The following is a 57,671-nucleotide window of genomic DNA, read 5'->3' on the forward strand; positions in this document are numbered from 1 at the left end:
ATCGATAGTCATGCGCCCTCCTTCTCTTGTGGGCAATAAAGCTGATACAGCACCTCAAGCAGTGCCAATACTTTACTATCAGCGATCGAATAAAATATGCGTTTCCCTTCTCGGCGGGTGTTCACCAGCCCATCACTACGCAGTACAGCAAGTTGTTGCGAGAGTGTCGGTTGGTGAATACCCAGAGCCTCTTCCAGTTCGCCGACTGCCTTTTCTCCCTGACTCAGTTGGCACAGCAACAACAACCGATCTTCATTTGCTAATATTCTCAGCACATCACAAGCCTGCCCTGCCGCATATCTCATCAGATCCATGCTGATGGTTTTATCGTTATTCATATGTATCTCTAATACTTCCGTTTTATTATATATTTTTATATTATATATATTTGCATAATGATCAATTGAAAATTGTCCGACCTACTGGCTTGCATCTGGCTATCTGCCGTTTTATTCTTCCGCTATATGAGTTCACTAAGAATCCCCATCGCGCTACAGCAAGCGGTTATGCGCTGTTTGCGTCATAAATTACAGCTGGCAAATCAGCATCTTGGCACCGATTATCCGGAGCCGAAAATTAACTATCATCAACGTGGCACCAGCGCGGGCAGTGCTTATCTACAATCCTTCGAAATTCGCCTCAATCCAGTATTATTACTGGAAAATCAACAGTCTTTTATTGATGAAGTTGTGCCTCACGAATTAGCCCATTTGCTGGTTTATCGCCAATTTGGTCGCGTTCCTCCGCATGGTAAAGAGTGGCGCTGGATGATGGAACATGTGCTGCAAGTCCCAGCCAGCCGTACGCATCAATTTGAAGTCACTTCGGTGCGCAGTAAGACTTTTAATTATCAGTGCAAATGTCAGCAACACGCCTTAACGATTCGCCGCCACAATAAAGTACAGCGCGGTGAGAGCGAATACCGCTGCCGTCAATGTGGTGAAAAACTGCAATTTGTCGCGAAAAAACCTATTAAAGATTAACGTTACTTGTTATAAAACAGCGAGTTAACTTGCCATCCATAGCTATTATCTATAACCTGCCTGTTTTTCATCATCGGGCTGTTTTGAGATATGTTACGCAAACTTCTATTCCTGCTGGTTTTATCCTCTTCACTACTTCCGCTCTCTGGTTACAGTCAAAGCATCAATAACTTTTCTCAAGCCAAAGCCGTTGCTGCGAAAATTAATCAGGATGCACCCGGCAGCTTTTATTGTGGTTGCAAAATTGACTGGCAAGGTAAAAAAGGGGTTCCAGATCTGAAAAGTTGCGGCTATCAACCGCGGAAAAATGCTCAACGCGCCGCACGGATTGAGTGGGAACATGTCGTCCCAGCCTGGCAATTTGGCCACCAGCGCCAGTGCTGGCAGCAAGGCGGACGCAAAAATTGCACCAAAGATCCGGTTTATCGCCAAATAGAAACAGACCTGCATAATCTGCAACCCGCTATTGGCGAAGTGAATGGTGACCGCAATAACTTCATGTATTCCCAGTGGAATGGCGATAATGGTCAATATGGTCAGTGCGAGATGAAAGTCGACTTCAAAAATAAGCTGGCTGAACCCCCTGCGCGCTCACGTGGTGCAATTGCCCGCACCTACTTTTATATGCGCGACCAATACCAACTGCGGCTTTCCAGCCAACAAAGCAAGCTGTTCGAGGTGTGGAATAGTCAATATCCGGTGACAAATTGGGAATGTGTGCGTGATGAACGGGTGGCAAAAGCACAAGGGAATCATAACCCTTATGTACAACGCGCTTGCCAGCAGCAAAAAGGCTAATCTAGTATACTGGTCAAAGTTTTCGTTTCAGGGCTCAAACAACTCATGCGCATACCTCGCATTTATCACCCGCAGCCTTTGCAGGCAAATACCGAATTGGCGCTCAGTGATGAAGCAGCCAATCATGTCGGCCGCGTGCTACGGATGACTGAAGGCCAAAATCTGCAATTATTTGATGGCAGTAATCAGGTTTTTGCAGCTGAAATTATCCGGGTGGATAAAAAAAACCTGATTGTCCGGTTGGCTGAAGGGCAGTTGGAAGACCGTGAATCCCCCTTAAATCTACATTTGGGCCAGGTCATTTCCCGTGGGGAAAAGATGGAGTTTACGGTTCAGAAATCCATTGAACTGGGTGTCGATGTGATTACTCCGCTGTTTTCCGAGCGCTGCGGCGTTAAGCTGGATGGCGAACGTCTGGCAAAGAAAATTCAGCAGTGGCAGAAAATTGCCATTGCGGCCTGCGAGCAATGTGGGCGCAATAAGATCCCGGAGATCCGCGAAGCAATGCAGCTATCTGAATGGTGTGCAGAGCAAGATGACAGCCTTAAGTTGAATCTGCATCCGCGTGCCAGCAACAGCATTAACACCCTCCCCTCGTCACTCAACAAAGTACGTCTGTTGATTGGCCCGGAAGGCGGCCTTTCTGCTGATGAAATTGCCATGACCTCACGCCTTGGATTTACTGATATCCTGCTAGGGCCGCGAGTGCTGCGTACCGAAACTACCGCTCTTACCGCAATCACTGCTTTGCAGGTGCGGTTTGGCGATCTGGGATAAAATTCGTTCCCGTTAGGAGAGAAGAATGATCAAGCTCGGCATCGTAATGGACCCAATCTCGTCCATCAATATCAAGAAAGACTCCAGCTTCGCTATGCTGTTAGAAGCACAAAGCCGTGGTTGGGAACTGCATTATATGGAGATGGGTGATCTTTACCTGCGAGGTGGTGATGGCCGTGCCCATACCCGCCTGCTGAGTGTAAAACAGGATAAAGACGACTGGTTCAGTTTTGGTACAGAGCAAGACATCCCACTGCATGATCTTGATGTCATTCTGATGCGTAAAGATCCGCCGTTTGATACTGAGTTCATCTACGCCACTTATATTCTGGAACGTGCGGAAGATAAAGGCACGCTGGTGGTGAATAAACCACAGAGCCTACGCGACTGTAACGAAAAGCTGTTTACTGCGTGGTTCCCTGAATTAACGCCAGATACACTGGTCAGCCGTAGCAAAGACCACATCCGCAAGTTCCATCAGGAACATGGCGATATCATTCTAAAACCTCTGGATGGTATGGGCGGCACCTCAATATTCCGTGTGAAACAGGATGACCCTAACCTGTCAGTTATTATTGAAACGCTGACCGAGTTGGGCAGCCGATTCTGCATGGCGCAAAACTTCCTGCCCGCGATTAAAGAAGGTGATAAACGCGTGTTGGTGGTGGATGGCGAACCGGTGCCTTACTGCCTGGCACGTATTCCGGCGCAAGGTGAAACTCGCGGCAACTTGGCAGCCGGTGGCCGTGGCGAAGCCCGCCCACTGAGTGAAAGTGATTGGAAAATTGCCCGCGCTGTTGCACCGGTACTGAAGCAAAAAGGCTTAATTTTTGTCGGTCTGGATATCATCGGCGATCGCCTGACTGAAATTAATGTCACCAGCCCGACCTGCATACGCGAAATTGAAGCCGCTTTCCCGGATGTATCAATTACCGGCATGCTGATGGATGCAATCGAAGTGCGGTTAGCAAATAAATAACCCAAAATGACTTGAGCGCTGCTTGCTGCGGCCTCATAGAAGTAAGGCCCAGGGATGGGCCGAGTCATGAACACAGCTAACAACCCTGCAGCTTCAAGGACGAAGGGGAGCCGTGACTTTATTCGCATTTATCCGCATACTGACAAGAGTTTATCCCTTAACTCAGCGAATCCTCTATATAACATAATGAATTTACAGCATCATTTTCTTATAGCTATGCCTTCACTTCAGGACCCACACTTTACGCGCTCGGTTATCTATATCTGTGAGCATAACAAAGAGGGTGCCATGGGTTTGGTGATTAACAAGCCGATGGAACAGTTCACTGTCGAAACTGTACTGAAAAAACTAAAAATCAGCCCAACGCCACGAGATCCCGCCATTCGACTGGATAAAGCGGTATTGGCGGGTGGCCCGCTGGCAGAAGATCGCGGGTTTATCCTGCATTCGCCACAGGAAGGTTTTGGCTCCAGTATTCCTATTTCACCAGATACCATGATAACGACCTCTAAAGATGTGCTGGAGACGTTAGGAACACCGGAACAGCCGAAAAACTTGTTGGTAGCCCTGGGATATGCGGGTTGGCAGCAGGGGCAGTTAGAACAAGAACTGCTGGATAATGCCTGGCTGACCATTGAAGCAGACACGCATATCCTGTTTAACACCCCGATTGCTGAGCGCTGGCAAGCTGCGGCCAATAAGCTGGGTATCAATATCTTTAATATCGCTCCGCAAGCAGGACACGCCTGATGGCTAATCGCACGATTGTCGCCTTTGATTTTGGTACTAAAAGTATCGGCGTCGCTATTGGTCAGGAAGTCACTGGCACCGCCCGCGCGCTAACCTCTTTTAAAGCTCAGGACGGCACACCGGACTGGCAGAAAGTTGAAAAATTGCTGAAAGAGTGGCAACCAGATTTAGTCGTCGTTGGGCTACCACTGAATATGGATGGCACCGAGCAGCCGCTAACGGCGCGCGCTCGCAGGTTTGCCAACCGCCTGCATGGCCGTTTTGGTGTACAGATTGCCTTACAGGATGAACGCCTCAGTACTGTCGAGGCTCGCGCTAATTTGTTTGATAGTGGCGGCTATCGCGCGCTGGACAAAGGCAGTGTCGACGCCGCCTCTGCGGTAATCATTCTGGAAAGTTGGTTTGATGAGCAAGCGGGCTAAGTCCGCTGCGTTTGGCTTCTGCAAACAACTTCCTACGTTCTGTTTCACAATCCTACCCGGTATTCCCTGCATGAATGGCACCCATGCCCGCACAATTGTATACTGGATGGATGCCAATCAGCGGCTCAAAATATTGCACACCCTTCACGGGTGTTTTTTACATTTATTGAGGTTTTCTCATGACAAAAGTAACTGTTGCTGCGACTCAAATGGCCTGTTCCTGGGACCTGCCTAAGAACATTGAAAATGCCGAGAAACTGGTACGTCAGGCTCATGCCAAGGGTGCACAAATCATCCTGATTCAGGAGCTGTTTGCCGCACCTTATTTCTGCATTGATCAAAGCCCTGAGCACTATGCACTGGCCCAAGAGCTGGACAATAGTCCACTTATCCAACATTTTTCCAAGCTGGCAGCCGAGCTGGAAGTGGTATTGCCATTGAGTTTCTTTGAGAAAGCCAACAATGCCTATTACAACTCACTGGTGATGATTGATGCTGATGGCTCCGTGATGGATGTGTACCGCAAAACTCACATTCCTAATGGCCCGGCTTATCAGGAAAAACAATTCTTTATCCCAGGCGATACCGGCTTTAAAGTCTGGCAGACCCGCTATGCCAAAGTCGGCGTCGGTATCTGTTGGGATCAGTGGTTCCCAGAAACTGCCCGTAGTCTGGCATTACTGGGGGCAGAAATCATTTTCTACCCAACCGCTATTGGGTCTGAGCCTGCTTATCCTGACATCGATAGCCAGCCGCACTGGACTCGTGTTCAGCAAGGCCATGCAGCCGCGAACCTGGTGCCAGTGATTGCTTCTAACCGCATTGGTACTGAGAAAAGTAAATATATCGATGGTTTGGAAATGACCTTCTACGGTTCTTCATTTATTGCAGACCAAACCGGCGCTCTGCTGGCTCAGGCCAACAAAACCGACGAAGCGGTGTTGGTTCACCAGTTCGATTTGCAGGAAATCGCTGCTCAGCGCGCGTCATGGGGCTTATTCCGCGATCGCCGTCCAGAAATGTATCAGGTACTTGCCACTTCTGACGGCAAAACCCGGAGATAATGTATGTCTGTTAAAGACCCCGTGTTACAAAGCACTGCGTCACAAGCCCTGCCGGGTACTCCGCAGCAGGATGGTTTCTTTATGCCAGCCGAATGGGCCAAGCAAGATGCCGTCTGGATGTTATGGCCATATCGTCAGGATAACTGGCGCGGTAAGGGTATTCCCGCTCAGCAGACGTTTGCCAAAGTAGCGGAAGCCATCAGCCGGACAACTCCAGTATTTATGGGGGTTCCCGCCGAGTTTATGTCGCAGGCCAAAGCAACCCTACCGGCCAGTGTCACACTGGTAGAAATGGCAAGCGATGATGCCTGGATGCGTGATACTGGCCCGACTATGGTCATCAATGGTGCTGGCGAACGCCGCGCGGTTGACTGGCAGTTCAATGCCTGGGGCGGTCTTAACGGCGGTCTGTATGCCAATTGGCAGCAAGATGAGAAAATTGCCGTTCAAGTGAGTGACTTCTTGAATAATGCCCATTACAGCGCACCATTAGTGCTGGAAGGTGGCTCTATTCATACCGATGGTGAAGGCACTTTACTGACTACCGCAGAGTGTTTGTTGAACCCTAACCGCAACCCGCACTTGAACCAGGCACAGATTGAACAGTTGCTACGTGAATACCTTGGTGTCTCACATTTCATCTGGTTACAAGACGGCGTTTATAACGATGAGACCGATGGCCACATCGACAATATGTGCTGTTTTGTCCGCCCTGGTGAAGTCGCTCTGCATTGGACTGACGATCAGCATGATCCGCAATACGCGCGTTCTGTTGCCGCTTTTGAAGTTTTATCCAATGCCGTCGATGCCAAAGGCCGTAAGCTAAAAATCTGGAAGCTGCCCGCACCAGGCCCACTGTATAACACCGAAGCTGAAACTTTCGATGTGCTATCCAGCGATGCCGTGCCACGCACCGCCGGTGAGCGGTTAGCCGGGTCTTACGTCAACTTCTTGATCAGCAACCAACAGATTATTTATCCGCTGTTGGATAGCCGCACTGATGGGCTGGCGCATGATCTGTTGCAGCAGATATTCCCTGGCTATGCGATTGTTGGCGTCCCTGCTCGCGAGATCCTCTTAGGGGGCGGTAATATTCATTGTATTACCCAGCAAATCCCAGCAGCCTAGTTTACCCTTCGTACCTGGAGCCGCAGCGGTGTTAGCGGCTCTATATCCATTGACGACTAACACACTTCATTGACTAACATGACGCTCAGCCAATACGCCCTGTTTTTGTCGCTGCGCTATTCCCTGCTCAAAAGTTTGCATTCCCCATTTTCCACCGCTCTGTATCACCGAGGGTAGCTGGTAGGTTTTACCTTCACGAATCAAATGGCTAGCTGCCGTGGTTTGCGTCAATATCTCAAATACGGCGATACGCCCACCACCCACTTTATGACACAATTTTTGTGCGATAACTGCGCGCAGACTGGCTGCTAATTGCGCCTGAATTACCGTTTTTTCTGCCACAGGAAAAACATCCACCAGCCGATCGATGGTTTGAGTCGCGGTGCGAGTGTGTAATGTCGCTAATACCAAGTGCCCGGTTTCAGCGGCAGTCAGTGCTAAACGAATCGTCTCTTGATCCCGTAACTCCCCCAATAAAATAATATCGGGGTCCTGGCGCAATGCACCAGTTAGCGCGCTACTGAAAGAATGAATATGACGGCCTAACTCCCGCTGCTGGATCAAACATGATTGGCTGCTATGAATAAACTCGATCGGATCTTCCAGTGTAATGATATGACGTGCCTGCTTTTGATTCATCGCACTGATCATCGCGCTCAATGTGGTAGATTTCCCACTGCCTGTCGCCCCGGTAACCAGAATCAAACCATTATCTTGTTCGATTATCCGACTAATAATACCTGGAGCATCTAATTCATCTAATGAGGGATTAGTTGCAGAAATCACACGAAAAGCTATCGATTTCCCCTGCTGTTGCTGAAAAACATTCGCCCGTAGCCGCTGTCCGGCACTCGTGGTACAAGCACAATCTACCTGCCCATTTTGCTGTAACTGGCGTTGTTGTACCTCACTCAAGAAATATTGGCTTAAGCCGTTAAGCCAACTGGCATTGACGCGTGGCCAGTGAGTAAAGGTTTTCAGTTCACCATCAATGCGCAATACCGGATGATAACCGGTACAAAGGTGCAGATCCGATGCATTATGATTTACACTATCCGCCACCTTATTAGCAAAATCCTGTTCGTTGAAGCCACCATCGGCATGTTCAGGTTTTTCCAACTCAATGTATTTGGTGGAAACACCATTAAATTCAGGGTTATCCGAGTCTGTGTTTTTATCATCCAGACAGGTGAAATCCATATCAAACTCCTGGGTCCATATGAGCACAATTGAGCAGAATCTACAGGATGTCAGAGCGAAAATCGCAGCCGCTACACGCAACTGCGGGCGCTCTCCAGAAGAAGTGACATTGCTTGCAGTCAGTAAAACCAAGCCTGTGAGCGCTATCGAAGAAGCCATCGCCGCTGGGCAATACGCTTTTGGCGAAAACTATGTGCAAGAAGGGGTGGATAAAATTCACTATTTTGCAGAAAGCGCCCATGCCTCCCAGCTTGAATGGCACTTTATCGGCCCGCTGCAATCCAATAAAAGCAGATTAGTTGCAGAGAATTTTGCCTGGTGCCATACCGTCGATAGGCTCAAGATTGCACAGCGCCTAAGTGCTCAACGCCCGCCAGAAATGCCAGCACTGAATATCCTCATTCAGGTCAATATCAGTGATGAGCAGAGTAAGTCCGGTATTGCACTGGCGGAGCTGCCCGCTTTGGCGGCCAGTATCAGTGAACTGCCTCATCTGTATTTACGTGGGCTGATGGCTATTCCAGCACCTGAAACAGATTATCAACGGCAACTGGCGGTATTTGAGCAAATGAATCAGGCCTTCTTGACTTTAAAAGCCAGCTACCCTCAGATGGATACGCTTTCCATGGGGATGACGGATGATATGGTCGCAGCTATTGCGGCTGGTAGTACTTTGGTGCGCATTGGTACCGCGATTTTTGGCTCCCGCGCTTAAATACCTAAAACCATTGGTTTAGGAGAACTGATTTAATGAAACATCGCAATATTACATTCATTGGTGCGGGCAATATGGCACGCGCAATTATCGCGGGTTTAGTGGCAGGTGGTTACCCCGCTAACATGATCAGCGTTTGTGCACCTTCAGCTAAAAACCGTGATGCACTTGCTGCCGAGTTTGGTGTTATCAGTAGCGACGACAATATTGCTGAAGCGAAAAAAGCAGAAGTGATTGTTTTAGCCGTTAAGCCGCAATTAATGGCTGCGGTATGCCAACCCTTACAGGAAAATATCGATTTCACCGGTAAGCTGGTGCTGTCTATTGCCGCAGGTGTGCAGGTAGCCCGTTTTTATGCGCTGTTGGGCGATAATCTCAATTTGGTGCGAATCATGCCCAACACACCATCGCTGGTGGGGAAAGGGATGAGCGGCCTGTATGCGCCAGAGCAAGTCTCGCAAGATGACCGTGATTTCACGGCTTCACTGATGAGCTCAGTGGGCAAAGTTTGTTGGGTAGATGATGAAAATGGCATCAACAACGTTATCGCCGCCGCAGGTAGCGCACCGGCCTATTTCTTCCTGTTTATGGAAGCGATGCAGCAAGAAGCCGAACGTTTAGGTTTTGACAGTGAAACCGCCCGAATGCTGGTGCAGCAAGCGGCATCTGGTGCAACAGCATTAGTGGAAGCCAACCCGCAATTACCGCTTTCAACATTGCGTGAACAGGTAACCTCTAAAGGGGGCACGACGGCCGAAGCAATCCGGGTATTTAACGAACAACACTTACCCCAAATTGTTTCCAGTGCCATGCAAGCTGCCATTGTGCGAGCAAAAGAAATGGAAAAGCTGTTCTAACAGCGGCAAAATTTACAAAACACGACACTGGCTCTGATACTTTCCCGTTAAGATAGGGGTCTAGAAAGCAGGCGAATAGTCGATCTATTTACCTGCATACCATATTGAATTAAGGATTAAGGCAACTCATGCTAACGCTGACTTTTCTGGCCAAAACGGTTATTGACCTGTATGTGATGGTACTGCTGTTGCGTATCTGGATGCAGTGGGTTCACAGCGATTTCTACAACCCATTCTCACAATTTGTGGTGAAAATAACCCAACCGATTGTCGGCCCGTTGCGCCGGATAATCCCTTCTCTGGGGCCAATCGACAGTGCATCGCTGCTGCTGGCATTCTTGCTGATGACCATCAAGTATCCGCTGCTAGTGCTGATTCAGAGCGGTTCGATGTCACTCAGCCTGTATAACTTGCTGTTTGGTATTATTTCATTAGTGAAAGCAGCCGGTTATCTGATTTTCTGGGTGATGATCATTCGTGCGCTAATGAGCTGGGTCAGTCAAGGTCGTAGCCCAATGGACTACCTGCTATATCAGTTAACCGAACCTTTAATGGCACCGATTCGTCGCATTTTGCCCGCTATGGGCGGCATCGATTTCTCGGCGATGGTGGTTATTCTGATCCTGTATCTGATCAACTATTTAGGTATGGATCTGCTAGGCGAGCTTTGGTTCGTGCTGTGAGTGCAGTTACCCCATTACTGGACGGGCTGGCGCTCAGGCTATATATTCAGCCGAAAGCCAGCCGTGACCAGATAGTCGGTTTACACGGCGATGAACTTAAAGTCGCCATCACCGCCCCACCCGTTGATGGTCAAGCTAATGCTCATTTGATCAAATTTATCGCTAAACAGTTCCGGGTAGCAAAAAGCCAAGTGATTATCGAAAAGGGCGAATTGGGGCGGCATAAACAGATCAAAATAGTTAACCCGCAACAGATCCCCCCCGAAGTTGCGACACTGCTCGAATGATATACCCTAAATAATTCGAGTTACAGGAAGGCGGCAACTAAGTGACAAATCGGTGAGAACCGATTTGAACAGCATTCATGCTAGCCCATCGGGTGAGCCTCACAGAGGCTCATTAATCCCCAAGAGCTTACATCAGTAAGTGACTGGGGTGAACGAAGGCAGTCAACGCACGTGCAACTTGAAGTATGATGGGTATAAATACTTCCCGCTAGAATAATGAAATTCAGGACTCTTCCATGCAAAAAGTAGTATTAGCCACCGGTAATCCCGGCAAAGTGCGCGAGCTGGCAACCTTGCTGGCCGATTTTGGTTTGGATGTCGTCGCGCAAACCGAACTGGGCGTCGAATCTGCCGAAGAGACCGGCTTAACCTTTATCGAAAATGCCATATTGAAAGCGCGCCATGCCGCACAAACCACCGGTTTACCGGCTATTGCTGATGATTCAGGCTTGGCCGTTGATGCTTTGGGTGGAGCGCCTGGGATTTATTCCGCCCGCTACGCCGGTGTTGATGCCAGTGATCAACAAAATCTCGAGAAACTGCTGGTCGCGTTGAAAGATATTCCTGATGAGCAGCGCGGTGCCCAATTCCATTGTGTGCTGGTCTATATGCGTCATGCGGAAGACCCAACGCCGTTGGTATTCCATGGTCAATGGCCGGGTGTGATTGCTCACCAACCTTCTGGCACGGCTGGATTCGGTTATGATCCTATTTTTTATGTCCCGGAACTGGGTAAAACAGCCGCAGAATTGACTCGTGAAGCAAAACACGCGGTTTCCCATCGTGGTCAGGCACTGAAACTGATGTTGGATGCCCTGCGCAATGCTTAAATTACCCCCACTGAGTCTCTACATTCACATTCCCTGGTGTGTGCAAAAATGCCCTTACTGTGACTTTAACTCCCATGCACTGAAAGGTGATGTCCCTCATCAGGAATATGTAGAGCACTTGCTAGCGGACCTGGATGCCGATGTGCCTCTGGTCAGTGGTCGCGAAATTAGCACCATTTTCATTGGTGGCGGTACACCAAGTTTGCTCAGTGCCGAAGCAATGCAACAGTTACTGGACGGGGTTCGTGCCAGGCTACCATTGGCAATTGATGCTGAAATTACCATGGAGGCCAATCCCGGAGCGGTGGAAGCGGATCGCTTTAGCGGCTATCAGCGCGCCGGTATCAATCGTATATCAATCGGTGTGCAGAGTTTTAGCGCCCAGAAGTTAACACGGCTGGGGCGGATACATGGGCCGGATGAGGCCAAACGTGCCGCTGAGCTGGCAACCGCACTGGAGCTGCGTAGTTTTAATCTGGACTTAATGCACGGCTTGCCAGATCAGTCATTGGAAGAAGCACTGGATGATTTGCGTCAGGCCATTGCTTTAAATCCACCGCATCTGTCTTGGTATCAGTTGACGATTGAGCCAAACACCGGCTTTAGTTCGCGCCCACCGACACTGCCAGATGACGACGCGCTGTGGGATATCTTCCAGCAAGGGCATCAGTTACTGAGTGCCGCCGGGTATCAGCAATATGAAACCTCCGCCTATGCCAAACCGGGTTATCAATGCCAACATAATCTTAACTACTGGCGCTTTGGTGATTATCTGGGAATTGGCTGTGGTGCACACGGCAAGGTCACGTTTAGTGATGGGCGAATCTTACGTACGATAAAGACCAAACACCCCCGTGGTTTTATGCAGGGTAAATATCTGGATAAACAGTACGAGGTAGAAGCCGCTGATCGGCCTTTTGAGTTCTTTATGAACCGTTTCCGCTTACTGGAAGCTGCGCCACGGGCAGATTTCACCCATTTTACCGGATTAGCTGAAAGCACAATTCGCCCACAGCTGGACGAGGCATTAGCGAAAGAATATTTAATCGAAACAGAGGAATACTGGCAGATCACCGAGAAAGGGAAGTTATTCCTTAACTCGCTGTTAGAACTGTTCTTGTAACGCTACCTGTTTTATCGAGATAAATGAGAAAACAGGTTCAGATGACATCTTCCGTCTGAACCCGCTAAACCAGAATCACGTTATACCCAATAGATTTCGAGTTGCAGGTAGGCGGCAATAGAATGAACCGAAGGAGTTGAGATAACTCAATGACTTGGGTAAGTGATAGCAGCCAACAACCCTGCATCTTGAAAGATGACGGAGATATTAGTTTAATGCTTTGAGTAAATCCTTACGCTGCTGCTCCAGCGCCGTCACCCGCCCACAGACTTCGTGCCCGAATTGCTGGAAATCCTGCTCCTGATTATTCCATTCGTTTTGGATAGCCTGCTGCAACCCACCCAGATTGCCCATAATGGCCTGCAATGGATTATTACCGCCACTGCCGCTGGTCGCCTGCTTAACCCCCATTTCATTGAGACTGTCTTGCAACACACCGCCCATGCTCTGTTGCACCAACTGACGACCGTCTTTTTCGACCTCATCAATAGCTTTATGATGGAAAGTTAAGCCGTCGCTACGTTTCTCAATAATACGGCTCATTTGTTGTTTAAGCTGATCATTCAGCGTTGTTAGCCGGTTACGCACATTGCTGTTGCTGCCCAGTTGCTGAACAATCACTTTATCCAATGAAACCCGCGCTTTTTCCAGTCGCTGCTGCGCTCCCTGATCTATCCACGGTAAATCTTTGCGCAAGGCGGTCTGATAGCGGAAAGCCTGCTGGCGCTGCGCATCGGTCAGAGTTAATGTCTTGCCATTACGGGTAACATCACCGTCAGGCGAAATCTGCAAATTACCGCTGGCACCCACCACCTGTACAGATTGTGGGCTGATAATCACATCATCCTGCGGCTTTACGCTGCACTGATAATCAGCCTGTGCCTGCCAGGCAGTCAGCATCAATACTGCCAGACCGACCGTTCGTAATGCTTTCATTTTAAGTAACATAAGACTCCTGAGAAACTGTGCCATCCTGTATTTCTATGGCTATTTATAACGTGCTAATCCCCACCCTGCCAGAATTTACTTTAAGCATGAAGGGGAGCTGTCCTAAAAAATGGAGCGGCCAATCCGCTGCGCCAGTAGCTCTAAGGCAGCCGTTCCGGCCAGAGAGTTCCCGGCATGGTCTAATTCCGGTGACCAAACCGCAATACATAACTCGTCAGGCACAATGGCGATAATCCCGCCTCCGACCCCCGATTTACCCGGCATCCCCACGCGGAAGGCAAATTCACCGGCTCCATCATACATACCGCTGGTAATCATCAGAGCATTGATTTGCCGCGCTTGCATGGGTGTGATAAGCGAGCCATGCCCACTAATACTGCGCCCCTGATTTGCCAGATAGACAAAGCAGCGAGCCAGTTCGACACAACTCATGCGCATGGCGCAATAGTGGAAATAGGTCTGAAGTACTGTCAGAACATCGTTGTTGAAATTACCAAAAGACTTCATTAGATAGGCAATAGCAGCATTGCGATCTGAATGCTCAAATTCCGAGCGCGCCACTCGCGGGTCGTAGCTAATGTTGTCGTCATTTACTAACTGGCGCACCACTTCTAACATCCTTTGCTTCGGAGCACTCAGACGGCTTTGTAGCATATCGCACACTACCAGCGCCCCAGGATTAATAAACGGGTTGCGCGGTTTGCCCTTTTCTAACTCTAACTGTACCAGTGAGTTAAATGGCTGGCCTGATGGCTCTTTACCCACTCGCTGCCATATTTCCTGCTCGCCATAACGGGATAATGCCAGCGTCAAACTTAATACTTTTGAAATCGATTGAATAGAAAAGCGCTCATTAGCATCTCCGGCCTGATATATCGTGCCATCCAGTGTACAGACCGCGATACCCAATTTGTCAGCCGAAACCTCGGCCAAGGCTGGGATATAATCCGCCACTTTCCCTTGACCAATCAGCGGGCGCACCTGCTGCAAGATATCCGCCAGCAAGTTATTATCTAAAGCTGTTGTTACCCCTAAAGCTGCTGCCACAACCATGCTCCCAATCAATCTCCGGTAACCGTTCCGCTAACTGCGTCTGATAAAAACAAAGGCGCCTGCATTAGGCGCCCTTATTAATTATCTACCGTTAAAACGGAAGATCAATCCCACCAGATATCAAACAGCTCACTGGTTTCTACATTTTTCAATTTGCGAGCTTCCAGCCATTTAGTTACCAGCGCACGGTGTTCATCAGTGCAATGACCAATCTCTTGCAGGCAAATCAGGCCTTCCCACTGCAAATAGCCGCTGCCATCAAATGCCAGGCCGTTTGCTTCAATGACTTCATCGATAAAAGCATCGACAGTTTCATCAATAACATCAACACCAGTGCCTTCTGGGAAGGTCCACTGTACAGAAAAACCTAACTCCTGAAACTCGTCGATATGCATTTTTTTGCGTAAACGACGACTACGATTCTTAGCCATTATTCTTTCCTCTCAAACATCAGATCCCAAACGCCATGTCCCAGGCGCTGGCCGCGTAATTCAAATTTTGTCAGCGGACGTGAGTCCGGGCGAGGCACATAATCATTCTGCTCTGAAAGGTTGCAGTACCCGTTCGCACCTGACATCACCTCCAGCATATGTTCCGCATAATGCTGCCAGTCGGTCGCCATATGGAACACACCACCCACTTTTAATTTACTTTTTACTAATTCGACAAAAGGTGTCTGGACGATACGACGTTTATTATGGCGTGCTTTGTGCCATGGGTCAGGGAAAAACAGCTGAACCATGTCCAGCGATGCATCTGGGATCATATTTTCCAGCACTTCGACCGCATCATGGCACATAACTCGCAAGTTATTCAGGCCCGCTTCATGTGCTGAAGCCAGGCATGCGCCAACACCCGGGGAGTGTACTTCTATCCCGAGAAAATTCTGCTGTGGATTGCTGGCAGCCATAGTGACCAGCGAGGTTCCCATGCCAAAACCGATTTCCAATACCACTGGCGCTTCACGGCCAAACAAGGCGGTGAAATCAACAGGAGTCGGCTGATATTCTACGCCCATCACCGGCCAGTAGTTATCGAGCGCCAGTTGTTGGCCTTTGGTCAGGCGCCCCTGACGGCGGACAAAACTACGAATACGGCGCATCGCGCGGCCGTTTTCATCAAATTCCGGAGATATGACGTCATTTATCATGGTGCTTTCTGTCTGTTGGTTGCGTATACGAACGCGCATTATGCAAAGATACGCCAGTTTATCAACTCTGGCGGCCATAAGTACAAAATTAAGCGGTAAATAACCGATTAATGCGCATTAAAAGCAGCTAACACCGTTGTACGCCCCCCCCAAAGTCATTGGCGTTACAACAAGGCAGCAAGCGAGTGCATCCCGATGAGCTTACATAAGTAAGTGATTCGGGTAAGTGAGCTCAGCTAACACCGTTGTAGCGTCAAGGACGATGGGGGTTTACAGCGTGATAACTCTATGCTGCAATCCAGCCCTAATTTATTTCTCTGCCGGATATCGATACCTGCTTATGATGCAAGCGCAACAATTCGCGCACGTGGTACTTGAGTGGTACCAACGCTTTGGCCGCAAAACATTGCCATGGCAATTGGATAAAACACCGTATCAAGTCTGGCTATCAGAAGTGATGTTGCAACAAACGCAGGTTGCAACGGTCATTCCTTATTTCCAACGCTTTATGCTGCGTTTCCCTGATATTCGTGCTTTAGCCGCTGCTCCGTTGGATGAAGTTCTGCATTTATGGACTGGCTTGGGTTACTACGCCCGAGCCAGAAATCTACATAAAGCCGCTCAAACAGTTGTTGAACGCCATCAGGGTGAATTTCCGACAACTTTTGACGAGATACTCGCATTACCCGGCATAGGCCGCTCCACAGCTGGCGCGATTTTATCGCTCTCTTTGGGGCAGCATTTCCCTATTCTGGACGGTAATGTTAAGCGCGTTCTGGCTCGTTGCTACGCCGTTGAAGGATGGCCGGGTAAAAAAGATGTCGAAGGGCGACTGTGGCAAATTAGTGAGGATGTCACCCCAGCCAAGGGAGTGGGCCAATTTAATCAGGCAATGATGGATTTAGGCGCTATTGTCTGCACCCGCTCCAAGCCCAAGTGCGAACTTTGCCCATTGAATATAGGTTGTCTCGCTTATGCCAACCATAGTTGGGCGCGCTATCCAGGTAAGAAACCCAAGCAGACGATACCGGAAAAAACGGCCTATTTTCTATTGCTGCAAAATGGCTCTCAGGTGTGGCTCGAACAACGCCCACCCGTTGGACTATGGGGTGGATTATTCTGTTTCCCACAATTTGCCGGGCAAGAGGATTTAGATAGCTGGTTGCAACAACGGGGTATGGCCGCCAGTGAGTTGCAGCAGTTAACCGCTTTTCGTCACACCTTCAGCCACTTCCATCTGGATATTGTTCCAATGTGGCTGGATACTGCATCAGTTCGTGGATGCATGGATGATGGGGCAGGTCTCTGGTATAACTTAGCACAGCCACCATCGGTAGGATTGGCCGCTCCAGTTGAGCGTTTATTACTTCAGTTAGCAAAAGAAGAGTTAGCAAAAGAAGAATTGGCAAAACTGAGTTAGCAAAACCATAACGGGTAATACCGCCATCTACCCAAACAGCTTTATTTGACGTCAGTCATAGAAGAGGATTTAACATGAGCAGAACGATTTTTTGCACGTTTTTAAAAAAGGAAGCTGAAGGACAAGATTTTCAGCTGTATCCAGGCGAAATCGGCAAACGTATCTATAACGAAATCTCGAAAGAAGCCTGGTCACAATGGATAGCTAAACAAACCATGCTGATTAATGAGAAAAAACTTAGCATGATGAATGTAGAAGATCGCAAATTGCTGGAGCAGGAAATGGTCAATTTCCTGTTCGAAGGGCAGGATGTTCATATTGAAGGTTATACTCCGCCGAGTCAGTAATCACTCGGGGCCAACGCACTGGTAACGTACAGTATGACGGGTATTACCCTAAATAGTTTGAGTTATAAAAAAGCAGCTAACGCACGGGTAACTCGAAATATGGCGGGTAAATTCCTCATCAAGATATGGCTTGTAAGATGAAGAAAATTTTAGCTTTGTTGGTCATTGCACCTTTGTTAGTGTCTTGCTCAGGCAATAAAAATCAGGCAGATAACGAAGCCTTTATCAAAGACACTAACGGTTTTGAAATTTTAATGGGTCAGTTTGCCCATAACATTGAAAATATTTGGGGATTAAAAGAAGTCTTAATCGCGGGCCCAAAAGATTACGTTAAGTATACGGATCAATATCAAACCCGCAGCCATATCAACTTTGATGCCGGTACTATTACGGTTGAAACTATTGCCACGACCGATCCGGCGGCTCACTTACGTCAGGCGATCATTACCACATTATTAATGGGCGATGATCCAGGCTCTATCGATCTCTATTCTGATGCCAACGATATCCAAATCAGCAAAGAACCGTTCCTTTATGGGCAGGTACTGGATAACAATGGCGAGCCTATTCGTTGGGAATGGCGAGCTGCACATTTCGCCGATTATTTACTGCAAAACAAAATGCAAAAACGCACGTCTGGTTTGCATGTTATCTGGTCGGTGACCCTGCAGTTAGTGCCTAACCATCTGGATAAGCGAGCTCATAAATATCTGCCGCTGGTGCGCCAGTCAGCCGAAAAATATGGTGTAGAAGAATCACTGATTCTGGCAATTATGCAAACAGAATCGAGCTTCAACCCTTATGCAGTCAGTGGCTCTGATGCACTGGGTCTGATGCAGGTTGTTCAGCACACTGCCGGGCGGGATGTGTTTAAAATGAAAGGTAAAAGTGGCCAACCTAGCCGCAGTTATCTATTTGATCCTGCGAATAATATTGATGCAGGCACAGCCTATCTATCCATTTTGCAAAATACCTATTTAGGCGGCATTCAAAATGCCACTTCACGCCGTTATGCGGTCATTACTTCCTATAATGGCGGTGCTGGAAGCGTGTTGCGGGTATTCTCCAGCGACAAGAACCAGGCAGTAAATATTATTAACAATATGGCTCCGGGCGATGTATTCCAAACGCTAACCACTAAGCACCCATCTGGTGAATCTCGCCGTTATCTGGTGAAAGTGAATAGCGCGCAGAAGAGCTACCGTCGCCACTAATACCGCTGCAACCTTAGTCTAAAAGATATCAATGGCACAGCTCGCTGTGCCATTTTTTATGACTAAAATTGTGATCAGCGAATAACTGTGCACATTTGAATAACAACCATTCGCAATAAAACGATTATAGTATCGCTCACAACTTTCAATCCACTACTGGCAGATTGAACAAATGGACTTTGGACTTACCGCTTTTGAAATGGTGGCAATCTTCTCCACCATGGTCATTGCCTATATTATTTTTGGTATTACTGGTTTTGGTTCCGCGTTAATTGCCAGCCCGGTTTTAGCACTATTTATCCCCGTAGCAAAGATTGTCCCATTGTTAGCCATTATTGATATGGTTGCCGCAATCACCAACGTAGCGCGTCATAGCCGCCATGCAGATATTGCTGAGCTCAAGCGTCTGGTGCCATTGATGATTATTGGCAGCCTGATAGGTGCAACGGTATTGCTGCGAACCCGCCCCGATATTTTGCTATTGGCGTTGGGCATATTTGTCATTTTATATGCGATTTATTCCCTCAGTCGACGCAAACCACAAAAGCAGTTCAAGCCTACAGCCGCCATTCCTTTTGGCTTAATTGGCGGTATCTTCAGTGCATTATTTGGTAGCGGCGGGTTTATCTATGCTATTTATTTATCCGGACGGATAGCCAGTAAAGACAATTTACGGATTACGCAGACGACACTTATTGGCCTAAGTACCCTGACCAGAGTGATTTTATTTGCGCTGGCCGGAGTCTATATGGACTTGTCAATTCTGTGGATGGTATTGCTATTAGCCCCTGGGATGTTAGTCGGATTGGCAATTGCCAATAAAATCAGCTTAGGAATCAGCCGTGAACAACTGATTAAGATCATCAACATCTTATTACTGCTTTCAGGTACTGTTTTATTGGTACGCTATTTCAGTTACTGATAATCCTAATAGGGATAAGCTACAGTATGACGGCCGACATCCTCATCGGCTGTCATACTGTTTTCAGATTACTGAGTAATGACATAACCAAAAATACGCCGCCACTCCACATCACCTTTTTCGATATAAACACCCTGCAATTCCGGTGAGAAACCCGGCAATAAATTGATACCCTCTTCCAGAGCCAGGAAATAACGCTGCACCGCCCCACCCCATATTTCACCAGGCACAACACACAACACCCCCGGCGGATAGGGCAACGCACCTTCAGCAGCAATACGCCCTTCTGCATCAGCAATAGGTATCAGTTCAATATTGTCACGGACAAATTGAATATTGGCATCCTGAGGATTCATCACAACCTGCGGAAAACTGGTTTTTCGGAACATATCCTTTTGCAGCTGCTTTACATCATAACTGACATACAGGTCATGCATCTCCTGACATAACTGACGCAAGGTATAGCTGCGATAACGTTCTTCATTTTTACGATATATCGTCGGTAATACATCGCACAGCAGTGCATCTTGTTCAAGATAGCGCTCAAACTGCACTAACATATCAACCAAATGAGCCATTTTACCTGGGTTTTCCGCAGGTGTTAGCAGGAACAGGATCGAATTCAGATCGCACTTTTCCGGCACAATGCCATTTTCTCGCAGGAAGGTTGCCAGTATCGCGGCTGGTACACCAAACGGGGTATATTGCCCGCTACTGGCATCAATACCCGGCGTGGTCAGTAATAATTTACATGGGTCAACCAAATATTGGTCTTGGTTATATCCTTCAAACCCATGCCAGCGTTCATCGGGAACAAAATTAAAAAAGCGGGCATCATTGGCAATAATATCCGTATCATAATCCTGCCAATTTTTACCCCCTACTGTGGGTGGAATAAATGGCCGTAACATTGAACAGCGCTCTAATAATAATTTACGGGTCTCGATTCCGAGTTTTACACAGTCCATCCACATACGGCGGCCACTGTCACCAGAATGTATTTTGGTATTGATATCCAATGCCGCAAATAAAGGATAAAATGGGCTGGTCGATGCATGCAGCATAAATGCATTGTTAAAACGCTTATGGTTACAGTGGCGCTTTTGCCCTTTAATGTGGTTGTCTTTTTTATGTACTTGAGAGGTCTGTGAAAAACCAGCCTGCTGCTTATGTACCGACTGAGTCACAATAATCCCAGGATCGTTTTCATTTAATTCCAACAACAACGGCGAAAAGTCTTTCATCATCGGAATAAATTGTTCGTAACCCACCCACGCCGAATCAAATAAAATGTAATCACATAAATGGCCAATACTATCAACTACCTGTCGTGCGTTATACACAGTACCGTCATATGTACCTAACTGAATGATGGCCAATCTGAATGGCCGTGCCTCACCCGCACGTTCAGGGGCAACCTCATTCAATTGCTGACGCAAATAGCGTTCATCAAAACAGTGCGCATCAATACCACCAATGAAACCAAACGGGTTGCGGGCAGTTTCTAAATAAACAGGCGTTGCCCCTGCTTGAATCAGTGCACCATGGTGGTTGGATTTATGGTTATTTCGGTCGAATAACACCAAATCACCACGGGTCAATAAAGCATTAGTAACCACTTTATTGGCCGCAGAAGTCCCATTCAGAACAAAATAGGTTTTATCCGCATTGAAGACTTTAGCCGCATATTTTTGTGCATCCTTTGCCGCACCTTCATGGATTAGCAAGTCACCCAATTTGACATCAGCATTACACATATCTGACCGGAAAATTGTCTCACCGTAGAATTCAAAAAACTGACGGCCAGCGGGATGCTTACGGAAAAACTCGCCACCTTGATGCCCAGGGCAAGCAAAGGTTGAGTTTTTCATCTCGACATATTTCTTTAATGTTGAGAAAAAAGGCGGTAACAGATTTTTTTGATATTCGCTGGCGGCGGCCTCTACCTGAGCGTTGTAAAATGCCTTATTTGCCTCACCGAGTGTGATAACTCCTTTAATCAGGGGCAAATAATCTGCAGAAACCGTCTGTTCTGCCGTGACAGCAACAAAAGTAGGAATAGCAAAGCCCAGATCATATAGCTTTGACAATATACCGGCATTCGCATCTTCTACCGACATCACCACCGCGGCAACATCCGTAAAATCCGTCTGATTGAGATATACCACCCCTCGCTGGCTTTCTATATAAGAGGCCAAACGAGCACTTGTTGCGATTTTTAATTGTGTCATGTCACTTACTCTCAAACGGTCAGGGATGAGGCTGCCACTTTGGCATATAGATAGCATCACATTGAGAAGCTATTGTGATACCGGCAATTGATATCCTGGACGCACTCATCTTGCAGCCAAAAGGAAAGCCAGAATAGTGAGTGGACTGGTCTCAGCATCGACCAATAGACATCAGTAAAATCAGAGGGTTGGCTCTATTTTTAATAATGCCTAACAGTGAGCAACACGTAGCTTTACCGCATGGAAGGGATAATAGACTTAATAGAAATGGGACTGAAGAAGTGGCACGTGAGGCGCTGAATATGCATTGGATAATGTGAAAATGCCATAACTGCCCCCCACTTAAACTCTCGAAATTATATGGACTAGATGAATGAATAGTAACGCTAAATTTTCGCAATAATTACATGTTTATGGGAGCGATTCAACCCTTAAAATTCAATAAAAATGCATATTTAGTGAATATCTAAGCTATTGTTATCTAACAAACTGAAAAATAAAAAATCGATAAATCAAGCAGATGGACCAGTGCACTCTAATGAAAAAATCATCATGCCAACATTCTTTAGCGATTTTCGCATGAAAAGAGAGCAACTGATCGCCTTTATATGAGAAACTCATTGACGATTTGGTGCCAATACGGTTTAATGCGCCCCGTTGCCCGGATAGCTCAGTCGGTAGAGCAGGGGATTGAAAATCCCCGTGTCCTTGGTTCGATTCCGAGTCCGGGCACCACTATTCATAACCTGTTTGTTAAGAACTAATATTCTTAACTGGCATGACAAAGTACTCGAATCATCATCGTAAAGTAGGCTGTAATCGCTACACCTTGGTTGAACATAGAGTACGAAGAAACCGAAGAGTGCTAATGCATCTTCGGTTTTTTTATGTCAATTTTTTGCAAATATTGGTAGTTTTTTTAATGTAACTCCCTATATTTCCTCCAACATATACCAGAGTAACCGTAACACTTGAATGCCCAAGCAAGGCCTGAGCTGCTTTCGAGTTAGCCCCTGTAACATCACCTACTGTGATGTCGTTTCGGGTAACCTGAGCAACGCATAGCGGTTCATAAGTTGGGTAAATCGGCTGTCTATTTGTTGGCGCAGTACCGATGACGGGGTTTGGCCTGATTCGATTTGTTCCTGATACTGACGCAGTAACTCCTCTATCGGTAACGCTTTTGCCAGCGGTTGTTGAATTGCAAACACCACCGTTTTCAGCTCCGAGACCGTCATATAACGTCCCTTCTTTTCATCCAACCCATTCAGTCGATCTGCCAGTTGCCGCAAACGTTCTTGTGCCAATGCATAGTGTTGCAACTCGACCAATGGTGCAGCACCGGCTTCTCGCTGTTGCTGCCACAACGCAGCCAGTCGTTTAACCTCTTGACTCGCAGGCCACAGTTGTTGTGCCTGAGCTAACAGCTCATCCCCCCGCATCTGTGCCCATAACGGCGGCAATATCGCCAGTTGATCCAATTGTGAGCCGCTGGCTTTCAGCACGGGTTCGGCCAAGCGCGCCCACTCAGCATCTGAAGCCTGTTTTTTCAGTTCAGCTATTGAGTTAGCACTCAGCGGTGTCGGCAAAGGACTGGCATTGGCGAGCAATGTTTCCCTCACGGGATTGGATGACATCGACTGCCAGATATAGATGCACGCCGTCATCAGCATCGCCATCAACAATAACCCGGCAACAAAACCGTGCCCGGCATTCCAGCGCGGAGGCGGCGGCTCAGGTGGAGCTAAAGCCACCTGAACACTCGGTGGAGCCGGTTCGTTGACAATATAGACCAGCGGAGTGTTGGATGCAGTAGGCGACAATGCCGGTTGTGGCGGCGATTCTGGCTCCGACATACCTACGTGCCGTACAGGTACACTCAATCGAGCCGGTGTCTCAACGGCCGCTTCGGTACTCTCCAGCCGCAGTGCGGCGTTATGTAACATCAGGCGTACCCCATCCAATTTACTCAGATGCTTAAGTTCCAGCGTTTGCAACTGTGAACACAATTGCTCCAGCGCCCGCTCTGCCCGATACACCTGTGCCAAGTCGCCGTAACACAGCGTCAGGGTACGCCAGACCTGTTGCAGCCGATCACTTAACCAGGCCAATAATTCAACCCGCGCATGGGTTTGCTGCGGCCACAAGGTGCTCCATTGATGAGAGATTAATCCTGCCAACAGTTCCAGCCCCTCACACAATCCAGCCAGCCCTGCGATGTGAGTTCGCGCTAAAGTAAAATCAACCGTGGTCTGCAACTCAACCCCATTTTGACGAAACAGCGCCAAACAAAGCTGCTCAACCCGCACCCAATCAACATCCGGACGGGCGGGATGATGTAACTTGCCAATTTCATTACGTAACGCGCTGAATTCAGCCAAGTGTCGAGGGTCTGTACCCGTTTTTAGCGTACGTTCGGTATTCGATATCATCGGTTTGTCTTCCCTGAAGCGGCGTTAAAATGAGTCGCCCGGATTGAGATAGTGTTGTTGTCTAAGATGGCGAATCAACACCCGGCCTTCTGGCATAAATGCCGTGCCAAAGTGCACCAGCCCGAACTCTTTTAGCTCGGCATCAATCCCATACTCCAAATGACCCAGGGTGGATTGCGGTAGCAGCACCACATTGAGACGATTCAGCCGTGGCTCATATTTCAGCAGCGTGTCAGAAAGCGTGGTCAGCAGTGAATGTGCCGTACCGGGCATCCCTTGCAAGATTTTGCTCATATCCGGCAGGCCGTAATCCGGCAGATGGCTAAGCGTACCGGCGCGGCAGTTAAGAATGCGCTGCATATTGTCGAGCACCGAGAGAATGACCTGATTAGCTTCGCTCACCTGATGGAGGTCAAGGCCACCCGCTAAATTGCCGAACAGCATTTCATAGAGAGAAGGCTGGGACATCTTACTTATCCTTTAGAGGTAATAACGCCATTCCATGATTATTCAGTTCAATCTGACGAGCCTTATCGGGATCGAGGTCGTCACGGCTCAACACCACCCGCCAGGTGTTGTTAGCAATATCAGGTGCCAGAAACATGCCTACCACTGCCACATACTGCACTTTTTCGTCCATCGGCATATCAATGGACACGGCAGCACCCGGACGAATACGGATATCTTTTTCAGCCACCAGGTCAGCTTTTATTGCCTGACTGTCCTCGGCAAATAAAGAGGGATAGTCGGTGCCATCAAACGTTTTGCGATCCTGTAGCTGATAGATACGCACTACAGTAGCCAGTGGAGCCCCGTTCGCGTTGTTGTTTATCGCATCCCGCGCCTGGATATCCAGATGCAGGGTTTTCACCTGTTTATAAAAAATGGATTTAGTCACGGCGACGGTGCCGTCACTCACTTTCTGGGTCAGTCCACATCCGCTCAGGGTGGATATCATGACCAGCATCAATAATGCAAAACGTGTTTTACCAGCGGTAATCGCCATATTCATCGGTGTCCCTTCGGTCAAGATTTTCCTGAACACGCTGATAGCGGCCCAGATTAATTGTGATCATTTCGGTGTCGGTGGATGTGATTGACGCGATGCGTTGTGTTCGCATCACGGAGGTTCTGCCTAACAGGATCCCCGTGCTTTTCGGTTGACAGGAGAGTTGCGCATCAGGCAGAAGCGCGCGTAACACTGACAGCTGTAAACGCACATGCAGACGCGACCCCAGATACACCTGTAATAACGCAAATAAATCGGTGTGTAACTGCCCGCCGGGCAGCCACTCTCTGGCTTCATCGGGATTATCCGTCTTCAATTTCAACAATACCTGACTGTTAACATCCACCGCATGGCTGCCCATCACCGGGCTGTTACTCATGCTGACGGGGTGGCGTGCGCTCATGGTCAATGGATTGCGCAAGGGAATACGACAGCGATCATGGGCTATCACATGAGCCTCTGTTTCCGGTGCCAGCAACTGAACCAGCGCAATGATGCCTTCACTAGTCCGCGTGGGCAGACGCATCATGCTGGTTAGCGCCAGAAAACGAGATACCGGCGTGGCGATATTTTGGGCACACCCCTCAATACCCAGACCACAAAGGCTCAACAAGTACCGAGAGGTTTTATCAGTACCGCCCGGTGAGAAGCTGGCCGGATAAGAGTATTTACGCCAAATGCGGTAGTACTGCGTCGTCAGTCGGTGATTGAAGATATCGAGAAAGTCGCTGACCGCCTCATACCCTTCCCGGCGCTGGGTAATATCGTCGATATACGCGGTGGGCAGCGGTGATTCCACGCCATACAGCCCCATAAAAGTGGTGCGAATGGTCGGCGGCAGGTGTGGATGTTCGGATATTTCCATCCGTTTAAATTCACTGGCCGGAAAACCCATGCCCGGATGGGGGCGAAATCGCACCGGATCGTGCCTGATTTGCCAGTGGCTACCCAGCGGGGGCGCATCTGGCTGGCTTTGCTCCAGTAACTGGCAGAAGCGATAAAATTGGGTATACGGCAGTTTATCCCACAGTTGTTCGATTAACCGGGCAGGCGCTGATTGTGATTCTCTTTCCATCGGATACATTTCCCGGCAGGCTGGACGATAAGGGTGAGCTGATTGAACAGATGGATGTCAGCGTAAAGGGCAAAGAATCGGTTAAGCATCTCCCCGAACAGATGAATGTCGCCTTCACCGGTAAAGCCGTTACCATCCAGCGTCACTTCAATATCGATGCCCCGCAGCAGAAAGCCCTTTTCAAACCGCTGAGCCTGGTGGTGCTGCACCCGTTGAATGGCATCAAGACGGCGATTATTCAGCTCATCCCCTTGCCAGTTGTACAGCTCCAGCGTCCCACGCAGCACTTGTGCACTGCTCATCAGGTTGAGGTAACTTGAACCAAGATGGCTCAATACCCGCCACTGGAAGTGGTCTTCTGCCGGTGGATAAGATGGTAACGTAGGCTTGCAAAGATTGCGTACTTGCAGCGGCGTCTGTAATACCGCTTCACAGCGATCCAACAGCGTGCTCTGTAACGCTTTGCGCGGTAGCTGGCCATTGGTGCCGGTAATTTTCAGCGATACCGCCTCGCGGGTGAACAGTCGGTCTGCTTCCCACTGTTGCCCCCCGAGAATGAGCCAGGTATCGTGCAACCCGGTCACTCCCCGTTTCACTCGGGTATGGAAATAACGTTCCGGCGCATGACGTCGCTGCATCCCCCCGCGATGGCGAAAACTGGTAAACGGGACATAGGTGGCATCGGAGGTCCGCTGTGAGCCAGTCACCGCATCCACGGAGTAGATTTCAGTATGCCCATCCTGCAAGCGGCGCGGGCGCAGCATATACTCACTTTCCAGCCCATTGATGGTCAGCGGATCCGCTTCCAGTGAGAACAGGTTAACCACTGGTACACAATGCAGGTGCAGCGCGTCATTCCTGACCGGCAAGTCATTTTGCCACTGGCAGTCAAACACCACTTCGATATCAAACCAGGCTATCCCCGCAGGCAGCGTCACGGTTTCCAACCCGTTCAGATGCACAAACATAAACTTTTCGCGGAAGGTGAAATATTCCAGCAATAGTTGATACCCACTGAATGCGCTATCGCCTTTGGGCCACAGCAGGTCTTCGTCTGCAAAGCCACCGGGGGAAAACCAGCCATCCAGTTTTATCCGATCAGCCTGATTGGGCAAACGCAAATAAAGCGCGGCCTGACGCCGGGTGAGAGCCAGATGTAACGCACTGCTAACCGGTGCTTCTCCCGCCAGATAAAAGCACAGGCGACGTAAATCCACCTGCGACCAGTCAGCCTGCGGGCTGCAGGCCAGTCGTAGGCGCAGCACCGAACGGCCGTCTGGCTCAGTCGCCATCACCACGGTTGAGACAGCGAGCGGGTTGAGTACCATATCGCGGGTGGTGCGGTACTGGCAGACAGTATTTTTCGGCCCGATGGGACGGGAATAGACCTCCATGCCGACAGGCACGGTTTCGGCTATTTTCATCGCCGGCACATCCGGGGTCAGCGCAACAATCGACAATGAGGGAATGGTGCGCAGATAGTGCGGCCACAACATGCTCACCAGCCCTTCGGTGAACTCTGGCAGATCGTCATCAATTTTTTCGCGCAGCCGCCCCATGGAGAAGGCAAAACCTTCAAACAAGCGTTCCACGTAAGGGTCAGGGGTTCCGGGTTTATCCAGATCTAACATCGCCGCCCGGTCAGGATGAGTTTGGGCAAACTCTTTCGCTGCATCGCGCAAATAGCGCATTTCAGCATCGTAATAACGCAGGGTAAGGTCTTTCATGGTTTTCTTTTATCAGGATAGGGTTATCGATTAACCACACAGCACCGCGGCTCTTGCCGGGTCGAGTGCAACTAATCCGGCGAGCAGGTTTTCCATCTCGCCATACAAACGTGATTTGTCCGACTCTGTTCGGCTGGCTTTCATCCGTAACAGTTTCAGGCGACGGGCTTTCACTTCAAACAGCAGTTCCGGCTCCCATTGGGTGAGTGTCATCCGGGTAGCGTTCCCCTCCAGTTCACCCAGCAAATGCAATGCCATGTCGTTTTTGCCGTACTGCTCGGCGACCCGAGCCATCAGCAGACGGATCAGCCACTGGTGGCGTGGCGTACGAGCGCCGGGACGGTTTTGCAGCCAATTTAGCGCAGCTTCCACACCTTCGCTATCAGCTTGTGCCAGCGCTTCCGGCTCCAGTTGTAGAACATCATCATCACCCGCCGTACTGGCTGATGACGCGGGCTCACTGCCCCAACTTTCTGCTGCCATGACGTGCTGGTTTATCCAGTGCAGGGTTACTTCGTCGGCGAACGGCGTACCATCATTGAATGCCAGCCCTTCCAGCCCCGGTAGGCGCATCAGCAGGCCATTCAAATCCTGCTTAATGATGTCAGCCCAGCGCTCATAGGGCGCGCCCGATTTCATCAGTGCCTGATGGGTATACCACTGAAGATCCAGCCACAGGTGATTGACACCCTGAGCAAACAGGATATCGGTTTGCTCCAGCAGTTCCAGCCAGCTTTGTTGGAGGTAGAGACGTTTTAGCAGCGCACGGTTCTCCGGCTTTGGCGGGGCCAGTCGGGTACATCCGTCTGCTGCCAACGGCGGCAATTCATGCAGGGTATCCAGACGAATACTTTTCATCAGATGATGGCCCGACAGCCATCCGTTCGGCTGGTCGCGCAAGTATTTTGCCAGCAGTTTTGCTTGATCGAGTAAATCACGCCCGGAACTGACCGCTTTCAGTGCAGGAGCATCAGGTGTGGCGTGACGGGAGGGGCTGCTGTTTTGCGGAATGACGGCGTCAGGGCCGCCGGACTGCATCAGCCGGTTTTCCAGAGCCGCATAAAGCCCACCGAACTGAGGGCGGGTCGACTCATCCCAACCGATAATGTTGTCTTCTATCAACGCCAGCGCGCCCACAATACGCTCAAAGTCAGCTTTTGCCACTTCCGGATACAATGACAAGCTGTCCAGCACCCGGCTTCCCGCCAGCCATTCCAGTGCCAATTTACGGCTGTTGCCTCGCTGTGGATGCAGTGCATCACCAAAACGTTGAACCAATCCGGCCAGCAGAGCCAGGCCGTCTGCCAACCCGCTTTCGCCATCGATGTGCAGTCGCGCCCAGATATAGTAGGTCGCGACGCGCACATCCTTGCTCGCACCGGTCAGCAACTTCTCCGCTAGTGCGCAGACCAACCCGGTGTCCGCGCCAGACAGTTTGTTGACCTCTTCACGCATCTGCTGGAAGTCATCGTCATAACCGGGGTCATCACCTACCGGTGAATCCGCGGCTATGGGGACCAGCCATTTCTCCCAAAGTGAAATCTGCTGCTGTACTTGCTGCGAAAGCATCTGCTGTTCTGCATGGCAAGCGTTGAGTAAGGAGTGCAACGTAGCCATCAGTATTCCTCTCCAGTTGCGATATCCATTTTCTGAACGCCGCTAGTGGTATCCACACTGAATATTTGCGTCGGTAAAACAAAGTTACGCAGTTTCAGTAAGGCCAACGGGCCTTCTCCGGCTTCTGTCCGTAGGGTGTAGTTCAGCGGCCTGCCGTCTGGCGCTTTCCAGGTAAGATTGAAACTGCTGTTCACGCCCTGATACGGGGTGACCTGCGCCTTATCCAGTAACCGGATCCAGCCCCAGGCACCGGGGAGATCAGCAAATTGTCGAGTGCCGGCCTGGGTGCTTATCCAGCTCAAACTGGCACCCGGTGCTTCGGTGTCATGGGGCCAGGTGAAACGTTTCCAGACCGGCAACTGGTTGTAATAGCTGAGTTTCTGACTGTCGATAACCAGATCGGTCTGCATCACGTCTTTCGCAGTACCGGGGCGCAGTTCAAAGCGTATGCCTGCTTCACCGTCGGCAAACACTACGTCAGACAAATAACTCAGTTGGTCCACGGCTTTCAGGAATGCTGGGTTAAATGTCAGCCCCTGAGCATTAATGCTGTCCGGCACCCAATGGCTGCCCTCTTTGTGCAGCACCCCGTTCAGCCGGGTTTGCAGAAAACGGGCGATACGGCCACTGTCGCTGTTGAGATAACGTGCCAGCAGCGGGAGTGACACTTCACTGCTGGTATCTTTTAAGGGATAACGCCCGCCGAAGGTACTGTTCCAATCATCAACAATCGACGCCTGCCACTGGGCATTCAGGCTCTGAGCAGCAGGTGTTAATACTTGCTGCCACGCTTGTTCCATCGGCTGGACAAACACCGTCTGACCAAAACCACTCCATTCCTGGCCGAGACTGGCGGCAACCAAACTACCGTAATCGCGGGTTTCGGTCAGATCGACGGCCTTACCCTGAAATACCGTCTGCGCCAGAGTTTGGGTCATAGCTTGAGGATCGGCAGCATTCACCACCTGCTGGAGTTTAAGGCGCACTTGGGTGACTCGGGTCAGGAAGGTTTGCAGACTGAGATTGGTATTGCCCTGCCCGCCAGCCTTGCCATCCATCAGTGCCAGTACCGGGCCAAAAGTGGCATCCAGCGGCCCTTGTGCGCCCGCTTGTTGATCAATGGCGGGTTGCTCATCGCGGTTTAACAGGTTTTTGGCCGACTTCACCAACGAGTCAGACAGCGCCTCACCGGTTTGCCCGGTTTTACCCTGTACGCTCAAGGTGTTCATTAGCGCCACCAGCGGGGACTGACGCACGTCTGCCATCAGAGTAAGCTGCTCGATCGAGTCCGATAGCGTTTGTGCCTGCTGCCAGTGCAAACTGTTGAGAAAATCGAGCCAGCTGGTGGAAAAATCAGCGAAATAACGCTCCTTCAGACGAGCCTGCAGGGCTTCGGGAGAATCCTGCTGCGACACGGCATTTTGGCTGTCACTCAGCACCCAGTCCATCTCCTCACGGCGCTCACTGACTACTTTTTCAATCGCCGGTTTTACTGCATCATCCCAGGCTTTACGGGTGAACATGCCTGGCACGACGGCATCGGTGGTAAAAATCCGTTCAGCATCGGTATCGCCGGTCATATCAGACAGGCGCAGATCAGCATACTGATGCGCGACCTGAGTCATCATCTTTTGGTAGAGCGAAGATTCACTATTACGTGCCCCCATCTGACTGATCAACCGGGTACGCACCTGACTGACCAGGTTTTCATCCAGCTTCAGACGCCAGACCGGGTGCAGGGGAAGATTGCGGGCATAAAAGTCCAGCAGAGTGGGGCCACTGCCCTGCCAAAGGCTGTCCGGCACACCGCTACGCTGCGGCCAGTCGCGGAGCAGCGTGGTGCTAAACCATGGCGCATCCATTTTCTCCGAGCGTGCCAGCATCAGATAGAGTTTTAACTGGTCATAGGCGGGTTTTACCAGCATATCGCGCAATGGAGAGTCCGGTGGCAACTGCGCCATAGTGCGGAGTTGCTCTTCAAGGTGACCGGCGGCAGCATCGCGTAGCAGAGGGGTAGCGGTGGCTCGATAGTGTGGCCAGAGTGCGGCCAGCAAAGAATCGTTCTGACTCAAACCGAACCGGTTGTACCAAGGTGCGCCCTGTTGTTGGCGATACTGCAATCTGTCTATCGTGTGTTGCAGATCCAGCAGCGCTTGAAGACGTGCTGGCAGGGGCTGTTGCACGTTAGCCGCCAGTTTCACCTGAGCATCACTAGTATTAATGGTGTCACGGTTGATCAGGAATGACATAACCATACCCGCCCCCCACAACACCATAAGGCCTGCAATCGCCATCCCCAGCGTTTTACGCCAGGCGAACCCGAGCTTTTTCGCAGCTAAGCCTGAGGGCAAAGATGGTAATGAATCAATCACTACATCCCAGCGGTTATCCTTGCCCCAGTGGTGCTTCACGCTGCGTTTTGCATTGACGGATGCCGGACTGAATATCACCCCCGCCAGCGGTGAAGGACGATAGGGGTTCAGCAGAGTCGCAAGAGGACCGGCGATAGAGTCCGGCTGACGCGTTAACTGATCGGCCAGTTGCAACAAAAACGGGTGCTGGGTATTGCTGCTAATCTGTTGCGTACCTTGTTCAATCAGTGATGGCAGCAGCCCGGTAAGTTGCATACTCAGTTCGTCAGGTTGACAGCCCGCGGATAGCAGACAGCCGACGGATTGGGTGATGCGATCAGCCCCATCCTCGGCATGCAATGACCAGACATACAACGGCAGCCGCCAGCCGAGGAGTTCATAGCGTGAAGCGAACGCCTGCGCCACACTGTCCATCATATCGGTGGAGAGGATTGTTTTAGATTCTTTTTGATCAAGCGTAGTGCTTTGAGCTAAGGCTGATGTCACCCAAACGACACCATCCAGCGGACGTCCGCGTAATTTACGCAGAGCACTCAGCCACGCGCTATCGGCCTGCGCCCCCAGATCGCCCCCCCACAGCAGCACCGTGCCACTGTCTTCCTGCCAGTATTGCGACGTCAGGCCGGGAGTCAGTTGTTCCACATCCGCCGCACTGCCGGTGAGTAAGAGAATGCGCACTTTGCGGGGCCAGAAGCGGCCATAGCGAGTCCGGAGAGAGTGCCGCAGTTCACTTATCTTGGTACTGCTAACAACCAAATGTTTTAGCTGAACTTTCTGAGCGGCCATATTCCTAGGTTCATCACCTACTTTACGAAAGAATCTCAACCTGGAACCTACAGCAATTAATGAACGCCGACTGGCAAGCGCCAAGGAGAGAAAAAAGGAAACCGACAGGATAGCTCCACCAACCAGCAACTTATCTTTCGGAGATGTCCATCCCAACTCATCCCCCCAAAAATAAAAAAGCAAAGACAAAAAAACCATGAAAAAAATAATAAAAAACACACCAGAGAATTTAATGATAAAATTTTTCATTTTATAGCCTATCCTTATCATCGACGGCCAAAGTAAAAAAATAGGATACGACTAAAGAATCATGGTGTTTATTTATAAGCAAGTAACGCCCTGGTTCAAGAAACTCCTTCACGTACTTAATCTGTAAAACTTCAGTTACCGGCTCACATAAACATAGGTAATCAGCAGTATTAATATAATTAAATGACATCAATGCACTCTCTGACATGAAATCAGACGTTTTTATCACGATGTCATTTTTTTCTTTGTCACTTAAACCAGAATATAAAACACCTGACAACTTATTATCGCAGGACACTTCGCCCCAAATAATTGATTTGTCTATACCATCCCACCCAATTTCAGGTCGATAAAGAGAGTCAAAGGATAATCCTTTATTTTCAATGCCCTCACTATTTTTTCCAAATAATAAAACAATTGACTCGGATTGATTATCAACACTGTCACTGATCAGTTCATTTCCATGCAAATGAGCAGCAATGAGAATAAGATATTCACCTTGCCCTTCATCTAACCATGAATCTAACGACTCATATACACTATTACCAAACAAAATATTTGAAAAAGGAAAAATGATATTAAAGCGCTCACCCCACAATTTTTCCAACTGCAATTTCAGATCATCAGAAAAGACAGATATGATAGTCAATATAGCCCCTGGAGGTAACAGAGTTATATGTGCATAGATATCTTCTAGCAACTCAGGCATCATTTTATTAAAAAGGGACTGCATCCTTTCTTCATACTCTTCTTTCTCATTAATGTTATGTACAAATGAAGAAAAGGCGAGATACCGTGACATATGCGTAAATTTAGGCGTATATCTAACCGGTAAGAGGGAGTTACTCATTGCATCAGTTACGTCCCCACTAATATCAGGAAACTTAACCTTTATATCAATAATTTTAAGATGAACTCTTCCTTTTTGCAGTAACGCTTGATAATAATCAGTTCGTGTTGCATTCCAATATTCCTCCTCTAAGTTACTGCCATTCCATAATAATAACCTGAAAGTAAAAATCCCGCCCCAAAGTAACAAAGGTATTAACAGCAGTTCCGACCAGAAAATATAAGGATTTTTAGACAGATATTGTGAAAAGAACCCCAGAAAAATGCATGCATAAACTATGACCATCAATAATAAGATACTGCCCCATAGCCACAGAGATAGTGTTCTAGTAGTTGTTTTTATTTCAGCAGGTATATCGAGAATGTTTACTGGCATGCCCTTATTCCTTGAGTACACGCGAACCAGAGGAGATAAGCGTAGCGCCACAAGCACAATGATTCCCTTCTAACGCAACGGGAAGCCCATTATCGCAATGGTTTTCGTCACCTTCAATGATGCTATTTATGCCATGTTTTGGGCAAGAAACTTTATCTGATTTGCGAGCAATAAGCCTGCCATCAATAGAGATTTGAGCTGAGCCAGTTAACACCACACCACCATGAGATGTTTTATCTCCAACACAAATAGTTTTCCCCATAAATTAACACCTATTCCAAAAACTAATATATTAATTATTAACAACTTCCGGTAATCTTTTCAGCAGGTCAGGTTTAAACTGCTCAGGATCATCAACCATTACCCACTGACCACTAGAGTTTCTTTCTTGTATTTTTTCAGGTTTTTTGTAGGTGCCAGTTTTAGGATCTATCTCAACAACCTGATCTTTCCCTATAAATTTAAATGCAAGTTCAATATTAGAGTCCATATAGTAATCTTTTATCTTTCTAAAGCCCTTAGAATAGTAATCAACATCTACACCACTATCTGAATAAGGAAATCTATTCAATCTAATTAATATATCGTAAGTTTTACTATAGAATAAAATATCATAATATCCTTCATGTTGTTGCGAATTTAGCTGTAAACCTTCAAATGTACAAGCTGAATAAAAAAGCAAATAATCCAGCGAGTCTTTTAAAATAGAGTCCAATATCCCTATGCAAAGCAAAGGATACTCGACTCCGTCTTGTGTTAAATTAGTTAGCAAGAATTGAGATATTCTATTATGCTGTTTCACCCGAATCACCTGTTGATACTGAGAGGTTTTCTCAAGGAGACCATCATAGATACCACCCGGCACTACCACATGTTTTCCATCAAAGATGCCAAGCCATATATCCTGCTTTTTATTTACAAGCCAATACTGGTTTTTAGATAACCTCTTTTCTCTTTTATCATCGGGTAATTTATTTTGTTCATCTTTATATTGGGCATTTTTTTGCTCCTGCTCATTATCGAATATACTTTGCATAAGTTCACTTGGATTATTTTCCCAAATTTCCTTGCTGATTACAGGAGATTTATCATTTGACCAACAAACATGTGTTACTAATATAAAAAAACAGCCATTAAGTATTTCATTATTAACCCTCAGGGATAATTGAAACCATCAATAAAAGGAACGGGATCTATACGATCAAGCATACCAGCCCTTGAAGGATTACGTGTTCTCACCTCAAAATCTGTGAAAAGGTCAATTTTCAAGAAGTAGGCACACTCTCCTATATTTCCACCCACGTCATCTTATTCAGTTCCCTGAACATAATCTCTGTAACTAAAAATATATAGGAAATCCGCTTAATTATTGATTATTACCTCCGGAAGCCTTTTAAGAAAAGTAGGAGGTGCCGCATCAAGATATATTTTTTTTCCTGTTTTGGGATCAACTTGAATTACCTGATCTTTACCCGTAAATTTAAATGCCCATGGGAATTCCGTGCTCGTATTAATATAGTAATTTTTTACTTTATTAATAAATAGACCATAGTCCAATGGTAGTGGTTCGTTTTTACTTGCAGAGTAAGGGAAAGCATCAACTTTCATTAAACTATCATAAGTTTTATCATAAAGAAAAATATCGAATCTACCCTCATGTCGTGACGAGTTTAACTGTAAAGTTTCGAATGTACAGCCAGAAAAAAAAAGTAAGTAATCTGCTGAGTCCTTTAAAATATAATCTAATTTTGATGAACAACGCGGGGGATACTCAGTTCTATCACGCATAAAATCAGTCAGTAAGAATTGAGATATTTTATTTTTATTTTTAATTCTAATCACTTGCTGACGTGGATAAGTTTCTTCTGAGACGAGATAGTAATATCGCCCTGGCACAATTACTTGTTTACCATCAAAGATACCTAGCCATAGGTCTTGTTTTTTATTTACCAACCAGTATTGATTTTTATACAACGCCTTTTCTCTTTCATTATCTGCTAGGTTATTTTGTTCGTTTTTATATAAAATATAATCTTCATGTTGCTCCTCATCAAATATTTCTTGCATTCTAGCGCTGTCATCATCACTACTAACTGCTGGTGTATCCACCGCATAAGTAGGTCTAATAATAATTAGTAGTAATAACAGCATAAAAAACTTGGCGGACTTACTCATTGAAAACTCCTTACGGGTAATTAAATCCTTCAATAAAACCAGCCGGATCGATGCGATTTACCATCCCTGCTCCAGCAGGATCCTTTGTTCTCACTTCAAAGTGTAGGTGACCTCCTCTAGCAATAGTGGTCATATCCCCGGCATTACCTGTGCTACCGGTATTACCTATACAATCACCACATTTAATTGTGCTACGGGTTGATAAATTGGCACTAATCTCAGAAAGATGGGCATAAAAGAAATAAATTTCTCTTAGTTCATCATTATTAGCTAGAGAGAAATAAAGATTCTTTTTTGGCTGTGGCAAATCATCTACCTGAACAACAATGCATAACTGTTTACCATAATCTCCCCTATTTGTGACAATAAATGCTACACGTCCGTCAGCGACAGCATAAATAGGTGTTCCGCTATCCGCGGCTATATCGATCCCTTGATGATTTCGGGGAGTGCCCCTGTAAATTCTGACCCCACGGCCAAAACTTGCGCTTCTGGGTCCGCGCAACCCATGAATTCTTATTCGGCATACCGCTAGTGGGTTATGCCATTGCCCTGCCGAGCTTGAACTTTCTGAAACAGTATTATTCCTTACTGTCCTACTGGCAGCAGGTTGTGTCACTCGTGGTGGCAAATTGATGTTGACATTAAAATTCGGATTAAGCTTCTTGATAATATCTTTAGTCAAATAATTTTGAGCTTTAGGGGATATTCTGAAGTTATCAGGTACCACGGAAGTATCAGCTAGCTCAACTAACCATGCTACATAAGCCGTTCGTGGATTTTGATCGATGGAAAGGTATCGTTGTTGAGCTGTAGCTCCCTTTACATTTACATTAAACCTACCGACAAATGCATCATCATCATATTGCCGATATTTTTTAGCCCCCTCCTTTCCATTCATAATAATATCATACGCCCCATTTTCACCCTCGTGGTGAACTAAGTAGGCTAATTTTACTATTTCATCCGGGGTTAAAGATGCTACAGCAGAAAATTCTTTACTAATTCTATCAACCCCTTGTCTATCATATAGCCCTATCATATCAATATTAAACTCTTCATTGATTCGAAGAGCTAATACCGTATTTTCCTCTATTCGTTTTTTTTCTATTTTATTATCTGTGGAAGTCTTCGTGCCGTAAATAATTCCTTTTTCATACACTATCATCTGATAAGAATACTTTTTGGTCAGGTATTGGTACACTTTCGATTTCGGATTTGCGCTCAACTCGAGCCATGCTCTTGGCTTAAATTGTCCCAACCCTACCGCACCAGAACCGGTACTGTTTCTCGCATGTGCCAGCCACCTGGATTCAGCATAAATAAGTGCTGCCAGGCCTTCCGGTAGGAAATTATATTTTTTTGCTGTTTCAATAATATAACTACGATACTTCTCTGCCTGTGGAGGTAGGAGTAGCCCCTCACTGACATTACCTATATTATTGACACTGGTGGGTATCCCCCCTTCAGTGCGGGTGGTCTGATTGATCGGTAGCGTCCGATTCGCTTGAGGCTTATTTGTTACAGACTTTGGGGGAGCAGCCGGTTTGGTTGAGAGGTTATTATTGTTTTTAGCTTTTTCTTTTTCCTGCTGCTTGGTAGATTGCTGAGTCCCTGTTTTCACTAAGGTACTTCCCTTGACCACCATCTCTCTTGAGTTTATTCTCAGGGTTTTATTACCTAATGGTGCTTTGGGATGATTGGCAATAACTATAAATTGCTTTTTATCTAGGTGCTGTAATTCGACTTTAATACCTTTGGTACTGTCCTCAATAAGGATTCCGGCCACCGAGCCGTTGCCATCGGTAATATAGTCGCGAGTTTTACCATCAAAAGTCAGTTTGAGCTTGGTATCTTTAAGTGGTCGCCACCTGAGATCACAAATATTTAAATTAAGCTGTGTATCATACGTTTTCTCCTTTGAAGGTAGCACCAACATCTGCCCTGGATGAATAATGTGTTGTTTTGCCTTGGTGTTAAGACCGTTAATGCTATTAAGATCGTTAATTTCAACACCAAAGCGACGGCTAATCTTCCATAAGCTGTCACCCGGTTGAACAGTATATTGCTCCATTATTATCCCTCCTTCAAAGTATTAAACTCTTCATCGTATTGCGGGCCATGATCATCAAACGACTCATCATCAGTTTCTTCATCAGGCATCTCGTCATCATCAGTGAAGAGACTGGTCCATACATCATCACCAATAATGGCATGAAAACTTTTGTTATCCTGCAACTCGAAAATCCCAGTTTCACCATCACCGAAGGTGGATGACCACAGATTTTCTTTATTATCACTGTCAAATAGTCTGACCTTCATGGCTGACGGTGCCGCATTACCCTGCGCATCTAATAACATAAACTTGATCGCCTGAGGGCCACTGCCTGGCAGCTCTGGTAATGTCGACTCTAGAGATGCGGGGCCACTGTATAAAAGTTTGCTTTGCTTCATCGTGATATCACCAGGGCAACCCAATTCAATATTGCCACCTGAAAGACGAATGTAAGCCCCACCGGCACAGTTCAATGTTAGCGTTTTCGCTGCTGTCAAGGTGATATTATCAGTGGTACTGGTTAATGAAATATTATGCTTGGCAACGATATCAATGTTCCCTGACTGGGCCTGAGAAATAAGATCGCCTTTTGCTGCAATCGTCTCGACGCCCTCACTTTCTGTAAAGAGAGATATCTTCTTAGCCGCTGCTAAAGAGATATTTTGCATCGCTCCCAATTCGGCACTTTGACCTGACGTCATATAGATATTGTCACTGGCGGCCACTTGAAGATGGCCACCGCTCACCACGGCAACTCCTTCTGGGGCACTGGCAAGTAACACTGCCTGTTTAAGTTCAAGCAGCTTTTCCTCCATTAATTTCTGTTGCTGCTCGTAATGTAAGACCTGAGCCTTTGCCACCTGTGCCGATTGAGAAAGCGACTCCATCCGGCTAAGTGCTTGAGACAGCAATGCTTGCATAGCCGCCATATCCAGCATCTCCCCCCCAGCAGACGGCTGATTATCCGCAGTAATGAATACGCCCTTCCCACCGCGGATGCTAACCCAGTCATCGGTGCGCAGCTCCGCACCTTCGCCCCGTAGATTGCGCTGGGCATCTACATTGTGCCCGAGATTCAGTTGGGTCTTGCCGCCGTACTCGGTACTGAGCTTGATGTGCTCTTCGCCGCGCTGGTCTTCCATGCGCAGCTTGTTGAAAGCAGGGGTGCGGATCACGTTACGGGTGTTATTTTTTTCGGTGACATGGTCGGTATGACGCGAATCGTGCAAAGCATGGGCGATATACGGGCGATCCGGATCACCGTCGTGAAACGCGATGGCCACTTCGGTGCCCTGTATCAGCGGGAAATGAATGCCGTACACATCACCACCGTAAGGTTTAGCGAGTCGTACCGGCATACTCTCCTGACCTTGGGTTTTATCATCCTGATCTGCATCAAATTTCACTCGATACAAACCGGAGGTGTCCTGCCAGGCATAGATATCATTCGACTTGGCGCTAGTCACACGAGCCATCATGGTGCCGCTGACTTTCGGACGCGGGAGCAGTGCCGGACGCCAGCACAGGGTTTCACTGTAGGGGACAGCTGCGATAGTGACTTTCAGTGCATCTTTACGGCTGGCGCTGAACCCAGTGCGTACCACGACCATTGGTTGTGTCAACAGCTCCGGCAGCGCGGACGGGATCGATGTGTCGGTTACCGTCAGCACCTGAGCAGGGTGTAATGTGGGATCGGTGCTGAAACCGGTGATCAGCGTTTGTGCTGATAAAAAACGTTCATGGTCAAGGCGAGCAAGGAAGTTACCGGTTTCCGCTGTAGGGGCGATTTTATCGCCGGTATCCAGATGGCGAGGTTTGTAGTGATACACTTCGCCATAAGTTACCCCTTCACCGTCGCCGTGCGTCATGTCTGTTCGGGTGGACTGCAACACTTTCTGCGCTTCACGGTAGTTGTAATCTTTGGCTGTAACGCTAGCTTGCACCACACTATGCCGTACACTCAGCCCCCAGACTGACGCTGCTCCTCTGTCACTCATCCCCGACGGGCTATTCAGTAGCAGCGTTTTACCAAACTCATAGGCACTCTGCTTATCGGCAAAATGCACCACTTCAGTTTGGGTGTCCGGCTGCAGGGTAAAGAAGTAAAATATCCCCATCTCCGAGAGCAACCGTTCAATAAATTTTAGGTCGCTTTCCTGATACTGATTTATCTGTTCACGTTTTGGATAGGTCTGTTTCAGGACAAACTCATATTCCCAGTCCTTCAGACCATGCTCCTGAAGTATCTGCGCGACAACTTCAGGTACCGATTTGTTGACAAAGAAACGGTGAGTACGGAACTGTTTGTTTAGCAGGGCGAGGAAAGGTTCTACAATAATCTCGTACTTAACCTGATCACGTGAGCCTGATATACGTCTAAAATGTGTAATTACACCATGTACCACTTTTCCCATCACCGGATTGAACAAATCCCCCATACCCATGTTCAATGTGGCTGGTTTATTCAAAAATAACTCAGCAGTTAGGTCGGGGTGAAGAGACGTAAATTTGATTGTGTAATGATACAAAACACTTATTTGCTCAAGTCCATTAAAGTCCTCAACATCCAGCGAGTAAGAGCAGGACGGAATATTTAGGCTGTAGCGGTTAAGCGTTGCTCCAGTCAGTTCAGATAAAAGATTCATTTTCGGTTTCCTGCTCCTATATTTACAGCATGCTGTAGAACTAATAGATATTAGGTGGTTGAGCGTTATTAATAGTAATCATCCCATTTTCTTTGAATGTTAGGATAAGTAATGCGGAAAATTAAATATCCTAAGATGGTCAGTAAACTTACCCCTCCCCCCCAGTAAAATCTATCGTCATTGTTCGATAGGAAAAAAAACCAGATAGATGAAACCAATCCAATTATTGTTATTGTTGAACCAACTGCACAAACGATATTTGACATTAAAATTATTACGATTCTTTTTATATTCATGAGTAAGTCATATTTTCAAGTGGTTAGTGATTGTCAAACTCAGTTGTGATTTTATTTAATCCCAATCTAAATACCAAAAAGCCAATATAAGATTGGAGTAAGCAATATAAACCCCAAAGTATTCGATAATTATCATCAGAAAAAATGAAAAACCACACGCCCCAACCTATACCTGTTGAACCTAAACCTAATCCTAGCCAGCGCACAGCCATGGACAATGTGATCAGTGCTATTTTTTTCAGATTCATAAGCCACCAAAAAAGTATTCGCAAATTTTATTGAATTCTTCCGGATTTTGGTCACTAACAGTGCAAGCCTTTTCAAACGGTTTGACGACATCTTCAACAAGGAAGTAGACAAGGTCTAAGTCACCCATCTTTTTCAATTTTTCGTATAACTCAGGATTGCTCTCTCTTAGATATCGTGAAGTATATATTGCTCTTGATGCTTCAGCTCCAATATAAATAAACCCACCGACTACAGCACCTGAAAAGAAAGCAGCAACAGCACTCTCAGTGAGTGCATATCCAAGACTGATGCCACTTATTTGAGAAAATGCAATCTTCCCAGTAATAGTTCCTGAAATGTTTTTTAAGTTTTTTATGGTTTTCTCTATATCTACTCGAGAGATAAATTGTTTGATAAATTCACTAATGACGCCCTGGATTAGATCTCTATTAACTGTCCCTGACTTAACTAATCTGGCAATTCTCATCTTGTCATCAAAATTTTCGCTTCGATGTTCGGTATCTATAAAGTCATAACCAAGATAATAAAAACTGACAGGAAAAGAGATAAATCCCTTCGCCACTGCACCGAAAAATCCAGAACCATCAACATTAATAGCGTCCAGCATATCTCTGGCAATTTCTTTAGCACTGTCCATAATCGTTATCCTTTAGAATCTTCAAACTCCAACGTGATCCCTTCGGCTTCATCCCAGCCCAGCGTCAGCGAGGTAGTGCGCTGTTGCTCGCTCATGCGGCTTAACAGCTGCTGGCTCAATACCGGCAAGATTTGCTGGTTCAGCAGGCTATCGATATTGCGCGCACCGGTGTCCGGCAACAGGCAGGCGGCGACCAGCGTGTCGTACAGGCTTTCTTCAATCGTGCAGTGCAGACCGTAGTGTTTGTTCAGGCGCTTGGCGACTTGTGCCAGTTTCATTTCGACGATAGTGCGCAATGCGATGGCATCCAGTGGGCGGTAGATCAAGGTCTGGAAGCGAGCCAATAACGCGGGCTGGAAGTGATCGCGCAGGATCGGGCGCAACAGCTCGTGCAGATCACTATGAGTCACTTCCGGCTGTTCATCCAGTAACTGCATCAGATGGTCGCTGCCCAGATTGGCAGTCATCAGGATAACCGTATTACGAAAATCAATTTCGCGCCCTTCGCCGTCGCGCATAAAGCCGCGGTCAAATACCTGATAGAACAGGTTAATGACATCGGTGTGCGCTTTTTCGACTTCATCCAGCAGCACCACACTATACGGGCGCTTGCGCACCGCTTCAGTCAGAATGCCACCCTGACCATAACCGACATAGCCCGGCGGCGAGCCTTTGAGCTGGGAAACGGTGTGCGCTTCCTGATATTCGGACATGTTAATGGTGATCAGCGATTTCTCGCCGCCGAACAACGAATCAGCCAGTGACAGCGCGGTTTCGGTTTTACCCACACCACTAGGCCCCACCAGCAGGAACACCCCTAGTGGGCCATTTTCGGACGTCAAGCCGGTTTTGGCGGCGCGCAGGCGTTGCGCCATTTCAACCAGTGCCGCGTCCTGACCCACCACTCGGGTGGCGAGGTGGTTTTCCAGTTGCAATAAATCGGTCTGTTCGTCTTTCAACAAGCTACTCAGTGGTACGCCGGTCCAGTCAGCGATAACTGTGGCAACAGTGCGCACATCGACATCCAACGACAGCAACGGTGCATTGCCCTGAATCTGACTTAATTCTTCCTGCAATATGGCCAGATGTGCCGCGTTGGCGATATTCTGACGCGCCTCAACAATAAGTATGGTCAGCCTTTTTTCTTCACTATATTGCTGTTCAAGCTGCTGTTGCCTAACGGCCAGTTCTGCGCGGCATGTGTCTATCTCAGGTAAACGGGTTGAACTGATATTCGGCAGCAGGAGCAAGTCCTGTTCGATGGCCTGTTGCTCCATCGCCAATGCAGCAAGTTCTGCGCTAATCTCCATCAGCGCTTCGGGTAAGGTGTCGATGCTCATGCGGACACGAGCACCGGCGGTATCAAGCAGGTCAACTGCTTTGTCCGGCAGTTGGCGGCCGGTTAAAAAGCGTCGCGACAGAGTAACGGCAGCGGTAATGGCGGAATCCAGAATGTGCACGCCGTGGTGCTGAGCGTAACGACCTTTTAAGCCACGCAGCATCAAACTGGCTTTGGCATCGTCCGGTTCGTCAACTTTTACCATCTGGAAGCGGCGCTCCAGTGCGGCGTCACGCTCGAAATATTGTTTGTATTCCGACCAGGTGGTGGCAGCAATAGTGCGCAACTCACCCCGCGCCAGTGCCGGTTTCAGTAAGTTGGCCGCATCTGCACCGCCGGCCTGATTACCGGCCCCGATAATGGTGTGAGCTTCGTCAATAAACAGCAGTACCGGTGTCGGCGATTGTTGCACCGCCTCGATAACATTTTTCAGCCGCTGTTCGAACTCACCTTTGACACCCGCCCCCGCTTGCAACAAACCCAAGTCCAGTGTGCGCAGGCTGACGGTTTTTAGGCTATCCGGCACGTTACCCTCGGCGATACGTAGCGCGAGGCCTTCCACCAGCGCAGTTTTACCGACCCCTGGTTCACCGACTAAAATAGGATTATTTTTACGACGACGTGACAGGATATCGACCATCTGGCGGATCTCGGTATCACGGCCAAAAATCGGGTCAATCTGCCCGGTTTTCGCTTTAGCGGTGACATCGAGGGTGAATTTATCCAGCGCCGCTTGTAGAGCGTCATTCAGTTGGGGCTGACCGCTGGCAGAGTTGGTGGTCGCCACCTCATCGGTCAAGTTAACCGGACTATCTGCCAATATCGCTGCCTGCTGAACTTCGGGACGTTCGTCGGATTGGTTGTCCAGCAGCGGGAGCAGGCGGTGTAACTGGGTGGTGCTCAGACTGAGTAACGGCCATCCCGCCTCTGCAGCCAATAATGATGGTGAATTTATCAAGGCAGACAATAGATGGGCGGAGCGCACCGCATCAGCATTCTCCTGTAGCGAGGCATCCAACCAGGCACTTTTGATCAATTGTTGTAACGCGGCAGAAAGCTGGGGTTTTCCTTGTACCGTACGCGGTAATGTTTCCAGATGGGCCAGCAATCCTTGCCACAGGCTATCCATGTCCCACTCATAACGTCGGGCTATGACTGTAATATCTCCCTCGCCCTGCTCTAACAGTTTCAGCAGCCAATGTTCAACAGTTATCTCGGCATGAGCGCGAGTCTGGCACAGGGTTGCCGCACCGGCTAGTGCCTGTGCGCAATAGGGGTTTAGCCGACGTAATAAGTGTGCTGAATGCGTTGTCATTAAGGTCTTCCTTGTTTGCCATTTACCCTATTTGGACACGCTACCGCCCATAGCCATATCCTAAATAAGGAAACCGAGGCCCATAAGGTCATTAAAAGGTTGTGAATTTTTGCTCAATCACCGCGCAAACAGTCACTGAGAAAAAATAAAAAACACAAAAAAGCAGGCGGCGAACCGCCTGAGGTTGCTGACAATGTTCAGTGAGTGAAGGGTTGACCGCACCTCGGGCCGCTCCGGTGGCTTACGCCACTACGACCCCAACGGCACGTTTCCCCTTCATTTGACGTTGCCAGCAGTCTAAGCACGCAGTTACCCTAAATAATTCGTGTTGCAGGCCGGCGACGAGCCAACGCACCTGCGGCGCGAAGAATGACGGGTAACTATGCGGTAGCGCGCTCGTTCCAAGAATCGGAATGAATGATGTTGCCGTCTTTGAAGGTCCAGGTGATTTTTTCGTAGCGCAACTCCACCAGTTCCAGGTGGTTGTGCTTCTCTTTAGCTGGGTCTTTAATGTCGTGCATTTTCGGCGCGACTTTGACTACTTTGACGTTTTCCAGTTTGGTGTTGAAATACTCAACTTCCTGGCCAGCGTCATCAATGCGATACCATTTGAACTCGGCGGTTTTCAGCGTCTGACCGGTGGTCACAGCCTTGTACAGATAAGGGGTAGACGCGTCGATTTCTTTGGTGAAAACGAACGGGGTGTGAATGCGAGTACCAGTCAGTTTGCCGGTATTGTTATCAGTTGGGATGTACAGGTTATGGTCCTGTGCCACAATCTCAATGCTGCCCTCGCGGCTTTGCACATCAACAGAACCTTTGATGTCCGCACCGCCGTCGTCTTTCAGCCACAGATAAACTGGAATTGCCATGGTTTACTTCTCCATTTCTTGAGTTGATACGTCACTTTCATCCTGTGACGCTGTTTTTACGTCTGGTACCAGGCAGGCGTCGGCCTGAGGGACCAAACTGATTTCGACACGGCGGTTGGCCGAGCGACCCGCTTCCGTATCGTTAGATTTCAAAGGACGACTCTGGCCATAGCCCTGTACAGCAAAGCAACTTTCTGGAATATCCCCGGTATCGCGCATCCAGTTGCGTACTGATTCCGCCCGTTTAAGTGACAGAATTTGGTTGGATTTTTCATCACCCGTGATATCGGTGTGCCCCGCCACCACGATCAACCAGCCGGGTTTCGCCTTAATCCCGACCAGAGCGTTGATAAGTACTTTGGTGGAGCCGGATTTGAGTTCTGAACTACCCACGCCAAATAGAGACAAACTGTCCAGACGCAGGGTTTTTGGCCCTTGAACAATTCGATTAATCACCGGTGGGGGCGGTGGAGGAGGCGTCCAGCTATTGATAGCAATATCAAGCGGAGCTCTAAGCCGCAGTCCCTGATACAACCCCAGTGACAGGCGCATTGGTGCACCACTGCGGAACCAGTTATCCAACAGATGGGCATCCGCGCGCAGTTGTTGCTGAGCCACAGTTTTAGGGGCGGGAGGCGTGCCGGTGAGTCGGTTATACTGCGACAGATGATCGCCAACGCTCTGAACCAGACGTTGGTTATTGATAAAGGAAGCCAGCAGAGCACACAGTAAAAATACACCGCACAACATGCCTGCCATCTGACAGGTCTGCATCAGACGGGAGACGCCACGACGACGCGGCAGATAAGGCAGCAGCACTTCGGGCAATGGCAGGCAATTTTGATCTGGAGTCACCGCTGGGGTCAGCGTGGTTATGCCGCTAATGTGTGCCTGCCACAAATTACCCTGATTCGCACTTACCGGGGTAAAGCAGTAACCCCATGCACACGGGGTCAGCGAAGGGACATCCCCTTGCCGCTGTGTCAGGATGCTCACAACATGTTCATCAAGCCAGGACAGAAGACTCTCCATCCAGAATACAACGCTCAACCTTTCCTGAACGTTGCGGTCTTGATGCTGACTCCACTCAACCAGCGGAATAATCCCAGCACCCGGTTCCTGAACCTGAATGCCCTTTTGCCCCGACGTGACCGTGTACCAGCGCTCTACCTGTTCTGATGAAGTCGCTGGCGGTGAAAGCCAAGTGCTTATCCAGACTGGAGGGATCCCCGCAAGCCATTCTTTGCACTGCACGATGGCTCGTTGCCAGGCCCGTACCGATTGTGAAAAATCATCCCGACTCTGATGTTGCTCCGGCACGATAGCCAGTAGCACCGAAATCTGAGCAATCAGCGCAGGACGTTCCGCCGCCAGATGTTGTGCGAGCATCGGCAATTGTTCTGGCATTCTTACCGCCAAATACCAGCCTTGACGGGTTTCACGAAAGGACGCTGATGGAGAAAACAGGGCATTGCCGTCACCACAAACCAGTACCACCGCACCCTGAAAATCTTCAGGTGGAAGTGTTGAGTCTGCAATGGACTGGTGAGCCACTTTATTGCGGTTGTGTTTACGCCACTGCAAATAACCGACACCCCCGCTGAGGATGACAGCCAGCATACTCAATGCCACACGGCTACCCGTGCCCAACGGCCAGAAACCCAGAATAAGCCACAGTGCCAGACAGGTGCCCAACAGCAACAGGAGTAACGGTGTTAATCCGCGCATCCGCTAGTGCATCCCTGTCAGTTGAGACACCATGTGCGTCAATCGAGTGGACAACGTGAACCACAGAGCAACCAGTATGACGACGCCCGCGCCCCACGAGAACCAATAGGTTTTGCGTCCAGAGCGCAGACGCAATGAGCGCGAGACCACCGGAGTTTCCTGTGAAAAGGCAAATGGGGGCACCAACAAACTCAGCTTACGCACCACATCTTCTCTGCGCTCGTCGCCCTGCTCCCGGTAACGACCGGCAAAACCTAAAGTCAATGCACGATAAAAACAGGTCAGCACCGCCGTATCCGGTGCAGGCTCCTGCAACACCGTGCGGATCCGTTCCCACAGCTCTTCACCCGCGTTCAGCGTATTGAAGTAGCGAGCCTGAAGTGGGTCTTTCAGCCATTTGGTATAGCCACTGTCTTGTTTTTGGCGGTTTAGGACGCTTTCATCCAGTAATGCACATTGGGTGTACAGCATATGGTCGCAGCTGATTTCGCTGAAACCGGCACGCGACAGCACCTCGCGCGCATCGTCGATCCACGCACAGGCACGACGGTACAAGGCTTCGCCATCTTCAACTTCCTGGCCATTACGCAACTGACTGACCATCAGCCAGCAGGGATAAAAGACTGCATCAACCACCGACGTATTTATTTTGCTCATGAACGTAGCACCGCAAACAGTTCGAGTTTGACATCACCCAGCGAACCTGGGGTGTAGAAAGCACAGTTCCCCGCATCCAGCATGGCCTGCGCGGCTGCCCCCTTGAGGTCAAGGGCAAAATACTGATTCTCCAGACGCAGCGGAATAGCGGCTGGAACATGAGACAGTGGTTTCATCGCCACACCGTTGAGTGCCACATTGACCACATCTGACACATCCTCAACACTGCCCGCCTTGCACAACAGTGGGAACTGGATTTGCAACAGATGATTGGGGATCGAAGAACGAACAGAGAGATAGAAATCAGCCCCTTCGCGCAGGCGGGCATCATGTAATGAACCGGTCCAGAATTGGCCCTCGTGAGCCAGTTCAATCGCCACCATACGTGACGGCAGGCTGGCTTCAAGCAGGGCATCAAGCAAGGTGAACAGCGGCGGGAAAACCTGCTCTGGCGCGTCATGCTGATACAGCGGGATGTCTTCGGCTTTATGCTCAAGGGAAAATGTCAGCAGGCTACCGGCGAGGCGAACCAGTTCGCGATAGAACAGCTCGGGATGGCGGGAAGGCGTCTGATACAACTCCATCAGTACCGGTTCAGCACTGTTTAACGCATTCAGCAGCCAGAACAACGACACATCGGCCACCGCAAAATCGGCCATCCGTTCGTTACTTTCACGGCGCATGGCCATCAGCCGACACCGGCGCGCCTGTAGACGGTGGATTAAATCTCCCAGTTCAGTCAGCACCACCTGACTTGCCGCCAGAGACAGCATTGGGGGGATAAAATTCTCATTCTGCATCCACTGCCCTTGGGCATTGCGCATCAAGCGCACCACTGGACAGGTCAGATAAGCACTATTTTCTTGATGAGCAAAACGCAGCGTAACGGCATGACGCATTATCGCCAGTTCGGTACGTTCGTGACCGGCAAGCTCTTGTACCGTGACCCACTCCTGCTGCCAGCGTCGAGGGCGTGCACTATCCTGACCATCATCCAGATTGCCACCGTTAGCCGAAAGCAGTGGCAATGCTAACACCACATCGACCACATCACGGTCTGACACTGCAGACAAGTCGCAAGCAGGAGGTAAGTTATCCGCCCGCTCAGAATCAATCAGCGTGCCATCAGGGAAGCGAACTACCAGTCTAAGCGCATTCAGGCGGGAAAGCGCCAACGATCCACTGTCGAATGCCGCATCAATGACACCCCATGGGGATGCCAATGTCATATGTGCCACGCTGTCTGCCACATAGGCATCCCAGCGGGACTGTTGCTGGAATTGTTGTGGGGCCAAAAAGGCCCCGTCGTTCCATAACGGACGATAAATTTTCATCGTATCCCCGTTTATGCCTTAGCCTTCGGCATCTGGGAAACCAATGACAAATTCACATCCATGCCTTCCACCTGGAAGTGCGGCACGGCATACAGCTTCACGCGGAAGAAACCTGGGTTGTCTTCGATATCTTCCACCGTGACTTTTGCATCACGCAGTGGATGGGAAGCCTGCAAATCATCACCTGGGTCAGTCATTTCAGTCACTAAAGTGCGGATCCAGTTATTCAGCTCCAGCTCCAGCAGACGGCGATCTTTGGTGGTGCCAATATTTTCGCGCTGGATCAACTTCAGGTAATGCGCAATACGTGACAGTAAGAAGATGTAAGGTAAGCGGGCGTTGATACGGCTGTTTGCGGTGGCATCAGAGGTGTCATACAGCGCTGGCTTCTGGGCGGAGTTGGCCGAGAAGAAGCACGAGTAATCACGGTTTTTGTAGTACGACAGCGGGATAAAGCCCAGGTTGGCAAACTCAAATTCGCGGGTTTCTGGGATCATCACTTCTGACGGGATTTTGACCTGATTACCGGTTCCTAAATCATACAGATGGATAGGCAAGTTAGTGACCGCACCACCGGCCTGAGGGCCACGGATCTGCACACACCAGCCATTTTTGATGAAGCTCTTTACCATATTGGCGGCGAAGGCAAATGAGGCATTAGTCCACAGATAGCGATCGTGGTCTGGCCCTTTCACCTGTTCTACGTAGTTAAAGCTACGCACTGGCACCGTGTCTGGGCCGTAAGGCAAGCGCCCTAGTACCCGCGGCATGGTCAAGCCAATATAGCGGGAATCATCCGAGTCGCGGAAGGCTTTCCACTTGATGTATTCGGCACGGTCGAAGTAGTTACCAATATCTTTGATGGCGGCCACTTCTTCCATGTTCTCTTTACCAAAGAACTCAGGCCCCACTGAGCCGATAAACGGCATATGGGCTGCTGCGGCTACCTTGGAGATATTGCGTAACAAAGCGATATCTTGCGGGCTACGATCGAACTCGTAGTTGGAGATAGCAGCTGCAATCGGCTCGCCGCCGGGGGTGTCGTATTCCTGAATGTAAGTCTGAGTGTAGAGACCGCTTTGCACGATTTCAGGAGCGTCTTCAAAATCCTGCACCAAATGATCTTTACTGATATCCAGCAGCTCAATACGAACGTTTTGACGGAAATCGGTTTGATCGATAAGGGATTTCACACCGCGCCAGGTGGACTCTACACGTTGGAAGTCCGGATGATGCATCACCGCGTCCAACTGACGACTGATTTGGTCATCCAGTGCCGCAATGTGACCATCCAACAAGGTTTTATCCAGCTTTTCCACTTTCTTTGACGACTGCTTAAGCAGGTCTAAAAAGACACTGACGGCGGCAGTAACACGCTCATCAGTGGTCGCTTCCGCCAGCGCTTCGCTGTTCTGGAAGGTATCCAGACCAGTCAATGAGGAGACCGGACTCAGGTTAATCTTTTCAAATAAAGAGGCATAAACGCCTTGGGCTACGGGACGGTTTTTCTCTAATACGGTCGTCGCAGTACCCTGCGCAGCATTTTCCTGTACAGACATCAGCATATTCCTTTTCTTCTTTCTACAAGCAGCCAATCCGGCGATTAACAGTCTTTGGGGGCCAATGCCGCCAGTTCAGCACGCAGCTCATCGCTCAATGCTTCGTCTTTGAGGATATTTTCCAGTTCACGGCGGAAGGTGGCGTTGTCCAGCAAATTGGACTTGAGATCACGCAGCAGATTGCGCATTGCCAGCAAGGCACGCAGTTGTGGGATTTGACGGGCGACGCTTTCCGGTTCGAAATCTTTCATGTCACGGAAAGTTAGGGACACGGCTGTATCGGTGTTATCACCAGCCAGGGTATCAGGTACAGCAAGTTTCAGGCTCGGTTGGAATTCAGCCAAGACACTATCAAAATTGTTTTTGTTGATATTGAGCTTTTCACGCTCAGACAACGAGCGTTGTTCCTGACCGTTGCTGTAATCACCCATCACCAACAACTTTAAAGGCAACTCCATTTTCTTTTGAGCGCCGCCAGTATGCAGATCTAATTTAATATTAATGCGTGCTTTTGGTATTTCATTTTGGAAACTTGAAGAGGACATCGACTTTCCTTATTAGGGGAAGGAAATTTAAGAAATCCACCACTGATAAAATGAATAAGAATAATCTACATTACCCGGCACAACATTCACCGCCCACCGATTAACTCAGCGTGTATTAAAGTGAAAACACTTTGTAGATATCCCTATCCAATCATCGGATGGCATGAAACAGTATCTGGCAGGTATTTTTCACACGCATTAGCATATCAATTAAATACCAGTGCGCGCAGTGTAGAAACATTAGTTTACTAACACCAAATGGTTAAATGTAACTAAAGGTAACAAATTAAAATCAAAAAGCAGCGGATCATAGCATTGATATGTAAGACTTTTCCTTCAATCAAAAGATAAGCCACTACAATTGCAAGGATTAATAAACATCATAAAAATTAAACCTAGGATTTCGGGAGTTTATTGTAGGAATGTTCCCACAAATATTTCCCTCAAAAATGTGATGTGTATTCGGAATATTTTAGAACCAGATAGGTTCACAAAAGGCTTATCTATTATTATCGTGAAACACTTAACCTATAATAACGTAAGAATGACTTATCGGTAGGTAATGTCATAGTGTATTGCAGTCAATTCAATCCACAAAGAGAGATGAGTGGAAAACTGATACGAATGAGGCTCCAGTCCCACTGATACATATATTCACCAACATTTAGTGAGTGCAATCAGAATATTCTGTTCAAGTATAGCCTTGTCTGTACAGGGCTTGCCTTTCCCAGTGTCAGCACTCGTAAGGATACCTGGGAAATTTTAGGATTTAGGGAAAGTGATACACGATACAGCATGGGGTGATTCTAAGAGATGCTAAATGACAAAAGCTAAAGGCATTGTCTGGGATACCGTCAGGGCCAATTTAATATCTGACCCAGAAGTACAAACTGCTTATGAAGTTGAAGAACGTAAAGAGCATTTGCAGGCCATGCTGGCAGAATGCTGTCGCCATGCAGGGTTAATCCGTGCACAAATTGCGAACGAAGAGTCGATTGGATACTGATATGCCCCAGTGACTTTTAGACGTCCTGAAGGGTGCAGCCGGGAGATTTCATGATATGTGTGGTAATAGTAAAGTGGGCCAGCAATCCAAGGCACCTCTAAAACCTATTACTGCGAATATAGTGAATATGAGGAGATATTAGAAGCTCACATCCAGGTCATTATTTTATTTAGAGTGAAGAGTAAACTAGAAAAGGTGTAAATATTTTAAATTAATTAATAAGTTATGTTTTTGATGAAAAAATAAGTGTACCAAGTCGTATTTTACGCGTTACTAAATTAATGATAATTATTTGATTTATAGGCATTTTTCCAATAACACTTCATTATGAACAATATTAAAAAACGTGCCGCTAATCGCGGCACGCTAATTTAATCATACTAATTTTAAGGCATCGCTTTAAATATCAGCTATAAGCATTATATTTCTGTGCTTTCTCACTAAACTCCTGTGAATAATGTTCTCCGGTGATTGTTTTTTCCGGCATAATCCACACTCCCGAATTCATCGAAGTTTTACCATCATAATTAACTGTTTTCTGGCGTAATTCAGAGCCAGAGGATTCCTTTTTAGCCTCTTCAACCCTTTCTTGTTTGGGAGTAGAGCCTTTACCCCCAACAGGTGTGTTCTCAATAAATGTATTGTGACTGGCCGCAGGTTCCTTTGACGTAGGGCGGTTAGTGAAACTTGCTGCCCCCGCACTTCCAGGGCTGCCGATGACAGTCCCCCCTGTACCTGAAGTTGGCAGTTTGCTCCCCGGATCCGTGGCCTGTGTTGATGGAAGCCGATGGTTAGCACCAGAATTGGAGCTGCCAACACTGGTTACTGGCCGGGTGGGGATTTGAACTGTTGGCCACGATGTAACTGGTTTGGATACGACAGGCTTTGGTACTTCAACTATCTCGACTTTCTGAGGCTTAGGCTTAGATACTTCAACTACCTCTACTTTCTGAGGTTTAGGCTTAGATACTTCAACTACCTCTACTTTCTGGGGTTTAGGCTTAGATACTTCAACTACCTCGACTTTCTGAGGCTTAGGCTTAGATACTTCAACTACCTCGACTTTCTGGGGTTTAGGTTTAGATGCAGTACCATGCGTAACCACCCCTGATGGTTTTTGTGCTTCTACAACCTCAACTTTCTGAGGCTTAGGCTTCTGTACACTCTCATGGGTTAACGATTGCACTGGCCGGCTTGGAGTAGAAGTATTCGAGGTCGAACTATCCGATTGACTTGGTTTCGAAGTCGCACTATCCGCTCCCTGCTTCCCTTTTCCTTTCCAACCACCAACAGTAAACGAAATATTATTACTCGCGGTCACTTCATCCTTATTGACCTGAGACATTTCATCACTATTAGTATTTAGCTGGCCTTGTATATTACCGCTAACCGAACCAACATCTATTGTCGCTTTTTGATCTTCCTGATATTCAATTTTTTCAACAGTATTATGATAACCATTAACTGTTGGTATCCCTGTGGTAGACATACCGCCACCACCACCGCTATAAGAACCTTGTTGATCAATACTATCCGATAGTTCCGTTGCATTGATATTGCCTGTAACATCAATATTCCCAGTTTTATTATCAGAAACAATATGCCCACCGGTCAGATTCAAATCACCGCCGGTAGTAATATTGACTTCACCGCTGGTATTAATACCTGATTGCGCACCGGTTAACTGCGAATCATGGTGCTCACCACCTTGACCATAATTAACTGCAACGGTTGGTATCAATCCACCATTGGAGCTAACTGCAACACCTATAGACCCGCCCCATTCCTTACTATCGGCCTGATTATTGACTGTATCCTGAACGGTCTCAATATTCAGATCACCAGCAATATTTAAATTTGCCGTGTCAGATTGAATATTGCCGCCAGCCAGCGTCATATTGCCACCGGTATTCACTTCAATATCGCCGCTATTCAGTGTGGAATTGGTAAAGGTTTTGCTCGACTCTGTTGAACTGGAAGTGCTGCCATGATAGTCAATTGATGCGCCCACGCCAGAACCTTGAGGTGCGACAGATGCTCCCATGCTTAAACCAGCCGAGTGTGAATCAGTTTTCGATTGACCTTCAACCGACGATTCTGCTGCGAGGATATTTAAGTCCCCACCCGTATTAATCTTGACGCTATCTGCGGTTAAGTCGACACCTTTGAGGGTTGTATCTTTATTACTATCAATAGAGACATTTCCTGCCGTAATATTGGTGATATTTTCACTTTTAGCGGTGCTTGAGCTACTGCTTGTCGTCGTGTCTGCGCCAATCGTCACCGAGCCGCCGAGCAAATCATTAAAAGCGATGTTAGATAGACTACCCGCAACTTCTGCGGCAGTTAAGCCAGCATCAACATTTTTGCCTTCATTACCCTTAGCAGCAAGATTGAGTTCTTTATCAACAGCATCTGCTATTGAACTATGTCCTTCGCCCTTCATACCAATGAAAGTTGTCGTTTCTTCACTGGTAGTTTTCACTTCATCTTCATACTTGGTTGATTTAACTTCGTCGGCCTTAATGCTAAGCCCACCTTCAGTAGTGAAATCCCCCCCACCAATATCAACTACACCACCGGCCTCCAGCGCGATAGAGTCAGTAAAATTAAGTGATGCATTCTTGTTGGAAGTTGTCTGCTCAGTATCTTTCTTGGTTGTTGTTTCTACTCCCGCAGTAAAACCAGCAGTAGAGGTTGTTGGTGCACGACCCGGCCTTTTACCACCCGCATTACTAATATTTGAACCCAGATTATCATGCTCGCCGCTACCAACATGGCTACTATCCCCATCAAGGCTGCTGACCGAATACTCTGCTGACTGTCCAACACCACTCGCATTTGCACCAAAGATGACTTCTTGACGGTCAACCGTTGTTTCTGAATAGGTGTAATCTTGTGAGGTTTGGACATCTAGGTCTCCTGCTGCTTTCAGCTCTCCAGATTGTGCATTGTATTCGCCACCTTTAAGAACAATATCCTTAGCTGAATCAATAGTGAATTTACCGCCCGCATTGACAGAACTGTCAACACTTGTCGCACTGGAACTCACTGTTGTGGTCGTTTCATGGCTCAGGAAACCTGTATCAGTATGTTTATAATCATAACTACCATCAACTTCGTATAGGTTATTAAAAGTCACATCACCTTCGGTTGATGTTAAGCTAATATCATTAGCTGCCGAGATATCAACGGCATTGACCGTAATATCTTTTGCAGTCATATCAATATTCCCACCGGCAGTAATAGCATCATCATAGATATGATACTTTTGCTGACCTGAATCATTAGATCCCTGACTGGCAGTTAACTCAACGGAACCATTCTCAGCTTGTAATGTAAGATCATTACCGGCATGCAATCCTGCACCACTATTATTAATTGAGCCATCAGTAGAAACTAGCGATAGGTCACCACCTGAAGAGATACCACCATTCATACCAATACTACTATTATTAATATCACCTTCAGACTTGATAGAAATATTGCCGCCAGCGCTAATCTGACCATTAACGTTACTGAAAGAATCAGCATCAATATCTATATTACCGCCAGCATGAACTGTGGCTGAACCGTCATAAAGGCCGCTGCTTAATTGATCTATAGTGGTCGTAGCAAAGTAAATTTTAGGCGCAAGGACCGGCGTACCATCAACATATTCAGTGACAAACCAAACAATATCTTTGTCCAGGGCCGCAATTTGATCGTCAGTTAAACCCTCACCAACAGTAAATCCTTCAACACCATTAACTGTAGCGGCATTTGACATTAATTTTTCGACTAAATCTTCACCATCTACTCCATCTCTGACACTGAAGAATGAACCTACAGACTCATTAATCTGACGTCTAATGATTTCACTAATAAAGTAGTTATCACCGATAACGATAACGGGCTTATCTGGTGCATATCCAATCTGGTCAAAGAAATAATCCGTGCCAAAGAAAAGGCTCTGATCAATAAACTCTGTGCGCGTCTCATAGAAAGGATAGATAGCGTTACTACTTTGATCTTTGACACTGACATCAAGATCTATATCCTTCCATCCCTGAGATACAATAAACAGCCCTTTAATTTGTGCTAGTTCCGTATAGGTTTTGGTGGTGCTCAACCCTTTGGTAATTTCTGCTATTGATTTCAAACCAATATTAACTTCGTAAGGATTTTGCGTTACTTCAATTGTTTTATCACCTACCTCTACGGTAATTTTTTGGTCAGCACCACTAACACCATGCAAACCATTTTCGAACACACCATTATTATGGATTAAATTACCACCGGCTATAATGGCGCCTTTATTATCAGGCATGCCATAGTCTTTTAAGTTTTTTAACCCATTATTATCAGACTTAATTAACGATGCCCACTGCTGTTGCAATGCGCTATCAGGTTGAGATAACCAGGCATCACCAAAGAGCCTATTCATAACACTATTTAACTGCTGGTTATTGCCAGAGAATTTTTTTAGCGCGCTAATGGCATGGTTATTATACTTTACGATATCTTTCTGTAAGCTATCTTTAAAATCATCTGATGGTAAGCCATTGCCTAATAGAAAATCTAATAGATTATAAATAGAATCAAACTGAGCAGTCCCAGAATCACCACCGATAGAATTCCAAGAGAACTCTAAGACTATAGGCTTAGATAAAGATCCAGTTAAATATTCATAAAAGGATTTCTCATTAACCTCAGGAGAATTATATACGTTACCAGAGATAACCATATCTTTTCTTGATTGAATTATTCCGCCTTTATTTTTTAACTCTGGACCAGCGTAAGAGATATCCTTTTTCTGATTAATATACAAATTTCCATTAGCTGATATTTCAGCCATGGAATTCAACTGTAAATTTCCGACCCACGTAGGTATCCCCCCGTCGAG

Annotated in this window: 50 protein-coding genes and 1 tRNA gene (2 of these 51 running past the window's edge); 20 read left to right on the plus strand and 31 right to left on the minus strand. The window is 47.8% G+C overall.

Annotated features, from left to right (window positions below; genetic code table 11):
• Together FTB31_RS20595 and FTB31_RS20600 are read right to left on the minus strand one after the other, a co-directional pair.
• On the minus strand, nt 1-12 hold the beginning of the coding sequence (locus FTB31_RS20595; protein ID WP_077175308.1) for a YeeE/YedE family protein. It extends 420 nt beyond the left edge of the window; 12 of the gene's 432 nt are visible here — the first part of the coding sequence; its start codon is at nt 10-12; the stop codon falls past the left edge of the window.
• The gene (locus FTB31_RS20600; protein WP_050078918.1) at nt 9-338 is read right to left on the minus strand and encodes an ArsR/SmtB family transcription factor; all 330 of its coding nucleotides are present in this window, start codon (nt 336-338) and stop codon (nt 9-11) included. The genes FTB31_RS20595 and FTB31_RS20600 overlap by 4 nt, the downstream gene beginning before the upstream one ends.
• A 126-nt stretch (nt 339-464) precedes the next feature.
• On the opposite strand from FTB31_RS20600, the gene FTB31_RS20605 reads away from it, so the two are divergent.
• From FTB31_RS20605 to aguA, 8 genes are all read left to right on the plus strand, one after another.
• Complete coding sequence (locus FTB31_RS20605) at nt 465-983, plus strand: SprT family zinc-dependent metalloprotease (RefSeq protein ID WP_227719925.1); 519 nt, start codon at nt 465-467, stop codon at nt 981-983.
• Between the two features lie 90 nt (nt 984-1,073).
• Nucleotides 1,074-1,781 (plus strand): deoxyribonuclease I, encoded by a 708-nt coding sequence (endA, locus tag FTB31_RS20610; protein ID WP_077175306.1) that lies wholly within the window; start codon nt 1,074-1,076, stop codon nt 1,779-1,781.
• A 45-nt stretch (nt 1,782-1,826) separates the two neighbouring features.
• Complete coding sequence (rsmE, locus tag FTB31_RS20615) at nt 1,827-2,558, plus strand: 16S rRNA (uracil(1498)-N(3))-methyltransferase (protein WP_077175305.1); 732 nt, start codon at nt 1,827-1,829, stop codon at nt 2,556-2,558.
• Nucleotides 2,559-2,583: 25 nt separating this feature from the next.
• Nucleotides 2,584-3,537, plus strand: a complete 954-nt coding sequence (gshB, locus tag FTB31_RS20620; protein ID WP_050078914.1) for a glutathione synthase — start codon at nt 2,584-2,586, stop codon at nt 3,535-3,537.
• A gap of 186 nt (nt 3,538-3,723) precedes the next feature.
• Nucleotides 3,724-4,287 (plus strand): YqgE/AlgH family protein, encoded by a 564-nt coding sequence (locus FTB31_RS20625; protein ID WP_077295750.1) that lies wholly within the window; start codon nt 3,724-3,726, stop codon nt 4,285-4,287.
• Entirely contained in the window at nt 4,287-4,709 is a 423-nt protein-coding gene (gene ruvX, locus FTB31_RS20630) for a Holliday junction resolvase RuvX (RefSeq protein WP_005157116.1), read from the plus strand. Before FTB31_RS20625 ends, ruvX begins: the two co-directional genes overlap by 1 nt.
• Before the next feature lie 179 nt (nt 4,710-4,888).
• Nucleotides 4,889-5,773, plus strand: coding sequence for an N-carbamoylputrescine amidase (aguB, locus tag FTB31_RS20635; RefSeq protein WP_077175304.1), 885 nt, complete (start codon nt 4,889-4,891; stop codon nt 5,771-5,773).
• Between the two features lie 3 nt (nt 5,774-5,776).
• On the plus strand, nt 5,777-6,901 hold the full coding sequence (gene aguA / locus FTB31_RS20640; RefSeq protein ID WP_077295754.1) for an agmatine deiminase: 1,125 nt from the start codon (nt 5,777-5,779) through the stop codon (nt 6,899-6,901).
• A 66-nt stretch (nt 6,902-6,967) separates the two neighbouring features.
• On the opposite strand, the gene FTB31_RS20645 is transcribed toward aguA, so the two are convergent.
• Nucleotides 6,968-8,101 (minus strand): type IV pilus twitching motility protein PilT, encoded by a 1,134-nt coding sequence (locus tag FTB31_RS20645; protein ID WP_227731739.1) that lies wholly within the window; start codon nt 8,099-8,101, stop codon nt 6,968-6,970.
• Nucleotides 8,102-8,120: 19 nt separating this feature from the next.
• On the opposite strand from FTB31_RS20645, the gene FTB31_RS20650 reads away from it, so the two are divergent.
• The 6 genes from FTB31_RS20650 to hemW all read left to right on the plus strand — a co-directional run bounded on the left by FTB31_RS20650 (nt 8,121) and on the right by hemW (nt 12,596).
• Entirely contained in the window at nt 8,121-8,816 is a 696-nt protein-coding gene (locus FTB31_RS20650; RefSeq protein WP_050078910.1) for a YggS family pyridoxal phosphate-dependent enzyme, read from the plus strand.
• Nucleotides 8,817-8,851: 35 nt separating this feature from the next.
• Nucleotides 8,852-9,673 (plus strand): pyrroline-5-carboxylate reductase, encoded by an 822-nt coding sequence (gene proC / locus FTB31_RS20655; protein WP_050078909.1) that lies wholly within the window; start codon nt 8,852-8,854, stop codon nt 9,671-9,673.
• Between the two features lie 128 nt (nt 9,674-9,801).
• Nucleotides 9,802-10,356, plus strand: coding sequence for a YggT family protein (locus FTB31_RS20660; protein ID WP_050078908.1), 555 nt, complete (start codon nt 9,802-9,804; stop codon nt 10,354-10,356).
• The gene (yggU, locus tag FTB31_RS20665; RefSeq protein WP_005173614.1) at nt 10,353-10,643 is read left to right on the plus strand and encodes a DUF167 family protein YggU; all 291 of its coding nucleotides are present in this window, start codon (nt 10,353-10,355) and stop codon (nt 10,641-10,643) included. Before FTB31_RS20660 ends, yggU begins: the two co-directional genes overlap by 4 nt.
• 236 nt (nt 10,644-10,879) lie before the next feature.
• Nucleotides 10,880-11,473 (plus strand): XTP/dITP diphosphatase, encoded by a 594-nt coding sequence (locus FTB31_RS20670; RefSeq protein ID WP_227731740.1) that lies wholly within the window; start codon nt 10,880-10,882, stop codon nt 11,471-11,473.
• Nucleotides 11,466-12,596, plus strand: a complete 1,131-nt coding sequence (gene hemW / locus FTB31_RS20675) for a radical SAM family heme chaperone HemW (RefSeq protein ID WP_050078906.1) — start codon at nt 11,466-11,468, stop codon at nt 12,594-12,596. Before FTB31_RS20670 ends, hemW begins: the two co-directional genes overlap by 8 nt.
• A gap of 207 nt (nt 12,597-12,803) precedes the next feature.
• Here the strand turns inward: hemW and FTB31_RS20680 are convergent, their stop codons facing one another.
• The 4 genes from FTB31_RS20680 to trmB all read right to left on the minus strand — a co-directional run bounded on the left by FTB31_RS20680 (nt 12,804) and on the right by trmB (nt 15,747).
• Nucleotides 12,804-13,544: a YggN family protein gene (locus FTB31_RS20680; protein ID WP_050298543.1), complete on the minus strand. Its 741-nt coding sequence runs from the start codon at nt 13,542-13,544 to the stop codon at nt 12,804-12,806.
• Nucleotides 13,545-13,646: 102 nt separating this feature from the next.
• On the minus strand, nt 13,647-14,591 hold the full coding sequence (glsB, locus tag FTB31_RS20685; RefSeq protein ID WP_407084065.1) for a glutaminase B: 945 nt from the start codon (nt 14,589-14,591) through the stop codon (nt 13,647-13,649).
• A 110-nt stretch (nt 14,592-14,701) separates the two neighbouring features.
• Entirely contained in the window at nt 14,702-15,028 is a 327-nt protein-coding gene (locus FTB31_RS20690; protein ID WP_005173625.1) for a YggL family protein, read from the minus strand.
• The gene (trmB, locus tag FTB31_RS20695) at nt 15,028-15,747 is read right to left on the minus strand and encodes a tRNA (guanosine(46)-N7)-methyltransferase TrmB (RefSeq protein ID WP_227731754.1); all 720 of its coding nucleotides are present in this window, start codon (nt 15,745-15,747) and stop codon (nt 15,028-15,030) included. The genes FTB31_RS20690 and trmB overlap by 1 nt, the downstream gene beginning before the upstream one ends.
• Before the next feature lie 340 nt (nt 15,748-16,087).
• On the opposite strand from trmB, the gene mutY reads away from it, so the two are divergent.
• The 4 genes from mutY to FTB31_RS20715 all read left to right on the plus strand — a co-directional run bounded on the left by mutY (nt 16,088) and on the right by FTB31_RS20715 (nt 19,650).
• Nucleotides 16,088-17,167 carry an A/G-specific adenine glycosylase gene (gene mutY, locus FTB31_RS20700; protein WP_175628107.1) on the plus strand — a complete coding sequence of 360 codons (1,080 nt, stop codon included), beginning with the start codon at nt 16,088-16,090 and terminating at the stop codon, nt 17,165-17,167.
• Nucleotides 17,168-17,241: 74 nt separating this feature from the next.
• Complete coding sequence (locus tag FTB31_RS20705; protein WP_050078903.1) at nt 17,242-17,514, plus strand: oxidative damage protection protein; 273 nt, start codon at nt 17,242-17,244, stop codon at nt 17,512-17,514.
• Nucleotides 17,515-17,651: 137 nt separating this feature from the next.
• Nucleotides 17,652-18,728, plus strand: coding sequence for a membrane-bound lytic murein transglycosylase MltC (gene mltC, locus FTB31_RS20710; RefSeq protein WP_005157159.1), 1,077 nt, complete (start codon nt 17,652-17,654; stop codon nt 18,726-18,728).
• A 172-nt stretch (nt 18,729-18,900) separates the two neighbouring features.
• Nucleotides 18,901-19,650, plus strand: a complete 750-nt coding sequence (locus tag FTB31_RS20715) for a sulfite exporter TauE/SafE family protein (protein ID WP_050078902.1) — start codon at nt 18,901-18,903, stop codon at nt 19,648-19,650.
• A 68-nt stretch (nt 19,651-19,718) separates the two neighbouring features.
• Here the strand turns inward: FTB31_RS20715 and speF are convergent, their stop codons facing one another.
• A complete protein-coding gene (speF, locus tag FTB31_RS20720; RefSeq protein WP_050078901.1) occupies nt 19,719-21,881 on the minus strand; it encodes an ornithine decarboxylase SpeF in 2,163 nt (720 codons plus the stop codon).
• 659 nt (nt 21,882-22,540) lie between these two features.
• Between speF and FTB31_RS20725 the strand changes: the two genes are divergently transcribed.
• A tRNA-Phe gene (locus FTB31_RS20725) sits at nt 22,541-22,616 on the plus strand.
• Between the two features lie 290 nt (nt 22,617-22,906).
• Here FTB31_RS20725 and FTB31_RS20730 read toward each other — a convergent pair.
• From FTB31_RS20730 to tssB, 22 genes are all read right to left on the minus strand, one after another.
• Nucleotides 22,907-24,313 (minus strand): VasL domain-containing protein, encoded by a 1,407-nt coding sequence (locus FTB31_RS20730; protein ID WP_227731742.1) that lies wholly within the window; start codon nt 24,311-24,313, stop codon nt 22,907-22,909.
• A gap of 24 nt (nt 24,314-24,337) precedes the next feature.
• Nucleotides 24,338-24,781 carry a type VI secretion system baseplate subunit TssE gene (tssE, locus tag FTB31_RS20735; protein WP_077175293.1) on the minus strand — a complete coding sequence of 148 codons (444 nt, stop codon included), beginning with the start codon at nt 24,779-24,781 and terminating at the stop codon, nt 24,338-24,340.
• A 1-nt stretch (nt 24,782) separates the two neighbouring features.
• Nucleotides 24,783-25,319: a type VI secretion system lipoprotein TssJ gene (tssJ, locus tag FTB31_RS20740; protein WP_320407056.1), complete on the minus strand. Its 537-nt coding sequence runs from the start codon at nt 25,317-25,319 to the stop codon at nt 24,783-24,785.
• Complete coding sequence (tssG, locus tag FTB31_RS20745; RefSeq protein WP_175628105.1) at nt 25,300-26,406, minus strand: type VI secretion system baseplate subunit TssG; 1,107 nt, start codon at nt 26,404-26,406, stop codon at nt 25,300-25,302. Before tssG ends, tssJ begins: the two co-directional genes overlap by 20 nt.
• Entirely contained in the window at nt 26,361-28,124 is a 1,764-nt protein-coding gene (gene tssF / locus FTB31_RS20750) for a type VI secretion system baseplate subunit TssF (protein ID WP_077175291.1), read from the minus strand. Before tssF ends, tssG begins: the two co-directional genes overlap by 46 nt.
• 30 nt (nt 28,125-28,154) lie before the next feature.
• A complete protein-coding gene (gene tssA / locus FTB31_RS20755) occupies nt 28,155-29,741 on the minus strand; it encodes a type VI secretion system protein TssA (RefSeq protein ID WP_077295766.1) in 1,587 nt (528 codons plus the stop codon).
• Nucleotides 29,741-33,148 carry an ImcF-related family protein gene (locus FTB31_RS20760; RefSeq protein WP_407084066.1) on the minus strand — a complete coding sequence of 1,136 codons (3,408 nt, stop codon included), beginning with the start codon at nt 33,146-33,148 and terminating at the stop codon, nt 29,741-29,743. The genes tssA and FTB31_RS20760 overlap by 1 nt, the downstream gene beginning before the upstream one ends.
• A 1-nt stretch (nt 33,149) precedes the next feature.
• Nucleotides 33,150-34,373, minus strand: a complete 1,224-nt coding sequence (locus tag FTB31_RS20765; protein ID WP_227719913.1) for a hypothetical protein — start codon at nt 34,371-34,373, stop codon at nt 33,150-33,152.
• A gap of 4 nt (nt 34,374-34,377) precedes the next feature.
• Entirely contained in the window at nt 34,378-34,635 is a 258-nt protein-coding gene (locus FTB31_RS20770; RefSeq protein WP_227719914.1) for a PAAR domain-containing protein, read from the minus strand.
• A gap of 30 nt (nt 34,636-34,665) precedes the next feature.
• Nucleotides 34,666-35,409, minus strand: coding sequence for a hypothetical protein (locus tag FTB31_RS20775; protein WP_227719915.1), 744 nt, complete (start codon nt 35,407-35,409; stop codon nt 34,666-34,668).
• 326 nt (nt 35,410-35,735) lie between these two features.
• On the minus strand, nt 35,736-36,548 hold the full coding sequence (locus FTB31_RS20780; RefSeq protein WP_227719916.1) for a hypothetical protein: 813 nt from the start codon (nt 36,546-36,548) through the stop codon (nt 35,736-35,738).
• Between the two features lie 10 nt (nt 36,549-36,558).
• Nucleotides 36,559-38,622, minus strand: a complete 2,064-nt coding sequence (locus tag FTB31_RS20785; protein ID WP_227719917.1) for a peptidoglycan DD-metalloendopeptidase family protein — start codon at nt 38,620-38,622, stop codon at nt 36,559-36,561.
• 2 nt (nt 38,623-38,624) lie between these two features.
• A complete protein-coding gene (locus FTB31_RS20790) occupies nt 38,625-41,249 on the minus strand; it encodes a type VI secretion system Vgr family protein (RefSeq protein WP_227731743.1) in 2,625 nt (874 codons plus the stop codon).
• Between the two features lie 319 nt (nt 41,250-41,568).
• On the minus strand, nt 41,569-41,793 hold the full coding sequence (locus FTB31_RS20795; RefSeq protein WP_077175280.1) for a hypothetical protein: 225 nt from the start codon (nt 41,791-41,793) through the stop codon (nt 41,569-41,571).
• Nucleotides 41,790-42,431 carry a hypothetical protein gene (locus tag FTB31_RS20800; RefSeq protein WP_077175279.1) on the minus strand — a complete coding sequence of 214 codons (642 nt, stop codon included), beginning with the start codon at nt 42,429-42,431 and terminating at the stop codon, nt 41,790-41,792. Before FTB31_RS20800 ends, FTB31_RS20795 begins: the two co-directional genes overlap by 4 nt.
• Nucleotides 42,432-42,436: 5 nt before the next feature.
• The gene (tssH, locus tag FTB31_RS20805) at nt 42,437-45,085 is read right to left on the minus strand and encodes a type VI secretion system ATPase TssH (RefSeq protein WP_227731744.1); all 2,649 of its coding nucleotides are present in this window, start codon (nt 45,083-45,085) and stop codon (nt 42,437-42,439) included.
• A gap of 380 nt (nt 45,086-45,465) precedes the next feature.
• Nucleotides 45,466-45,957, minus strand: coding sequence for an Hcp family type VI secretion system effector (locus FTB31_RS20810; RefSeq protein ID WP_077175277.1), 492 nt, complete (start codon nt 45,955-45,957; stop codon nt 45,466-45,468).
• A 3-nt stretch (nt 45,958-45,960) separates the two neighbouring features.
• Entirely contained in the window at nt 45,961-47,685 is a 1,725-nt protein-coding gene (locus FTB31_RS20815; RefSeq protein ID WP_227731745.1) for an OmpA family protein, read from the minus strand.
• Between the two features lie 3 nt (nt 47,686-47,688).
• Complete coding sequence (gene tssL / locus FTB31_RS20820; RefSeq protein WP_077175275.1) at nt 47,689-48,342, minus strand: type VI secretion system protein TssL, short form; 654 nt, start codon at nt 48,340-48,342, stop codon at nt 47,689-47,691.
• On the minus strand, nt 48,339-49,676 hold the full coding sequence (tssK, locus tag FTB31_RS20825; RefSeq protein ID WP_077175274.1) for a type VI secretion system baseplate subunit TssK: 1,338 nt from the start codon (nt 49,674-49,676) through the stop codon (nt 48,339-48,341). The genes tssL and tssK overlap by 4 nt, the downstream gene beginning before the upstream one ends.
• Nucleotides 49,677-49,687: 11 nt before the next feature.
• Complete coding sequence (tssC, locus tag FTB31_RS20830) at nt 49,688-51,241, minus strand: type VI secretion system contractile sheath large subunit (protein WP_227725855.1); 1,554 nt, start codon at nt 51,239-51,241, stop codon at nt 49,688-49,690.
• 38 nt (nt 51,242-51,279) lie between these two features.
• Nucleotides 51,280-51,780 carry a type VI secretion system contractile sheath small subunit gene (tssB, locus tag FTB31_RS20835; protein WP_077295790.1) on the minus strand — a complete coding sequence of 167 codons (501 nt, stop codon included), beginning with the start codon at nt 51,778-51,780 and terminating at the stop codon, nt 51,280-51,282.
• Between the two features lie 820 nt (nt 51,781-52,600).
• On the opposite strand from tssB, the gene FTB31_RS20840 reads away from it, so the two are divergent.
• Nucleotides 52,601-52,786 (plus strand): hypothetical protein, encoded by a 186-nt coding sequence (locus FTB31_RS20840; RefSeq protein WP_227722138.1) that lies wholly within the window; start codon nt 52,601-52,603, stop codon nt 52,784-52,786.
• Between the two features lie 406 nt (nt 52,787-53,192).
• Here the strand turns inward: FTB31_RS20840 and FTB31_RS20845 are convergent, their stop codons facing one another.
• Nucleotides 53,193-57,671, minus strand: partial view of a two-partner secretion domain-containing protein gene (locus FTB31_RS20845; RefSeq protein ID WP_227731746.1) — the 3' portion only. Its footprint extends 3,642 nt past the window's final position; only the last 4,479 of its 8,121 coding nucleotides appear in the window; its start codon lies off the right edge, out of view; it ends in the stop codon at nt 53,193-53,195.

Source organism: Yersinia proxima (genome assembly GCF_902170785.1).
GTDB classification, from domain to species: Bacteria; Pseudomonadota; Gammaproteobacteria; order Enterobacterales; family Enterobacteriaceae; genus Yersinia; species Yersinia proxima.

Excerpts from the sequence above, each read along its gene's own strand:
- FTB31_RS20600 (WP_050078918.1), bottom strand. The coding sequence starts at position 338 with ATGAATAACGATAAAACCATCAGCATGGATCTGATGAGATATGCGGCA.
- FTB31_RS20605 (WP_227719925.1), top strand. The coding sequence starts at position 465 with ATGAGTTCACTAAGAATCCCCATCGCGCTACAGCAAGCGGTTATGCGC.
- endA (WP_077175306.1), top strand. The coding sequence starts at position 1,074 with ATGTTACGCAAACTTCTATTCCTGCTGGTTTTATCCTCTTCACTACTT.
- rsmE (WP_077175305.1), top strand. The coding sequence starts at position 1,827 with ATGCGCATACCTCGCATTTATCACCCGCAGCCTTTGCAGGCAAATACC.
- gshB (WP_050078914.1), top strand. The coding sequence starts at position 2,584 with ATGATCAAGCTCGGCATCGTAATGGACCCAATCTCGTCCATCAATATC.
- FTB31_RS20625 (WP_077295750.1), top strand. The coding sequence starts at position 3,724 with ATGAATTTACAGCATCATTTTCTTATAGCTATGCCTTCACTTCAGGAC.
- ruvX (WP_005157116.1), top strand. The coding sequence starts at position 4,287 with ATGGCTAATCGCACGATTGTCGCCTTTGATTTTGGTACTAAAAGTATC.
- aguB (WP_077175304.1), top strand. The coding sequence starts at position 4,889 with ATGACAAAAGTAACTGTTGCTGCGACTCAAATGGCCTGTTCCTGGGAC.
- aguA (WP_077295754.1), top strand. The coding sequence starts at position 5,777 with ATGTCTGTTAAAGACCCCGTGTTACAAAGCACTGCGTCACAAGCCCTG.
- FTB31_RS20645 (WP_227731739.1), bottom strand. The coding sequence starts at position 8,101 with ATGGATTTCACCTGTCTGGATGATAAAAACACAGACTCGGATAACCCT.
- FTB31_RS20650 (WP_050078910.1), top strand. The coding sequence starts at position 8,121 with ATGAGCACAATTGAGCAGAATCTACAGGATGTCAGAGCGAAAATCGCA.
- proC (WP_050078909.1), top strand. The coding sequence starts at position 8,852 with ATGAAACATCGCAATATTACATTCATTGGTGCGGGCAATATGGCACGC.
- FTB31_RS20660 (WP_050078908.1), top strand. The coding sequence starts at position 9,802 with ATGCTAACGCTGACTTTTCTGGCCAAAACGGTTATTGACCTGTATGTG.
- FTB31_RS20670 (WP_227731740.1), top strand. The coding sequence starts at position 10,880 with ATGCAAAAAGTAGTATTAGCCACCGGTAATCCCGGCAAAGTGCGCGAG.
- hemW (WP_050078906.1), top strand. The coding sequence starts at position 11,466 with ATGCTTAAATTACCCCCACTGAGTCTCTACATTCACATTCCCTGGTGT.
- FTB31_RS20680 (WP_050298543.1), bottom strand. The coding sequence starts at position 13,544 with ATGTTACTTAAAATGAAAGCATTACGAACGGTCGGTCTGGCAGTATTG.
- FTB31_RS20690 (WP_005173625.1), bottom strand. The coding sequence starts at position 15,028 with ATGGCTAAGAATCGTAGTCGTCGTTTACGCAAAAAAATGCATATCGAC.
- trmB (WP_227731754.1), bottom strand. The coding sequence starts at position 15,747 with ATGATAAATGACGTCATATCTCCGGAATTTGATGAAAACGGCCGCGCG.
- mutY (WP_175628107.1), top strand. The coding sequence starts at position 16,088 with ATGATGCAAGCGCAACAATTCGCGCACGTGGTACTTGAGTGGTACCAA.
- FTB31_RS20705 (WP_050078903.1), top strand. The coding sequence starts at position 17,242 with ATGAGCAGAACGATTTTTTGCACGTTTTTAAAAAAGGAAGCTGAAGGA.
- mltC (WP_005157159.1), top strand. The coding sequence starts at position 17,652 with ATGAAGAAAATTTTAGCTTTGTTGGTCATTGCACCTTTGTTAGTGTCT.
- FTB31_RS20715 (WP_050078902.1), top strand. The coding sequence starts at position 18,901 with ATGGACTTTGGACTTACCGCTTTTGAAATGGTGGCAATCTTCTCCACC.
- speF (WP_050078901.1), bottom strand. The coding sequence starts at position 21,881 with ATGACACAATTAAAAATCGCAACAAGTGCTCGTTTGGCCTCTTATATA.
- FTB31_RS20730 (WP_227731742.1), bottom strand. The coding sequence starts at position 24,313 with ATGATATCGAATACCGAACGTACGCTAAAAACGGGTACAGACCCTCGA.
- tssE (WP_077175293.1), bottom strand. The coding sequence starts at position 24,781 with ATGTCCCAGCCTTCTCTCTATGAAATGCTGTTCGGCAATTTAGCGGGT.
- tssJ (WP_320407056.1), bottom strand. The coding sequence starts at position 25,319 with ATGGCGATTACCGCTGGTAAAACACGTTTTGCATTATTGATGCTGGTC.
- tssG (WP_175628105.1), bottom strand. The coding sequence starts at position 26,406 with ATGTATCCGATGGAAAGAGAATCACAATCAGCGCCTGCCCGGTTAATC.
- tssF (WP_077175291.1), bottom strand. The coding sequence starts at position 28,124 with ATGAAAGACCTTACCCTGCGTTATTACGATGCTGAAATGCGCTATTTG.
- tssA (WP_077295766.1), bottom strand. The coding sequence starts at position 29,741 with ATGGCTACGTTGCACTCCTTACTCAACGCTTGCCATGCAGAACAGCAG.
- FTB31_RS20760 (WP_407084066.1), bottom strand. The coding sequence starts at position 33,148 with ATGAAAAATTTTATCATTAAATTCTCTGGTGTGTTTTTTATTATTTTT.
- FTB31_RS20765 (WP_227719913.1), bottom strand. The coding sequence starts at position 34,373 with ATGCCAGTAAACATTCTCGATATACCTGCTGAAATAAAAACAACTACT.
- FTB31_RS20770 (WP_227719914.1), bottom strand. The coding sequence starts at position 34,635 with ATGGGGAAAACTATTTGTGTTGGAGATAAAACATCTCATGGTGGTGTG.
- FTB31_RS20775 (WP_227719915.1), bottom strand. The coding sequence starts at position 35,409 with ATGCAAAGTATATTCGATAATGAGCAGGAGCAAAAAAATGCCCAATAT.
- FTB31_RS20780 (WP_227719916.1), bottom strand. The coding sequence starts at position 36,548 with ATGAGTAAGTCCGCCAAGTTTTTTATGCTGTTATTACTACTAATTATT.
- FTB31_RS20785 (WP_227719917.1), bottom strand. The coding sequence starts at position 38,622 with ATGGAGCAATATACTGTTCAACCGGGTGACAGCTTATGGAAGATTAGC.
- FTB31_RS20790 (WP_227731743.1), bottom strand. The coding sequence starts at position 41,249 with ATGAATCTTTTATCTGAACTGACTGGAGCAACGCTTAACCGCTACAGC.
- FTB31_RS20795 (WP_077175280.1), bottom strand. The coding sequence starts at position 41,793 with ATGAATCTGAAAAAAATAGCACTGATCACATTGTCCATGGCTGTGCGC.
- FTB31_RS20800 (WP_077175279.1), bottom strand. The coding sequence starts at position 42,431 with ATGGACAGTGCTAAAGAAATTGCCAGAGATATGCTGGACGCTATTAAT.
- tssH (WP_227731744.1), bottom strand. The coding sequence starts at position 45,085 with ATGACAACGCATTCAGCACACTTATTACGTCGGCTAAACCCCTATTGC.
- FTB31_RS20810 (WP_077175277.1), bottom strand. The coding sequence starts at position 45,957 with ATGGCAATTCCAGTTTATCTGTGGCTGAAAGACGACGGCGGTGCGGAC.
- FTB31_RS20815 (WP_227731745.1), bottom strand. The coding sequence starts at position 47,685 with ATGCGCGGATTAACACCGTTACTCCTGTTGCTGTTGGGCACCTGTCTG.
- tssL (WP_077175275.1), bottom strand. The coding sequence starts at position 48,342 with ATGAGCAAAATAAATACGTCGGTGGTTGATGCAGTCTTTTATCCCTGC.
- tssK (WP_077175274.1), bottom strand. The coding sequence starts at position 49,676 with ATGAAAATTTATCGTCCGTTATGGAACGACGGGGCCTTTTTGGCCCCA.
- tssC (WP_227725855.1), bottom strand. The coding sequence starts at position 51,241 with ATGCTGATGTCTGTACAGGAAAATGCTGCGCAGGGTACTGCGACGACC.
- tssB (WP_077295790.1), bottom strand. The coding sequence starts at position 51,780 with ATGTCCTCTTCAAGTTTCCAAAATGAAATACCAAAAGCACGCATTAAT.
- FTB31_RS20840 (WP_227722138.1), top strand. The coding sequence starts at position 52,601 with ATGACAAAAGCTAAAGGCATTGTCTGGGATACCGTCAGGGCCAATTTA.